General features: G+C 54.4%; 47 protein-coding genes and 2 tRNA genes (1 of these 49 running past the window's edge). 16 read left to right on the top strand and 33 right to left on the bottom strand.

Features of this window, described 5'->3' with window-relative positions; genetic code table 11:
- From M2406_RS20565 to M2406_RS20555, 3 genes are all read right to left on the bottom strand, one after another.
- Window positions 1–1239: the 5' end (the start) of an outer membrane usher protein gene (locus tag M2406_RS20565; RefSeq protein WP_012147397.1), read on the bottom strand. Its footprint begins 1296 nt before the window's first position; only the first 1239 of its 2535 coding nucleotides appear in the window; its start codon is at window positions 1237–1239; its stop codon lies off the left edge, out of view.
- Between the two features lie 37 nt (window positions 1240–1276).
- A complete protein-coding gene (locus tag M2406_RS20560; protein ID WP_012147398.1) occupies window positions 1277–1822 on the bottom strand; it encodes a fimbrial protein in 546 nt (181 codons plus the stop codon).
- 87 nt (window positions 1823–1909) lie between these two features.
- Complete coding sequence (locus tag M2406_RS20555) at window positions 1910–2473, bottom strand: fimbrial protein (protein ID WP_012147399.1); 564 nt, start codon at window positions 2471–2473, stop codon at window positions 1910–1912.
- Between the two features lie 419 nt (window positions 2474–2892).
- On the opposite strand from M2406_RS20555, the gene M2406_RS20550 reads away from it, so the two are divergent.
- Entirely contained in the window at window positions 2893–3660 is a 768-nt protein-coding gene (locus tag M2406_RS20550) for a transcriptional regulator (RefSeq protein ID WP_012147400.1), read from the top strand.
- A gap of 185 nt (window positions 3661–3845) precedes the next feature.
- On the opposite strand, the gene M2406_RS20545 is transcribed toward M2406_RS20550, so the two are convergent.
- Window positions 3846–4343 carry a hypothetical protein gene (locus M2406_RS20545; RefSeq protein ID WP_012147401.1) on the bottom strand — a complete coding sequence of 166 codons (498 nt, stop codon included), beginning with the start codon at window positions 4341–4343 and terminating at the stop codon, window positions 3846–3848.
- Window positions 4321–5091 (bottom strand): helix-turn-helix domain-containing protein, encoded by a 771-nt coding sequence (locus tag M2406_RS20540; RefSeq protein ID WP_012147402.1) that lies wholly within the window; start codon window positions 5089–5091, stop codon window positions 4321–4323. The genes M2406_RS20545 and M2406_RS20540 overlap by 23 nt, the downstream gene beginning before the upstream one ends.
- A gap of 1163 nt (window positions 5092–6254) precedes the next feature.
- Here M2406_RS20540 and M2406_RS20535 point away from each other — a divergent pair.
- Together M2406_RS20535 and M2406_RS20530 are read left to right on the top strand one after the other, a co-directional pair.
- A complete protein-coding gene (locus M2406_RS20535) occupies window positions 6255–7541 on the top strand; it encodes a filamentous hemagglutinin N-terminal domain-containing protein (RefSeq protein WP_012147403.1) in 1287 nt (428 codons plus the stop codon).
- 52 nt (window positions 7542–7593) lie between these two features.
- Window positions 7594–9246 carry a ShlB/FhaC/HecB family hemolysin secretion/activation protein gene (locus M2406_RS20530; RefSeq protein WP_115183557.1) on the top strand — a complete coding sequence of 551 codons (1653 nt, stop codon included), beginning with the start codon at window positions 7594–7596 and terminating at the stop codon, window positions 9244–9246.
- A 49-nt stretch (window positions 9247–9295) separates the two neighbouring features.
- Here M2406_RS20530 and M2406_RS20525 read toward each other — a convergent pair whose 3' ends face one another.
- Together M2406_RS20525 and M2406_RS20520 are read right to left on the bottom strand one after the other, a co-directional pair.
- Window positions 9296–9868, bottom strand: coding sequence for a DinB family protein (locus M2406_RS20525; protein ID WP_012147405.1), 573 nt, complete (start codon window positions 9866–9868; stop codon window positions 9296–9298).
- Between the two features lie 119 nt (window positions 9869–9987).
- Window positions 9988–10761: an AraC family transcriptional regulator gene (locus tag M2406_RS20520; protein ID WP_012147406.1), complete on the bottom strand. Its 774-nt coding sequence runs from the start codon at window positions 10759–10761 to the stop codon at window positions 9988–9990.
- Between the two features lie 73 nt (window positions 10762–10834).
- Here M2406_RS20520 and M2406_RS20515 point away from each other — a divergent pair, with 73 nt between their 5' ends.
- From M2406_RS20515 to M2406_RS20505, 3 genes are all read left to right on the top strand, one after another.
- Complete coding sequence (locus M2406_RS20515) at window positions 10835–11482, top strand: hypothetical protein (RefSeq protein ID WP_012147407.1); 648 nt, start codon at window positions 10835–10837, stop codon at window positions 11480–11482.
- A gap of 161 nt (window positions 11483–11643) precedes the next feature.
- The gene (locus tag M2406_RS20510) at window positions 11644–12138 is read left to right on the top strand and encodes a molybdopterin-dependent oxidoreductase (RefSeq protein WP_012147408.1); all 495 of its coding nucleotides are present in this window, start codon (window positions 11644–11646) and stop codon (window positions 12136–12138) included.
- Complete coding sequence (locus tag M2406_RS20505; protein ID WP_259191199.1) at window positions 12135–13919, top strand: ATP-binding protein; 1785 nt, start codon at window positions 12135–12137, stop codon at window positions 13917–13919. The genes M2406_RS20510 and M2406_RS20505 overlap by 4 nt, the downstream gene beginning before the upstream one ends.
- On the opposite strand, the gene M2406_RS20500 is transcribed toward M2406_RS20505, so the two are convergent.
- The 4 genes from M2406_RS20500 to M2406_RS20485 all read right to left on the bottom strand — a co-directional run bounded on the left by M2406_RS20500 (window position 13909) and on the right by M2406_RS20485 (window position 22563).
- On the bottom strand, window positions 13909–14760 hold the full coding sequence (locus M2406_RS20500) for a helix-turn-helix domain-containing protein (protein WP_012147410.1): 852 nt from the start codon (window positions 14758–14760) through the stop codon (window positions 13909–13911). The genes M2406_RS20505 and M2406_RS20500 overlap by 11 nt on opposite strands.
- A 470-nt stretch (window positions 14761–15230) precedes the next feature.
- Window positions 15231–18332: an autotransporter outer membrane beta-barrel domain-containing protein gene (locus tag M2406_RS20495; protein ID WP_259191195.1), complete on the bottom strand. Its 3102-nt coding sequence runs from the start codon at window positions 18330–18332 to the stop codon at window positions 15231–15233.
- 70 nt (window positions 18333–18402) lie between these two features.
- Window positions 18403–21504, bottom strand: coding sequence for an autotransporter outer membrane beta-barrel domain-containing protein (locus M2406_RS20490; RefSeq protein ID WP_259191189.1), 3102 nt, complete (start codon window positions 21502–21504; stop codon window positions 18403–18405).
- Window positions 21505–21909: 405 nt separating this feature from the next.
- Entirely contained in the window at window positions 21910–22563 is a 654-nt protein-coding gene (locus tag M2406_RS20485; RefSeq protein ID WP_012147413.1) for a TetR/AcrR family transcriptional regulator, read from the bottom strand.
- A gap of 255 nt (window positions 22564–22818) precedes the next feature.
- On the opposite strand from M2406_RS20485, the gene M2406_RS20480 reads away from it, so the two are divergent.
- Window positions 22819–24048, top strand: a complete 1230-nt coding sequence (locus M2406_RS20480) for a Tm-1-like ATP-binding domain-containing protein (RefSeq protein ID WP_259191187.1) — start codon at window positions 22819–22821, stop codon at window positions 24046–24048.
- A gap of 73 nt (window positions 24049–24121) precedes the next feature.
- Here the strand turns inward: M2406_RS20480 and spy are convergent, their stop codons facing one another.
- Entirely contained in the window at window positions 24122–24622 is a 501-nt protein-coding gene (gene spy, locus M2406_RS20475) for an ATP-independent periplasmic protein-refolding chaperone Spy (protein ID WP_012147415.1), read from the bottom strand.
- A gap of 561 nt (window positions 24623–25183) precedes the next feature.
- On the opposite strand from spy, the gene pdeR reads away from it, so the two are divergent.
- On the top strand, window positions 25184–27178 hold the full coding sequence (pdeR, locus tag M2406_RS20470; protein WP_218217668.1) for a cyclic di-GMP phosphodiesterase: 1995 nt from the start codon (window positions 25184–25186) through the stop codon (window positions 27176–27178).
- Between the two features lie 16 nt (window positions 27179–27194).
- On the opposite strand, the gene M2406_RS20465 is transcribed toward pdeR, so the two are convergent.
- Window positions 27195–28061, bottom strand: coding sequence for a crotonase/enoyl-CoA hydratase family protein (locus tag M2406_RS20465; RefSeq protein ID WP_017894383.1), 867 nt, complete (start codon window positions 28059–28061; stop codon window positions 27195–27197).
- 340 nt (window positions 28062–28401) lie between these two features.
- Between M2406_RS20465 and yhjD the strand changes: the two genes are divergently transcribed.
- From yhjD to M2406_RS20450, 3 genes are all read left to right on the top strand, one after another.
- Window positions 28402–29421 carry an inner membrane protein YhjD gene (gene yhjD, locus M2406_RS20460; RefSeq protein ID WP_017894384.1) on the top strand — a complete coding sequence of 340 codons (1020 nt, stop codon included), beginning with the start codon at window positions 28402–28404 and terminating at the stop codon, window positions 29419–29421.
- Between the two features lie 328 nt (window positions 29422–29749).
- Window positions 29750–31072: an MFS transporter gene (locus M2406_RS20455; RefSeq protein WP_259191177.1), complete on the top strand. Its 1323-nt coding sequence runs from the start codon at window positions 29750–29752 to the stop codon at window positions 31070–31072.
- A 75-nt stretch (window positions 31073–31147) separates the two neighbouring features.
- Complete coding sequence (locus tag M2406_RS20450) at window positions 31148–31945, top strand: CDP-diacylglycerol diphosphatase (RefSeq protein ID WP_405050631.1); 798 nt, start codon at window positions 31148–31150, stop codon at window positions 31943–31945.
- A gap of 29 nt (window positions 31946–31974) precedes the next feature.
- On the opposite strand, the gene M2406_RS20445 is transcribed toward M2406_RS20450, so the two are convergent.
- Together M2406_RS20445 and pdeH are read right to left on the bottom strand one after the other, a co-directional pair.
- Window positions 31975–34011: an AsmA family protein gene (locus M2406_RS20445; protein WP_012147421.1), complete on the bottom strand. Its 2037-nt coding sequence runs from the start codon at window positions 34009–34011 to the stop codon at window positions 31975–31977.
- Window positions 34012–34113: 102 nt separating this feature from the next.
- Window positions 34114–34899 carry a cyclic-guanylate-specific phosphodiesterase gene (pdeH, locus tag M2406_RS20440; protein WP_259191172.1) on the bottom strand — a complete coding sequence of 262 codons (786 nt, stop codon included), beginning with the start codon at window positions 34897–34899 and terminating at the stop codon, window positions 34114–34116.
- 144 nt (window positions 34900–35043) lie between these two features.
- Here pdeH and M2406_RS20435 point away from each other — a divergent pair, with 144 nt between their 5' ends.
- Window positions 35044–35247, top strand: a complete 204-nt coding sequence (locus M2406_RS20435; RefSeq protein WP_012147423.1) for a 2-hydroxymuconate tautomerase family protein — start codon at window positions 35044–35046, stop codon at window positions 35245–35247.
- A gap of 165 nt (window positions 35248–35412) precedes the next feature.
- A complete protein-coding gene (locus tag M2406_RS20430) occupies window positions 35413–36345 on the top strand; it encodes a sugar kinase (protein ID WP_259191168.1) in 933 nt (310 codons plus the stop codon).
- Between the two features lie 197 nt (window positions 36346–36542).
- Here the strand turns inward: M2406_RS20430 and ilvC are convergent, their stop codons facing one another.
- Window positions 36543–38018, bottom strand: coding sequence for a ketol-acid reductoisomerase (gene ilvC / locus M2406_RS20425; protein WP_017894390.1), 1476 nt, complete (start codon window positions 38016–38018; stop codon window positions 36543–36545).
- Window positions 38019–38197: 179 nt separating this feature from the next.
- Between ilvC and ilvY the strand changes: the two genes are divergently transcribed.
- Window positions 38198–39082: an HTH-type transcriptional activator IlvY gene (gene ilvY / locus M2406_RS20420; protein ID WP_259191160.1), complete on the top strand. Its 885-nt coding sequence runs from the start codon at window positions 38198–38200 to the stop codon at window positions 39080–39082.
- On the opposite strand, the gene M2406_RS20415 is transcribed toward ilvY, so the two are convergent.
- From M2406_RS20415 to M2406_RS20370, 10 genes are all read right to left on the bottom strand, one after another.
- Window positions 39077–39778, bottom strand: coding sequence for a DUF2461 domain-containing protein (locus M2406_RS20415; protein WP_259191158.1), 702 nt, complete (start codon window positions 39776–39778; stop codon window positions 39077–39079). The two genes, ilvY and M2406_RS20415, sit on opposite strands and share 6 nt — an antisense overlap.
- A 22-nt stretch (window positions 39779–39800) precedes the next feature.
- Entirely contained in the window at window positions 39801–40379 is a 579-nt protein-coding gene (locus M2406_RS20410; protein WP_259191156.1) for a hypothetical protein, read from the bottom strand.
- Window positions 40379–41374 carry a hypothetical protein gene (locus M2406_RS20405; RefSeq protein WP_012147429.1) on the bottom strand — a complete coding sequence of 332 codons (996 nt, stop codon included), beginning with the start codon at window positions 41372–41374 and terminating at the stop codon, window positions 40379–40381. Before M2406_RS20405 ends, M2406_RS20410 begins: the two co-directional genes overlap by 1 nt.
- A gap of 113 nt (window positions 41375–41487) precedes the next feature.
- A complete protein-coding gene (ilvA, locus tag M2406_RS20400) occupies window positions 41488–43032 on the bottom strand; it encodes a threonine ammonia-lyase, biosynthetic (RefSeq protein WP_012147430.1) in 1545 nt (514 codons plus the stop codon).
- A gap of 5 nt (window positions 43033–43037) precedes the next feature.
- Entirely contained in the window at window positions 43038–44888 is a 1851-nt protein-coding gene (ilvD, locus tag M2406_RS20395) for a dihydroxy-acid dehydratase (RefSeq protein WP_012147431.1), read from the bottom strand.
- Window positions 44889–44993: 105 nt separating this feature from the next.
- Entirely contained in the window at window positions 44994–45920 is a 927-nt protein-coding gene (locus tag M2406_RS20390) for a branched-chain amino acid transaminase (protein ID WP_012147432.1), read from the bottom strand.
- A 22-nt stretch (window positions 45921–45942) separates the two neighbouring features.
- Window positions 45943–46200 carry an acetolactate synthase 2 small subunit gene (gene ilvM / locus M2406_RS20385; protein ID WP_012147433.1) on the bottom strand — a complete coding sequence of 86 codons (258 nt, stop codon included), beginning with the start codon at window positions 46198–46200 and terminating at the stop codon, window positions 45943–45945.
- Window positions 46197–47843, bottom strand: a complete 1647-nt coding sequence (gene ilvG / locus M2406_RS20380) for an acetolactate synthase 2 catalytic subunit (protein ID WP_259191152.1) — start codon at window positions 47841–47843, stop codon at window positions 46197–46199. Before ilvG ends, ilvM begins: the two co-directional genes overlap by 4 nt.
- Before the next feature lie 142 nt (window positions 47844–47985).
- Window positions 47986–48084, bottom strand: a complete 99-nt coding sequence (gene ilvL / locus M2406_RS20375) for an ilv operon leader peptide (protein ID WP_015962288.1) — start codon at window positions 48082–48084, stop codon at window positions 47986–47988.
- Window positions 48085–48217: 133 nt separating this feature from the next.
- Window positions 48218–49450 (bottom strand): MFS transporter, encoded by a 1233-nt coding sequence (locus tag M2406_RS20370; RefSeq protein WP_017894397.1) that lies wholly within the window; start codon window positions 49448–49450, stop codon window positions 48218–48220.
- 341 nt (window positions 49451–49791) lie between these two features.
- Here M2406_RS20370 and M2406_RS20365 point away from each other — a divergent pair, with 341 nt between their 5' ends.
- Window positions 49792–51315, top strand: a complete 1524-nt coding sequence (locus M2406_RS20365) for a YifB family Mg chelatase-like AAA ATPase (protein WP_012147436.1) — start codon at window positions 49792–49794, stop codon at window positions 51313–51315.
- 27 nt (window positions 51316–51342) lie between these two features.
- On the opposite strand, the gene M2406_RS20360 is transcribed toward M2406_RS20365, so the two are convergent.
- A complete protein-coding gene (locus tag M2406_RS20360) occupies window positions 51343–51681 on the bottom strand; it encodes a DUF413 domain-containing protein (RefSeq protein WP_012147437.1) in 339 nt (112 codons plus the stop codon).
- Window positions 51682–51800: 119 nt separating this feature from the next.
- Between M2406_RS20360 and hdfR the strand changes: the two genes are divergently transcribed.
- Complete coding sequence (hdfR, locus tag M2406_RS20355; RefSeq protein WP_026142584.1) at window positions 51801–52628, top strand: HTH-type transcriptional regulator HdfR; 828 nt, start codon at window positions 51801–51803, stop codon at window positions 52626–52628.
- Between the two features lie 4 nt (window positions 52629–52632).
- On the opposite strand, the gene yjfF is transcribed toward hdfR, so the two are convergent.
- From yjfF to M2406_RS20325, 6 genes are all read right to left on the bottom strand, one after another.
- Window positions 52633–53625, bottom strand: a complete 993-nt coding sequence (gene yjfF / locus M2406_RS20350) for a galactofuranose ABC transporter, permease protein YjfF (RefSeq protein ID WP_012147439.1) — start codon at window positions 53623–53625, stop codon at window positions 52633–52635.
- Window positions 53622–54623, bottom strand: a complete 1002-nt coding sequence (ytfT, locus tag M2406_RS20345) for a galactofuranose ABC transporter, ATP-binding protein YtfT (protein WP_017894398.1) — start codon at window positions 54621–54623, stop codon at window positions 53622–53624. The genes yjfF and ytfT overlap by 4 nt, the downstream gene beginning before the upstream one ends.
- Before the next feature lie 17 nt (window positions 54624–54640).
- The gene (gene ytfR, locus M2406_RS20340) at window positions 54641–56155 is read right to left on the bottom strand and encodes a galactofuranose ABC transporter, ATP-binding protein YtfR (protein ID WP_259191148.1); all 1515 of its coding nucleotides are present in this window, start codon (window positions 56153–56155) and stop codon (window positions 54641–54643) included.
- A 23-nt stretch (window positions 56156–56178) separates the two neighbouring features.
- Complete coding sequence (ytfQ, locus tag M2406_RS20335) at window positions 56179–57135, bottom strand: galactofuranose ABC transporter, galactofuranose-binding protein YtfQ (protein WP_012147442.1); 957 nt, start codon at window positions 57133–57135, stop codon at window positions 56179–56181.
- A gap of 319 nt (window positions 57136–57454) precedes the next feature.
- Window positions 57455–57530, bottom strand: a tRNA-Trp gene (locus tag M2406_RS20330).
- A gap of 53 nt (window positions 57531–57583) precedes the next feature.
- A tRNA-Asp gene (locus M2406_RS20325) sits at window positions 57584–57660 on the bottom strand.
- Between the last annotated feature and the right edge of the window lie 11 nt (window positions 57661–57671).

The raw sequence follows: 57671 nt of genomic DNA, 5'->3' as shown, positions 1-57671 counted from the left end.
CGCCGCGTTATAATCGCCACCGCTCAGCACACCGCCGTACAGTGACCACCCGTTGCTCACCCCCCAGGAAAACTCTCCGGTGCCGAACAACGGGCCGTCAGTATGATGCTGCCAGTCCGACGGACGCCCTGCGGCAAACTTGTAGCGCACTGAGCCCGGCCGGGTCAGGTACGGAATGCTGGCGGTGTTCATCTTGAATGCCTGCACGCTGCCGTCCTGTTCTTCCACCCGCACCTCCAGTTCGCCGGACACCGCATCGTTGATGTCCTGAATGCGGAACGGTCCTGCTGCCACCTGGGTTTCGTAAATTACCCGGCCCTGCTGGCTGATGGTCACCTTGGCATTAGTCTTCGCCACACCTGCAACCTCCGGCGCATAGCCACGCAGGTTCGGCGGCAGCATGTTGTCGTCCGACACCAGGCTAGCGCCGCTGAAGCGGAAGCTGTCGAACATGCCGGAGTTGAGGTAATCCTCCCCCAGCGTCAGCCGCGAACGCAGTGCCGGCAGCGCCCGGTAGGCGTAATAGCGGCTCCAGTCCAACTGCTGGTCGGTACCCTGCCCGCGACCAGTCTGGCGGTTTAGCTGCCCCTGCCAGTCGGCGCGCAGCCGCCAGGCACCCAGGTTGGCGCCGGCTACGCCGTTGCCGCTCAAGCTATGGCTCTGCGAACCATCCCGCTGCTGGTACTGAGTCTGGCCATTAAGGTTGTAGTCAAACAACAGCCCGGGAATACCTTCATCCCAACGCGAAGGCGGGTCCCAGTCCGCCGAGGCGTACTCCAGATAAGCCTGGGGAATGCTCAGGTACAGTGCCGCAGTGGCCAGATCGCCACGGGCTTCCATCCCCTTCAAACTGGAGATATCCAGACATTCGTCCTGGTGCCACCAGGTCAGCGCTTTCTGCGCCTCTCCCTTCAGCCCCAGTTGATCCACCAGGGTAGGTGACAGACAGGCTTGGCTGCCTTTCGGGTCATCGTCCGGCGGATAGAAAGAGATGTTCTGTTCCGGCAGCTCATTTTTATTAATATGTACCGTCAGGCTATAACGGCCCGGCATCATGTAGCCACTGCGGGAAAACTGGCTCAGATCGATATTTTTCCGGTCATTCACATCCAGCACGTCGGTATTAAACTGAATACCGTCATCGGCATAAGTCAGCTGCGCGGAAAACCCCATCGCCAGACAAATACAGACCCTCAACAGCCGAATACGAAACCGCGTCCTTGCAGGAATAAACACCATAGCCATCAACCCTGTTATTTAATAATTTTTATCCGCGTCAGTAATAATCCAGTTTGAAACGCACAGCGGAAGAATAGACTCCGGCCCGCAATGACTGGCTATTGCTTACCAGCCGCATGGCATAATTCAGTTGCATGCTCCCTAATGAAATATCACCGAGCGGCAAGGGCTTCCCTGGTGTGGCAATATTTCCCTGTCCATCGGCAATTTGCAACGCAACGCCCTTTGCTTCACCCTGCACACCAAATGATGTGCCGTCCGTTTCACCATCAAAGGTCACCTGAAAATGTTTCCAATTCGGTAATTTGTTATTGGACCGGGTTAATACGCAATTGATTAACTCAATGGAGAAAGGTTTGATCATCCCATGTCCATCCCGAATAATATCGGCGACCGGGACCGTCTCCATATCAATCACCTGTTCACGACTGCCAGCGGCAATAGCGCAGGCGGTATCAATAATGGCCCCTTGCATATTGACCCGTCCCCAGCCCTGAGTCTGCTGTACGGCCTGAGCACTGCTGGTAAATAAAAACAGAGTCAATATGCAAGGGGGCATTACTTTCCCACGAAAGTGAACCATTGAATATTCCCTATTCAAAAACGTGTCTTCCGGTAATAAAGCATGCGGGCTGCCCCGCATGCTGAATTCATTGCACTACAACCAGGCTTACTGGTAAGCGAGGGTGAAGTCGGCCACGGACTGGAATTCGCCCGGAGTCACTACTGCGCCAGAGGCTTTGCTGCCCTGCAGGTAAGCGGCGAAGCTCAGGGTGTTGTTGCCATTTTGCAGAGTCTGCGCGCTTGATGCTTTACCCAGCTCGATCAGCTTGCCAGAACCGTCGGTAATAGCGATGCCTGCACCTTTAGCTGTGCCGGTAATACCCAGCAGGTTATTGTCATCAACAGAGGATGCACCGCTAAAGGTAATGGATACCGCATTGTTTTTGCCCACCACCGGCGTACCTGAGCCAGCGCTTAATTCACAGTTTTCCAGTTTGATCTGGAAGTTTTTCGGCGTAGATTGGCCGCCATCTTTCAGTGCCACGTTAGAAATTTGCCCCAGGCTTACGGTCTGATCTTCAGTTTCCGGGGTAATAGAGCAAGGAGCATCGATAATTGCGCCTTTAAAAGTTACGGTGCCGCTGCCCTGATTTTTAACTGCAGCCTGCGCCATCATTGAAGTTGCACCAAAAGCCAGTACTGCCGCCATCATGATTTTATTCAGTTTCATAAAAAGCCCTTACATTCCTTTATAAGAAGAAGACATTGATAGTCAATTTTCAAATGTGTTGAAGAGAGTAGAGAAAACCCAATCATGCCTAAGCTTTATCCTATCAACTCTATTTTCGGCCAGCTCATCGCCAGCCACTACAATGTACCTAACCCAATATCATATTGGAACATTATAGTGTTAATATACAAAATTACGGAATTTAATAAATAAAAATTGCATATATATATGGTTTAATACTAAAAATGACTTATCAATTATGTATATAGACATGATCATAAATATTCATATAGCTATTTTTAATTAATACGTGACAAAAAAGCAGATTAATCCTACATCCAACCCAGTGGCGTTATTGAAAAAAAGAATCGGGAATAGCAGAATCAGTCCTCTCAAGGACAAGATGAGGTTTTGCTAAAATGATTTTCGTTATAAACAAGACGATTAAATACAATGAATATGAAGGAACGCTGGAAAACATTGACGATCCAGGTAACACAATCTTGCTAGTCAAGCCTGCATGTAGGCTTTTGTCTATCTTCGTAAGAAATAATGATATGCTCATTAAACGCAAACAACTGCTTGATGAAGTATGGGAGGACTATGGACTTAAAGCGACAGACAGTAACCTGAACAATTATATCTCTGGTTTGAGAAGGTCATTAGCAAAGTTTGATGAGGAAGAACTTATAATCACCTACCCAAGGCAGGGATTTAAATTCATCGCAAAAAAGATTGTCAGGCAGGAAGCCAATGCCATACTGTCAGAAACAGACAGCGTGGTTGAGCTAGAGAAAAAGGAGAGTATTAGGCCTGATGGCCCTAAAGAGGGGCAAAGACGAGCTTATTCCTGGCTAAAAAAAACTGCATTACAGAAAATGGCTGTCATTACAGTTATATTGCTGCTACCGTTTTTTTTAAGCATGGCCTACAAGCAGATTCCGATCAGTAACATTACCAATCTGGGCCAATACAAGAATTGTGATATCTACTCAATCAAGTACAACGGCATGCAGCCAAAAGAGATTGAGCATGTTATCTCCAATCGTTACAGCTGCGAGGATAAAGCTAACGTTTACTACTACTTCAATATTAAGGAAAAGAGCGTATCCTCCCATGCTTCATTGATCGCCTACTGCCCATTAGATGTCACCACCTCATGCGAGATTAGCTATATCAAAAGTTAGAAAACCACGTTTAACTGCATTTAAGAATCGGTAAGTGCTTTAAAAAAATAAAATACTCTTGATGTTTTTGTATGAAAAACGCTTCTACTACCAGGTAAACGGTCGGGATAGTAAAATAACACCCCCAAGTTTAAACCCATAATAGCATCATGGTTTATTGTTCAATGCTATTATGGGCAACGGTATTAATTTTCTGTGGCTGTGCAAACGAACGCAGGTGCGCGGTTTCCGGTGAAAACAAAGCTATTTTCACCAAGCGCCTCAACCTTAAGGAAAAAATACCGACTGTTGACGATTGGGAGAGTCTTGCTCACCGCGTCTTCACCAATGTTATCCGCAGGCATTTTTTTAATATCTTTAACGCGAAAATAGTAATAACCGCTCTGATAGGTGTAATCGGCCTCGATCATCCGTGACAGCGTATAGCTTTGCTGCACGCTGGCAGCCTGACCATTGACGACAAATGTCATCTCACGAAACCCGGAAGGAACCAGGTTAACCAGTATAACGCTTTCTTTTTTCTCTCCATCATAGGTTCTGATAACCTTCACCACGGCTTTACACGCAGGCACAGAATGTAAAGAAAAAAACAAAAATGACATTCCGAAAATTATCAGTACAGATAAGAAAGAAATCGCCAGAAAAATATATTTCTTATGGTTATTTTTGATCGACAATTTCATGAACATTCTCACATTGGGCTTCAACTCCCCTTACACTTGACGTGGGGCAGTAAGACAGAAAAGATACAGCATTATTCATGCCTGTATGGCTAACCAGCATTTTGCTATTAAAATAATAAATGGTTGCTGGGACAGCACAGTTAAATTTTAACTTTTCGATCAGGGGTTTTACTTTTGCCAGTTCATCATCAGCATGTTTGACGTAATGAGCAGCAGTCAAAACCTCTACCTTACAGTTTTCGACCCGGCCAATTTCACTCATTTTTGCAGAATTATATTTATTGAACAAAGGATAAGCTGCAATCATCACAATCGCTGCAGCCATTAACGCAAGCGCAATGAGGTGAGCAGAATGCCACTTTCTTTCCACCACAGCAGCAAGCGAGTCACTGCTGACTGAGCCCTGTATGGTTTCACCATCAACAGTATTAACCTCTCCGGCAGAAAACATAAACCCTTGCCGAGGTACAGTGATAATAATGTCACTCTCCCCAAATGAGTTGAATATCTTCCTGATCATTGAGATATAGTTATTCAGGTTACTGTGCGTAGACGACTTGCCATACTCATCCCAAGCACTCGATAAAATGAACTCCCGTGTCAGCAGCAAATCATTATTCTTAACCAACAAAGATAAGACCCTGCAAAGGGTAGCAGTGAGCATAACGGGTTCGATAGTATCATCCAGTAACTCTATCGTAGATTTGTCTTCATGAAAGATGATTCTTTTATTAATTATAAATTTCATTTATCTACTTATATTCCACCAAAAGAATGATAAACAAATAAAAATATCGCCCTAGCTTCACCGATAAAAATAAACTAGGAAAATTCTTATATCACAATACTACAACAAAAGAATAAAGGGTGTCCAAGGATATTGATGAAACAATATGGCTCCGCCTGAGTCGCCTCGAAAATCGCCTGATGACAAACAAGCACTACACCATGAATTAAAAAGACTTTATCGTTAAGGCGGCTCTTTTAAGGGTAAGCAAACTAGTCATTGATACCCGAAGACAACGCGCTGCTTACATTATTTTCTGTTAGTGATCGCTGTTTCCACATTGTTGCAGGCCCCACCTGAACTTCATGTTAGTGCCGGGTTTCAAGAGAACGGCTCGCGCTGCCTGTCGGCATGGTGCGGAGGTTCATGATCATCGGCCACGCATCGTAAGCGAGGTCGATTGCATCAAACACCCCGTCCAGGACCAAGCTCAATGATTACGCATCAAACCATTGATGCTGCCCTGCCTTTTCAGTATAAACCTGACCTGTTTTCCACATAGATTAACGACTGTCTAATCTCTCCATAAATAAAGAAGCAGCTTTTCGTTGGCATAACCTCCGTAAGCAGACACTCTTCAGTACAAAATGATGGCATGGTATTTCCCTGCGCGAATACCCTTGCAATTTGCATTTTTATTGTTATGGAAACATCACGTACGCCTAAGTATTTATATATTCTCGTCACTAACAGCATCACTCCGATAACACCGGGGTAGTGACAAAAAAATGACACCAGCAAGCTTAAACTGTCTGACACGCAGAGAAACGCCCATTTTTTATTAAAAAACACCGCCTTACTCAGGATATTTTTATCGACAACAAAACAAGCAATATAAATAGACATCTATTTCATACACGGCGTGAAACAAACTTATAATTAATTGATTTCCAATGCAGGGTAAAAAAAACAAACACCACAAAAACCACTCAACACAGAAGAATGCTTCAATTGCAATGGAATAGCAGCCATAAGATTTCGTCAAATAACCCTGCATGGTATTTTACTCCCTCTGGGTTCAGTAATTTATTGGCACCACTTAATTTAGGCGTACAGGCGCACAGCTGAAACCTGGTGAATTATCTAATCAGTATTATAAAGCCCTTATATCTATGGAGTAATAAATGAAAAAGGTATTACCAAGGAAAATATCCTGCCTTTCGGCCATGATAATGTTTTGCCTCAGTGGCGGAGCCGCCTTTGCTGACGCCTCCATTGTGCCGGTTGGCGGCAACGTTAACCTCGCTGCCAATAACGTGCCGGTAGTGAATATCAATCAGCCGGGCCAGGATGGCGTATCACATAACCAATACAGCCAGTTTGATGTAGGTAGCCAGGGCGCGGTATTGAACAATGCGCAAGGCAGCGCGCAAAGCCAACTGGCCGGTGCCATCACCGCCAACCCCAACCTGAGCGCAGGTGCCGCGAAGGTGATTCTTAATGAAATCAATTCCAGCGACAAAACGCTGCTGAATGGGATGATCGAAGTCGCCGGCCAGAAGGCGGACGTTATCGTCGCCAACCGTTCCGGCATTACCTGTAACGGTTGCGGATTTATCAATACCGGTACCGGGGTACTGACCACCGGCGAACTGCAGTTCAAAGACAAACAGTTCACCGGCTATAGCGTTACCGGCGGCACGGTAGCATTCGAAGGCAAGGGGCTGCAGAAAGGTGATGTGGACTACACCGCCGTGATTGCCCGCGCTGAGAATATCAATGCCGCGGTGCAAGCCAAGAGCCTGCTGGTGTTGGCGGGCAAGAAAACCGTCACCGCAGATCTGACTCGTTACATAAACCTGGAAAACAAAGAAAAATCACCAGAAGTGTTGGTAGATGTCTCCCAGCTCGGTGGTATGTATGCAGGAAAAATCATCTTAATCGCCAATGAAAATGGTGTGGGGGTTAATGACAGTACACCCGTCAGCCTTAGAAATAACGGCGAATTAGTGACTGATGGCGGTGATATGTTGTTGTCTGCTACGTCTCTTTCAAACGCGGGTAAAATCGCTGCTGGCGGCAATGCAAACCTGGCAACCACCGTGCTGTCGAACCAAGGGGATATCACGGCCAATAACGCACTTAATATCAGCGCCACCTCTTTCAGCAACGCTAAAGACATCAGCGCAAAAAATAATATTGATATTAAGTCAACCACTACGTCTAACAATGGGACAATAGTCTCTCAGCAAGGAGGGGTGACCGTATCGGATACGACCTTCTCCAACAACGGCACTATTCGGGCAAAAAATAACATTTCTCATAAAGGAACGTTATTTAGCAATAACGGTACCCTGACCTCAACCCAAGGTTCAGTGTTCAACAACGGCAGAGACATTAATTACAAGCCTCCTGTCGTCACCCCACCGACAAACTCATGGTGGTCATCCTGGTGGTCCCGTAGCTGGTAATATTATTCCTCCGCCGCTCGGCGGAGGTTTTACCCTGACGTAAAAAATTAATATGAAAAAAAATATCCTATTACTGCTGAGTCTATTGCAAGCAGAGGGCACCCATGCCGGTAATCTGTTATCCACATTGGAACAACAGACTGTCAGCCAGGAAAATAAAGAGCGGAATATTCAGAACAAGCTGCAGCCTGGCGCTCCCACCGTATTCACCCAACAGAGCGACACGCGCCAAGAGGCGCTCTTCTACCCGCAGGAGAACCCTTGCCTGATGATCCGTAAGGTGCAAATTGAAAGTGGTGAAATGCGCCCAATCCCCGCCATTAGGCAATTGGCCAAGAGCGCCGAACACCAGTGTCTGGGCGCAACGGGAATAAGCAATCTGCAGAAGGCCATACAAAATCAGTTGATCGGCGAAGGGCTGATCACTTCACGTGCAGCGGTGACCGCCTATCATGCCAAAGAAGAGACTCTCACTCTTTCTCTGATTTATGGCCGCGTCAACAGCATCAAGCTGAGTGACGACAGCAGCGGGCATTTCAATCTGGCCAGCGTTTTTCCGCTTAAAGCCGGCGACATACTCAATATCCGCAACGTTGAACAAGGGTTGGAAAACATCAACACCCTTCCCGGCACGCTGTCTGACATCCGTATTGCCCCCAGCCAAACGCCGGGAGAAAGTAAAATTGAAGTGCTGCGCAAACAAGAGAAATATTGGCAGTTAGCGTCCTGGGTCGATAACTCTGGCACCAAAGCCACTGGCCGCAATCAGGGTGGTGCCGCGCTTTTCCTCAACAATCTGACCTCGCTTAACGATACCCTTTACGCATCGCACTCCCAGAATATTGAGATATCTGACACTCGCGGCAACAGTTCACACGCAATATCCTACTCCCTTCCCTATGGGTTCTGGTCAGTAGACCTGTTTGCGGGTAAGAGTCAATATCATCAGAGTATTCCCGGCTATGCTGTTGACTACCAATATAAGGGGCAATCAGAAAGCCTCAGCCTGCAAATTGGCCGAACGGTATCACGCGGTGCTCGGTACAAAACCACGCTCAATGCGCAATTATTGGAGCGGGATTATCATTATTTTATTAATGACACGGAAATAGACCTTCAGCGTAAACGCTTAACCAATATAAAAATTGGCGCCAAACACTTGCACTACATCGATGATGCAAGGGTTTCGTTATCGCTGGATATTTTGAAAAATATGCGATGGTTCCAGACCAATCATCTCGATGGCGCCTATAACTTAAGCAGCCACATTATTAAAGCCGAAGCCAGCGTATTTAATCCTTTCATGCTATCCAACCTTTCCATGGATTATAGGGGCGGATTAACGCTGCAACTCACCAACTATGACTTGCCTATACAGGACAAGTTAGGCATTGGGAGCCGTAATACCGTGAGAGGATTTGATGGCGAACTTAACTTGTTCGGCAACAAAGGCATCTACTGGCAAAATACGATGGCCTGGAACTTAAGTTCAGTTCCGCTACAGCCCTATGTTGGCAGCGATTATGGCTATGTTATGCAGAGCGAGAACGCTGTTGGGCATAAGCTGGCAGGCGGTATCGCAGGCGTAAGAATTGAAAAATGGAATACCAGCCTCGATACCTTTGTCGGTACCCCCCTCTATAAACCCCACGGCTTCGCTACCAGCTCGATGAATATCGGTTTTTCACTGATATGGCGATATTAATGATGATGCCAAAAAACCGGGGCCGATAGCCAGCCCCCGTGGGCCCAGCTTAACGGGCCGGGTTGAAATGATCCCTGATAAACACCGGCAAGTCGTTTGACGGCGGCGTAAAGGGCACCTGGTACATCATGTCGCCGACAAAGCCCCGGTGATAGGTGGCGTGATTCACCAGGTGCAATAGGATTTGCTCCTGCGTCATCACGCCTTCACCCCCACCGACAAATTCGAAATGAACGACTTTCGTCAGATCCTCGTTTGACCAGGTATCCACCAGATCGATATACCAGCGGTCCATTTCCTGCACCGCTTGCCACAACGTTTCCAGCTCCGGCGTATGCTCGGTATTGCGCGCGGTATAGCCGTGCTTTTTCCCCTGCAGATGGTGTCTGAAGATATCGTCCACCACGTACGTATGGTTTAGCGTATGCACCATATTGCCAAACCGCGTCGGGCGCGGTTTCAGGGCTTCGCCCTCCGGCAAGGATCTGACGTTGCTGAACGTCAATGCATCCGCCCAGGCTTTGTAACGCACCAGCATTTTCAATGTGTTGAGGGCCGAGGTCGTCGGCGCAGTCTGAACGACCGTTTCACTGAGAAGCGAGTTATTCGTAACCACTGACATGCTGTGAACTCCTGATTTCAACATTTGACGTTTTTTAAAAGCGTTGATTACCCTGCGCCAGTCACCTGATTGTGCATCAAAAAAACCAGGTTGCATCAGCACCTGGCTTTTTTATTTCATCACTGCAATCCCATCCCCTTTTTCACTGAGCTCGGGGGCACGCCATATTTGGCGGAAAATGCCCGCGAAAACGCCTCCACGCTGCCAAACCCAACCTGATAGGCCACCTGCTTGACGCTTCGCCCCGACATCAGCGCTTTTCTGCCCAGCGTTAAACGCCATGCCGTGAGATAAGCGCCCGGCGTTTCCCCCACAACCGTCCCGAATCGCTCGATAAAATGGCTGCGCGACATGCCGGCGGTCTGCGCCAGCCTTTCAACCGACCATTTGCAGGCCGGCTCGTCGTGCATGGCAACCAGGCTACGGTGAAGGGCGGGATGGGCCAACCCGGCCAACATGCCGGCTTTCACCGCACCGGCGGCAATAGCGCGCCGGATGACCAGCACAATGATGACTTCGCACAACCGATCCTGCACCGACACCGTTCCACAACGGGGGGATTGCGCTTCGCCAATAAACAAATCGGCAACGCCCTGCAGCGCCGGCGTGTCCGCCAGCAAGAAATCCATTCTGTCGGGCAAGGTACCGACCAGCGGGTTCAGCTCGCCGGAAAAATCGACGCCGGCGCTGACGATGACCGCAAACTCACCTTCCGGCGGCGGCCCGCCTGCGACGTTAAAACGGATATGTGATGCCCCTTCACCCACCTCACGCGCAGCGACGTAGAGGTTGGCATGGTCTGTCGGGCAGGAAAGCACCCTGACTTTCAGATCAAAGGCCCTGAGAAAGGCGGCCAGCCGGTCATGCTTGTGCATATTTGTACTATTCATCATGGAATTTGGACATTGTCCGTCAGAAAGTACGCTAGTTTGCAGGCAACCGTCAAAACCTCATGGAGCCCCCCACATGCGCATCGCGTTACTGCATACCTTTGAAACCAATATTGCGATATTTACTCAGACCGCATCCCGGCTCGGCTTGTCCGCAGATTCACTAACGCACGCCGTTCGCGCCGATCTGCGTGCCGCAGCGGAAGCGGGAGCGCCAGATCTGGAACAACAGGTCTGCGCCGCACTTGAAACACTCAGCCAAACTGCCGATGTGGTGGTGCTGACCTGTTCAACGCTCTCCGGCGCCGCCAGAGCGCTCGCCGCAACCTCGCCAGTCCCGATACTCAGAGCGGACTACGTACTGGCGCAAAGGGCGCTGCAGGCAAGTGATTCGATCGTGGCGCTGTGCGCCACAGAAGCCTCGGCGATGTATACGCAAAGGTTGTTTGAAGAAGCAGGCAAGCGCGCCGCCCAAAGGGTTGAAGTTCGGGTTGTCCCAGACTGTAGCTTGCAGCTGCAGCGCGGCAATACCCAAGCGGCCCTGCGGCTTACCGCACTGGCCGCCGAACAGGCCAGCCAACAAGGAGCCACCGAAGTGGTGCTGATGCACCCGTGGATGGAGGGAGCCTTGGCCACTATGGCAACCGACCGGGTTCCCCTGTCCAGCGCCCCGGTTAGCCTGTCGGCCGCATTGAATATTCTCCAGGCCACCTCTGCCGACTAAACCCGGCCCCCGTTCCTCTATAAGACCGGGGTCATGCCCCGGCCTGCTTAATTTCACTTCATTTACCCTTCTCTCCGGCACAACCCCGTATTTTCTGCCATGATTTTGCCTGTTAAATTAGCAGGCCTTATGCAGACTTCCGTTACTTCTGGAGAGCACCGATGCTGTTCACTTTTTTTAAAAACGTCATGTGGGCATTTTTTGCGCTGGTCATCGTTCAATCCAGCGCGCTAAGTTTCACTCTGGAAGTGACAGGCAATATCGAAAACACCACCGATCCGGCAAAAAAAAGTTATCTGTTTACCGATAAACAACTGTTGGCGATGCCGGTGAGCAGCATCACCACCTCAACCTCCTGGACGCCGCAAAGAAAGTTCGAAGGGGTTGCCGTGGCGGACATTTTGGCGCGTGTGGGGGCCAAGGGCAGCACTCTGACGTTTTACGCGCTGAACGATTATTACATCGACGTGCCGCTGTCCGACGTCGAGAAATACAATATGATTTTGGCCTACAAGATGGACGGCGAAATGCTGAAGATCAGAAACTTCGGCCCGCTGTTTTTGGTTTATCCCAGGGATGCCGCAGGGCCTGAGTTGAATTCCCCGCTCTACAACTCACGCTTTATCTGGCAAGTGGACAGGATTGTGATCAAATGAAGCTCACAGGGTTTAAAAGCAACAGCAGGCTGGCGATCCCGGCTATTTTTGCCGCACTGTTTTTGGTTGCCTCTACGGTGACGCTGTATTACTACAGCGCAACCCTGTCAAAGAAGGGGCTGTATGCTATCGCCGGCACCCAGGAGAATTACTCCTGGTCGATCGCCAAGTTCTCCATCAAGCTGGCCGAGTTTGATACGCTGGTCGAACAGCTGAAAAATGCGCCGCAGGTGGACGCCGAGGCTCTGCGGCTTAAATTTGAAATCCTTTACTCTCGCTTTTACGTGCTGGAAACGGTGTCCGAATCCACCCAGCCACTGTACGCCGAACCGGGTTATCCCGAGGTGGTCACGCACATGCGCGAGAAAATGGATCAGATTGATCATTTGCTCAACAGCCCGAAGATTGATTTCTCGTTGATTTCGCAGGCCATGAGGCAGATTAAGCCCTATGCGATTGAGATGGCCAACCTGACCGATCACGCTGAAGTGAAGCAGCGCACCGCCGCCTACGAAGACTATATCGAAAAACGACACATCATTTTTTATGGTCTGGTGATCGTGATGTTCTCGGTGATCGCGCTGATCGCCATCACCCTGATTGTGCTGCGCCAGCAGCGCCTGACAATCCGGCAGCAGGCCAAAGCGATTGAGGCAGAGAAAGCCACTCGCACCAAAAACGCCTTCCTGGGGGCCATTGGTCACGAACTGCGCACCTCGCTGCAAAGTATTATGTCTGCCATTGATGTGCTGGTGAATACCAAGGTGTCGGCCGAACATGCGGACACCTTCCAACGTCTGGAAACTGCCGCGCAGCAAATTGAAAGCCAGATGAAAGATCTGACCGATTACGCGCACCTGGACAGCGGGATGATGGAGCTGCGCATCGCCCCCTTCGACGTCCAGCGACTGGTCGAGGAAACGGCTAATGAAATCAATACGCTGAGTCAGAAAGAACAGGTGACGCTGTTGTGTGAAGTGGAGTGCGGTCATCTGCAGATACATTCCGATCCACTGCGCATCAGGCAAATTATCGTCAACCTGCTGACCAACGCGTTCAAATATACCGAAAGCGGCACCATCACGCTGTATAGCAGCCTGCGGCGCCAGCCTAACGGCAATGCATTGATTATTGAGGTCACGGATACCGGCATCGGTATCGAAAAGGAGATGCTCGACCAGATATTCCAGCCCTTCACCCAGCTCGATCAGTCGCATACCCGGCAGTATGGCGGCGTCGGCATGGGGTTGGCGATTGTACACGGACTGGTCACGCTGCTCGACGGCAGCATTACCGTCTACAGTGAGCCCAAAAAAGGCAGCACCTTCATCGTCAGTATTCCGGTTGAAGTCAGCAACGAAGAACGGCTCGACGAAATACCTCACCACCACCAGGGCCTGCTGCAAAAACAGCAGCATATTTTGGTGGTTGATGACAACAAATCGGTGAGTGACGCCTTCGCGGCGCTGCTGGACAAGCTCGGCTATCAACATGAACTGTGCAATTCGTCGGAACGGGCGCTGCAAAAGCTGCTCCGTCGCCCTTATGACGCATTACTGCTGGATCTGCAAATGCCCGGCATTGACGGTGCCGCGCTGGCTAAACAATTACGCAGCCAACGTGGCCCCAACCGTGGTATTCCGATCGTGGGCATTAGCGCTTACACCCCGGAACAACTGTCTGCCGAACAGCGGGCGCTGTTCGACAATTACCTGATGAAGCCGGTCAGGCTGGACGCGTTGTCTTCCGCACTGGCTTCACTGCTGGCCGCTAGAGATTAAAACAGCGCAACAGTGCGGCTTCAATCACATGGAGCCGTACTGGCTTTTCATAAGGGCCCAGTACGTCATAGTCGCGCATCGCCCTGGCGATTTCAGATTCGCGCTGATCGGTCCCTAACTGGCCGGTGAGAACCAGAACCGGCGCATCCGGGTTATCCGAGGCGCGGATGGCTGCAATACATTGATCTGCCGTTTCCTGACCAATCAACCAGTCGACCACATAACCATCGAACAGGCTCTGCTGCAACGCCAGGTTAAAACTGCTGACATCATAAAATGCCACCGCATGAAAACCGCGGCTGTTTAGGTATTTGGTCAGCTCATCGGCCGCCTGATGTGAATCATCAAGTACCGCAATGCTCAGGCGCTCATCTTCGACGGCGGCTGAGCGAAGCTCGATCAGCTCCACGCAAAAACGCTGCCCCAGCGGCGCATCATCCGCACGATAAAGACACCATTGCCCCGCCTGCTGCAACGCGACATATTCCGACGAACGTCCGCCAACCAGCTCATGGCCGATATAAGCCACACAACCCAGTTCCACACCCCCCACGTAAAAGATGGCATCTCGCACCATAGTTTGCGCAGAGATGACATTTTCAGGGCCGGTGTCCACGATCGCGGCGGGCGTTTCCCCTAATGCCGCAGCGACGTTGTTAATTTGCTCCAGAGTCCAGGGACTTTGCCCCTTCAGCTTACGATGCGCATGCGAAAAACTCAGATCCAGAATGCGGCTGAGCTCTTTGGCATGCTGACGCTTACCAATCCCATAATGTACAAACAGTTCCCTGACCCGGTTTGCTATCGACTGTGAATCGAATTTCTGGTGATTGTTATCCATTTTTTCCTTCGATTTTTTTTGCTGTTTTTTCAGTCGTTTTCATACTTGCCGTGCAAAAAAGCGATCCAAAACTGGTATATGGTACAATGTATAACCTAAACATTGCTTGACATACCACATTATATAGTCAAACATGGTATCAGAAGAGACACACAGCAACACCACAATAAAAATATAACAATAGTAAGATCGCATCACCAATAATCATAATGACACCAGGGAAAGCTCGTTTCAGTTACGACGTGAGAGAATGTATGCAATAGATCCTCGTCGTAATTTGGGCCGTAGCGCTAATCTGTTTTACCGCGTTTTGAACCGGGATCCGCAAGGGTCCCGTTTTTTTTGTCGTTTTTACCGCAAAGCGGCGTGATGCATCATACGTTTTCCCTCCGTCATCACCCCGTTAAAATCCAAAAAAATAGGGCCAGCAAGCTGGCCCAGTGTTCGCTAACAAAATTAAGATAGGGGGATCAGAACTTCCAGGTGAAACCGGCGTTGACGCTGTTGTCCTGGTAGTTTTGCGACAGCAACCCGCCGTAGCCCAGCGACAGCGTGGCGTTCTTGTTCACCGCCACTTCCGCACTGGCTTTCAGCACCGCGCCGTCACGCGAGGCCGACACGCTGTTCACCACAAACGGGGAATTACCCCCGTTGAAGCGCAGCCCGGTACCGCGATCCAAATCGCCGTATTGATGCTGCCAACCCAGTTCGCTGCGCAGCGCCACGCTGGTGGTTTTGCTCGCCTGCCACTCGGTATCCGCACGCAGCCCCAGCGTCGAGACGGTCGCGTCGGTGTGTTGCTTGTCGCCCTGCAGCGCCGCCGCCCCGCCGTCCTCCGAGATACCGTTGTTCTGGAAGTTGATGTACGCCAGGTTGGCGAACGGCTCCAGATTGACCCAGTCAGCCTTCACGCTGTAACCCGCCTCGGCGAACACCTGCTCGGTGCGCGCGCTGTATTTCGCGGTTTCCCGATCTGACTGCATGCCGTAATTGACCGAACGCGAGGTATCGAAGCGGTGCCAGGTGTAGCCACCGCCGGCACGCAGCGCCAGTTCACCAAACTGTTTGCCGCCGTACACCGCCAGGTGGTAGTTGTCGCTGTCGGCATTCGAGCCGTAGCCGCCGTCCAGCGAGGTGCGGGTGTAGCCGGTTGCCACCCCTAACCGCCAGTCGTCCGCCAGCGCCGAGTCCAGCCCCACCAGCACGCCGTAGGTCGATGCCTGATAGCCGGTGGCATTGGCATCGCCCGACGCATGGTCCCAGGCTCCCAGCAGTTGCGCCCAGGCACCGCCGTCGTCGTCCGCCTTGATGTCCGGCGAGGTTGCCAGCCCTTCCGCCTGTCGCAGACGGCCGTTCAACGCGTCACGCAGGTAACGGCTGTCGTTAACCTGTGCCGAGGCAATATCCGCGTGGATCTGCCCGGACAACTGACGGAACGCCTGACGCGCTTCCCCTGCCGAACCGGTATTGAGGATGCTCTCGTACACCGGGTTGCCCGCCGCCAGGGCATCCGCCGCTGCCGCTACCGCGCGCTCGTTCTGGGTGGCTGCCACGCTGGCAAAGGAGGTGTCGTTACGGCCAACGTTCAGCGTGACCTGATTAGGTTGATAGGTCAGCCCGGTGCCCAGGAACAGGTAGTTTGGAGCCACCGAATCAAACTGCCCGCTGATACCCTGCTGAGCGGTCAGAATGTTGTACTGCTGGCCCAGCAGGCTGCGGACTTCGCTTTGCGACAGCAGATTGGTACTGTTCTCCAGCGAAACAGCGACTTCACCGCCACCGATCGTTGCCGATCCGCTGCTTTGGATCCGATCGCTCTGGCCATTGGGTGCCACTTCCACCGCATAACGGGAACCCGACTCGAAGCTTACGTTACGCGTCACGTTCAGCGCGCCGATCGAGTTGCCCGGTGCCACGGTACCGCCGCTGCGGGCGGTCAGTGACCCGACCGTGCCGGAACCACTCAGCACGCCGCTGTTTTGCACCGTGACGTCTGATGTGACCGAACCGTTAACCGCCAGCAGGCCGGTATTTACCCAGGTCGGGCCGGAATAGGTATTGGTGCCGGTCAGTACCAGCGCCCCCTGGCCTTCCTTGGTCAGGCCGCCATGGCCGTAGATGTCATTGGAATAGACCTCCACCGAACAGTGGTAGTCATCACAAATACGAGCCTGCAGCGTGCCTTGATCGATTTGCGCCCCGAAGCCGGGAATGTTGGCGACAAACTGTGACGAGCCGTAAGCCACGCCTGTCGGATCTGGAATGCGGAACTCTTCAGGAATATCTTCGACGGTATAGAACATGCCCGGGCCGTTAATCGCCTTGCCCAGATTGATCATCCCCCAGCCGTACAGCGCATCGATCCCCGGTGCGCCCATATCGGTGGCGGTGGTCTTCAACACGTCGGCAATTTGCGCCGACGTCATGTACGGGAAACGCTGCAGTAACACGGCAACCGCGCCGGTCACGTGCGGCGTCGCCATTGAGGTCCCATTTTTATTGCCATAGTCCGAGACCAATTGATTCGGATCGGAACCGTTGGCCACGGTGCTGTAGATTTTACTGCCCGGTGACGAGACGCAGAAACTGGCGGTATAGCCGCAGCGTGAAGAGAAGGTGCTGATGGTATAAGGCACGCGGTTGGTGGAGGCATCATCCTGTGCGACGCTGGCAACCGACAGCCAGTTAGGCGCAATATCCGGCACAAAATAGGCCAGACCGCTGATCACGTCAGGTTGGTTGTAGTTGCCGTCGTTACCGGCGGCGAACAAGACCAAAATGTTTTTGCGTGCCGCATCGATCGCGCCCTGATACCCCGCTCCCGCCAGGCTGCCCAGCAGCGGTTTCACCTGATCAAACTGTTCCTGTGCGTCTTTCAGTTCGAAATGCAGCGCGTCTGGCTTTTTGCCATTATCCGATAAGAAATCGGGAATACTGACGCCCCAACTGTTATTGATAACCCGCACGCCATTGTTGATCATCGCCTGCCAACCGGCGTTGGTTACGCTACCATCCAGCCCGAGGAATTCGCCATAGGCCGGGCCATCATTGTCGTTATCAACGCTGATGACCTGTGAATCAAAGGCCACGCCATGCATACCGATGCCGTCACGATTGGCCCCGCTGATGCCGGCCACGTGTACGCCGTGGTTAACCAGCGTCACCCCATCGCCATTATAGAAATGGAAGGTGCCGTCGAAGTAAAAACGATCGCCGGCCTTAATCCCCTTCCGATGCGGATCGGTATAGGCGCGGTTCCCCTGGGTCACCACGTTCACCAGTTTGCCGTCACCGGCGAATTCAGGGTGTTTATTCACCGGGGTATCAAAGATGCCCACCTTTTGCCCTTTACCGGTATAACCCGCGGCATAGGCCTCGTCAGCGTGAATCGCCCCCAACCCCCAGTTGGCGTTGAATTCATTACTGCGCCAGCTTGCCGGATCGCCTGACTTACCGCCTTCCGTATAGGGCGCAGCCTGTACGCCACCGGCCGCCAACAGCGCGCACAGCAAGGCGTTCAGTTTCCATGTCGGCGCCAATGCCGGTTTATTCTTTCCTGTCGCTTGCTTCATTCCCTTATCCTTTTTTTGTTTTAGTCAAACCGCCCCCCGACGAGGCGGTTTGTCCCTCTGTTTTTTAAGATCAGAATTTCCAGGTGAAGCCAGCGTTGACGCTGTTGTCCTGGTAGTTTTGCGACAGTAACCCGCCGTAGCCCAGCGACAGCGTGGCGTTCTTGTTCACCGCCACTTCCGCACTGGCTTTCAGCACCGCACCGTCACGCGAGGCCGACACGCTGTTCACCACAAACGGGGAATTACCCCCGTTGAAGCGCAGCCCGGTGCCACGATCCAAATCGCCGTACTGATGCTGCCAGCCCAGTTCGCTGCGCAGCGCCACCGACGTGGTTTTGCTCGCCTGCCACTCGGTATCCGCACGCAGCCCCAGCGTCGAGACGGTCGCGTCGGTGTGTTGCTTGTCGCCCTGCAGCGCCGCCGCCCCGCCGTCCTCCGAGATACCGTTGTTCTGGAAGTTGATGTACGCCAGGTTGGCGAACGGCTCCAGATTCACCCAATCGGCCTTCACGCTGTAACCCGCTTCGGCAAACACCTGCTCGGTGCGCGCACTGTATTTTGCGGTTTCCCGATCTGACTGCATGCCGTAATTGACCGAACGCGAGGTATCGAAGCGGTGCCAGGTGTAGCCACCGCCGGCACGCAGCGCCAGTTCACCGAACTGTTTGCCGCCGTACACTGCCAGGTGGTAGTTGTCGCTGTCGGCATTCGAGCCGTAGCCGCCGTCCAGCGAGGTGCGGGTGTAGCCGGTCGCCACCCCCAGCCGCCAGTCGTCCGCCAGCGCCGAGTCCAGCCCCACCAGCACGCCGTAGGTCGATGCCTGATAGCCGGTGGCATTGGCATCGCCCGACGCATGGTCCCAGGCTCCCAGCAGTTGCGCCCAGGCACCGCCGTCGTCGTCTGCCTTGATGTCCGGCGAGGTTGCCAGCCCTTCCGCCTGTCGCAGACGGCCGTTCAACGCGTCACGCAGATAACGGCTGTCGTTAACCTGTGCCGAGGCAATATCCGCGTGGATCTGCCCGGACAACTGACGGAATGCCTGCCGCGCTTCCCCTGCCGAACCGGTATTGAGGATGCTCTCGTACACCGGGTTGCCCGCCGCCAGGGCATCCGCCGCTGCCGCTACCGCACGCTCGTTCTGAGTGGCAGCCACGCTGGCAAAACTGGTGTCGTTACGGCCAACGTTCAGCGTGACCTGATTGGGTTGATAGGTCAGCCCGGTGCCCAGGAACAGGTAGTTTGGAGCCACAGAATCAAACTGCCCGCTGATACCCTGCTGCGCGGTCAGAATGTTGTACTGCTGGCCCAGCAGGCTGCGGACTTCACTTTGCGACAGCAGATTGGTGCTGTTCTCCAGCGAAACAGCGACTTCACCGCCACCGATCGTCGCCGATCCGCTGCTTTGGATCCGATCGCTCTGGCCGTTGGGTGCCACTTCCACCGCATAGCGGGAACCCGGCTCGAAGCTTACGTTACGCGTCACGTTCAGCGTGCCGATCGAGTTGCCCGGTGCCACGGTACCGCCGCTGCGGGCGGTCAGTGACCCGACCGTGCCGGAACCGCCCAGCACGCCGGCGTTTTGCACCGTGACGTCGGAAGTCACCGAGCCGTTGATTGCCAGTAGGCCCTGATTGATCAGCGTCGGCCCCGCGTAGCTGTTGTTACCGGTCAGCACCAGGGTACCGATACCCTGTTTGGTCAGGCCGCCGTGACCGGAAATGTTGTTGCTCCAGACATCCAACCCGCAATGCGTATCGTCACACACGCGTTCGGTCGGTTTGCCCTTGTCCAGCACCGCACCGACGCCCGGCAGATTCACCACGAACTGCTCCGGACCGTAAGCGCCGCTAACCCGAAACTCTTCAGGAATATCCTGCTCGGTAACAAACATGCCCGGACCGTTAATCGCCTTGCCCAGATTGATCATCCCCCAGCCGTACAGCGCATCGATACCCGGCGCGCCCATATCGGTGGTGGTGGTCTTCAGCACCGAGGCAACCTGTGCGCCGGTCATGTAGGGGAAGCGTTCCATCAGCACCGCAATGCTGCCGGCCACGTGTGGCGCCGCCATTGAGGTCCCGCTGTATTTGGCATAACCGGTGGTCAGGTTATCTACGCTGTTGCCTTCGATGATTGAGCTGTAAACCTTGCTGCCCGGCGCGGCAACGCAGAAGCTGGCGGTATAGCCACAGCGGGAGGAGAAGGTGCTGATGCTGTAGTCGCCGGCGTTATTCGGATCCTGCAGACTGGCGACCGACAGCCAGTTAGGGGCTATCTCCGGCACGAAATAGGCCAGCCCGGCCATGGCGTCCGGGTTATTGAGGTTGTAATCGTTACCGGCGGCAAAAATGGTGACGATGCCGCTGCGTGCCGCATCGATCGCGCCCTGATAAGCGCCACCGGCTTTTGTGCCGAGGATCTGTTTGATTTGATCGAATTGCTTTTGCGCGTCGGCGAGCGTGAAGTGGGGATAGGCCGGATCCTTGCCGCCCTGATCAAACTTCTCAGTGATGCCAATACCCCAGCTGTTGTTGATAATGCGCGCGCCGCTGGCGATCAACGCATCCCAGCCGGCCTGGTACACCGCGCCATCGTTACCGAGAATGATGCCGTCTTCCGGCCCGGGGTCGCCGTTTTCCGCGCTGATGATTTGTGCGTTGAACGCCACGCCGTGCATCTCGCCACCATCGCGGTTGCCGGCAGCGATACCGCCCACATGGGTGCCGTGTGAACCCAGGGTGCCGTCGGAATCCACGCTCGGCGTACCGTCATAGCGGAATACGTCGCCTTTTTTCACCGGAATGTAGGGATCGGTGTATTCGCGGATGCCGGTCGTCACCAGATTGATCACTTTGTCCTGGCTGGCAAACTCCGGATGTTTGGCATACACCGGTTGATCGAAAATGCCGAGTTTTACGCCTTTCCCGCTATAACCGGCGGCGTAGGCCTGATCGGCGTGGATCGCTCCCAGGCCCCATTCGGCGTTGAATTCATTACTGCGCCAACTCGCAGGATCGCCCGGCTTACCGCTCTCTACATAAGGTGCAGCCTGCGCTCCACCGATCGCCGCCAGACAAAAAAGCACAGCACTCCACTGTGCGCGATTAACACCAATTTCAGGCCAGCCGAAGGCCGCCTGAACAGGCTTGACTCCTCTACGTCTATTTTCCATCCCAGATACCGTCCATTGTTGTTTGCAAATGTCTTATTGATTTTTTTGTGTAACAGTTTCGTAACACCAAATAAATAAAGCACAACAATCTCAAGCGCGCCTAATGGGTCAAGGCACTGGATGACCTAAACGGCAAACCTAAGGATCGAGAAAACAGGGGAAAGGCATAAGGATCTTCGATGGCTATCACCAGCGAGAAGCGTGAATTTATGGTGCTGAGGATAAAATATAATTCAATGAAAAATAGGGATAATAGAGACAAAAAAGGCCGCAGGGACATCTCCATGCGGCCGGTAAAAAAATGCTTAAGATGCTCTTTTTATCAGTTTTAATTATAACTATTGCCAATACTCACTCAGTGAAATGTGCTGGTTTTCGCCGAGAATGACCGTAAAAATTGGACTATCATGCTAGCGGTTTTCTGCTGTTCATCGCATCTTCTTCAGCCTGGCGAATAATGGCTTTCGCCATCCATTGCGTCACATCCTGGATGCCACCGAGGTCCAGTCCCCAAATATCTTTCAGTACCAGGAAAACTTCCGAACCATAGATCAGCGAGAAAGAATGAATCACCCGCTGTAACGCCTCGGGCGGTAGTTTATCCTGCAATGGTTCTACTGCCAGATTCAGCAGCCGTTTGCGGTTGCCGCGGACGAACTTTTCCCCCGGCGTCGCTTGCGCCCACTGCTGTAATGAAAGTTGTAACGCAGCGCGCAAAGCCCCTTCATGTTGCTCCATCTGAGGGTAGGCGAAGGCGAGCAGTTGCTGAATCCGTGCCAACGCATCATCGTCATGCGGTCGCCATTCTAAAATAGGCCCGAGGCTTTCAGCCACGACAGCGGCGATCAGCTCGCTTTGAGTTGGGAAATAACGGTAAGCGGTAGCACGCGATACCTGCGCATGCGCAGCCAGCTCGGTAATAGAAGGAAAAACACCTTCGTCATATAACGCCATGGCACTGGTCAACAGTAAATGATGAGTTCTGGCCCGGGCAGAGGTCAGAGATTTTTCCTGTTTCATGGGAAAGGCAGTTATTAGCACGGCAACCTCATACTTCATCGCATCTCCCGCTCTCGGAACAGCATACGATAACCATCAAACCGACCGCATCCCGCTTTGTCGGCAGCATTAAAACGCTCAAAAATGAGACAGGTATCTCATTTCGTACTGAACTGGGCTTGCATAAATGATACGACCGTCTCATTATGTAGATATATTAATCATTTTAACTTAAACGACCAACACCAGGGTCCTACATAATTATTTAACGCTATAATTTAAAATAAAAAATTAGAAATTCGGCAGGAAAGATCAATGTTTAATACTTCAAATTTTGTCTACATTGCTACCACAGCAGATACCAAAGGACAAGAGTTGGAGTATGTCCGCCAGATTATCGCCAACCTCGGTTTACCCACGGTTACCATTGATCTCTCTACCAGCAACCTGCCGGCGAACCCGGCAGCCGATATCTGCGCTGAGGAAGTTGCCGGCTACCATCCCGAAGGGGCCAGGGCCGTATTTTGCCCCAACCGCAGCCATGCCATTACCGCGATGGCACTCGCCTTCGAACGTTTTCTCCTGACACGCCACGATATCGCGGCCCTGCTTGGTTTGGGCGGCTCTGGCGGCACAGCCATTATCACTCCGGCGATGCAAAAATTACCCATCGGCCTGCCTAAATTGATGGTTTCAAGCATGGCTGCAGGCGACGTCTCGGCGTATATCGGCAACAGCGATATCGCCATGCTGTATTCCGTCACGGATATAGCAGGCCTGAACCGTATATCGCGCCGTGTCCTGAGCAATGCAGCATGCCAGATTGCTGGAGCGGTACGTTTCGCCACCGCTCATGACATCGAGGAAAAACCGGCTGTCGGTCTGACGATGTTTGGCGTCACAACGCCTTGCATAAAAATGGTTGTTTCCGCGCTCGAACCTCAATGGGACTGCTTGGTATTCCACGCCACCGGCAGTGGAGGCAGAGCGTTGGAGAAACTGATCGATAGCCGTTTGCTGAGCGCAGCGCTGGATCTGACCACAACCGAAGTGGCCGATTATCTGTTCGGAGGGGTTCTTCCCTGCAATGAGGATCGCTTTAGTGCCATCGCCCGCACCGGCATCCCCTGCATACTATCCTGTGGTGCATTGGATATGATTAATTTTGGCCCCCCAGAAACGGTACCGGCGCGTTATGCCGAACGCCTGATCCACCAACATAACCCTCAGGTTACTTTGGTTCGCACTACACCGCAGGAAAATGCCAGTATCGGACGCTGGATAGGGGAAAAAATGAATGCTTGCAGCGGTGAGATACGATTTGTGATCCCGGGAGGGGGGGTATCCGCACTGGATGCTCCGGGACAGCCTTTTTGGGATCCGCAGGCATTGGCCGCCTTTATGCAAGCGTTAGAAAGTACGCTTCGGCCAACTAACAAACGACGGCTGATAAAAACGGCTTATCATATTAACGATCCGCGTTTTGCACATATTGTTACCGAACAGTTTCAACATATTGCCAACCCTCGCCTCTTATCGAAGTGACTCCTTTTTGGTCAGAAAAAGCAAAAGGGCCAGAGATTAATCTGGCCCTTCTTATATTCACCACATGAATTTATTACTGTGAATTCGTCATTTTCGACTTCATGTTATTCATGTGTTCCATCATTTTTTGTTCGCGTTTCTGATAATTCTCATTGTATTGTTTTTTCTGCTCAGGGGTCAGCAGGTTATACATTTTATTTTCAGCCTTGGCGCGCTCCAGCATATGTTCGGACTGTGCTTTGCTGATGGCATCAATTTGGGTTTTCGCTTTGGCTTCATCGAAACTGTCGGAAGCGACCATACTATGCAGTGCCTGGCGTTCTTCTTTAGTACCTTCGCCGCGTTTCTGGTGCGATTCTTTCATAATATCGCGCATTTGCTGGCGCTGTTGCTCGGTCAGGTTCAGGCCGGCAAATGGCCCACCTTTACCTTCACCTTTATGGTGCATCATTTTCATGTTCATCGGGGCGGCGTCTGTAGTAGCCGGTGCTGCCGTGGTATCTGCAGCGAAAGCCATGGAGGCAGAACCCAGTGCCAGAGTTGAAGCGACAAATAAAGCGGTCAGTTTACGCATATTCATTTCCTTAAAATTATTCTTCATCAGGAGCGCTGTACGTGAACAGGCTCATCTTTCGTCGGAGATAATAATAGGCCGATAAATATATAGTAATGCGATTGTGTGTAAATTTATTAAAGCCCGAAACACTTTTATCCATCAATAATGAATGAATTATGAAGATGGTGCGTATTATTTGGAAAGTTTGGTTTCCCAGAGCATAAAAACCACCACAACATGATGTCTTTTTCTATAGGATTATTCCCACCAGCGGCCCACTTTATTATAATGTAGCCCCCTCCGCTACAACCGCCCGGCAACAAAATGATCGCAGTGCGCGAAGCACCAGGATCGCATCAATCTCTCGAAATCCCAGGTTCTCACTTACACTTTAAAACGTGCGGCAATTTGACGATTACAGGGCAAAACTAATTATTGCTTATATAATAGTTTCATCCCCCGCCGGTGTAAAACCTGTTATATGATGGAGATACGTGCACTACGGCCACTCCCGGGCCAGAAACCTGCGGCTGCGCTCATCGCACAGACCTGGCTGTCGTGCCCTTTTGAGGAATCATCATGTTCGCAGACCAAGGCCCTATGCTTCTTAACGCTCACTTCGGCACCAACAGCCCTTATTGGCGATTGGCGTTTGACAGCAATGCGTTGGCGTTGTCGGCAGTCAAAGGTAAAACTCATATGGCCGTGGCGCTCAGCGCCATGCAGGCGGCTAAAATCCGTCGCCTGAGCGGCATTACCGCCAGCCTTGATATCACCATCACGCTCGGCGGCGAACCGATACATCTGCATCTGGTCGGGCGACGAGTCAACAATCTGGAATGGGCAGGCACCGCTTCCGCCTTCAGCGACACCCAATCGGTCGCCCGTGACCTGGTACACGGCCTTTCCTTTGCCGAGCAGGTGGTGTCCGAAGCCAACTCAGTGATTGTGATTGTCGATCAACACGGCCGCATTCAGCGTTTCAACCGCCTGAGCGAAGAGTACACCGGGCTGCACGAACATGATGTTATTGGTAAAAACGTCTTTCAATTATTTATGAGCCCGGAGGAAGCCTCGGCATCACGGCGCAACATCGCCGGTTTTTTCCGTAATGGTTCCTCCTATGAGGTAGAACGCTGGATCAAAACGGTGAAAGGCGAGCGGCTGTTTTTGTTCCGCAACAAGTTCGTCCACAGCGGCAGCGGCAAAAATGAAGTTTTTTTGATTTGCTCCGGTACCGATATCACCGAAGAACGCCGCGCCCAGGAACGTCTGCGGGTGCTGGCCAATACCGACATCATTACCGGCCTGCCCAATCGCAATGCCATTCAGGACAAAATAACCCAGTCGATCGCCACTCGCGATGGCCACAGTGTTGGCCTGGTGTATCTCGATCTCGACAATTTTAAAAAGGTTAACGACGCCTACGGCCATATGTTCGGCGACCGTTTATTGGTGGAGGTGTCGCTGGCGGTGCTCGGCTGTCTGGATAACGACCAAACCCTGGCCCGGTTGGGGGGAGATGAATTCCTGGTGCTGGCCCAGCAGGCCGACCGCGAAATGCTGCAACGCCTGGCCCAGCGCATTATCGACCGGCTGAAAACGCCGTTCCGCATAGGGCTTATCGAAGTTTATACCGGCTGTTCTATTGGTATCGCACTGTGTCCCGAACACGGCAACGACCTCGACAGCCTGATCCGCAGTGCCGACACCGCCATGTATGTCGCCAAAGAGCACGGCAAACGGACCTATACCGTGTTCTCGCCGGAAATGAATAAACGCGTCGCGGAATACATGTGGCTGGACACCAACCTGCGTAAGGGATTGGAACAAAATCAACTGGTGGTGTATTACCAGCCCAAAATAGAGGCGCTCAGCGGCAGGGTATGCAGCGTGGAAGCGCTGGTACGCTGGGATTCCCCCGAGCGCGGCCTGATCCCGCCGCTACAGTTTATCTCTTACGCGGAAGAGTCCGGTCTGATCGGCCCACTCGGCCGTTGGGTGCTGCAAACCGCCGCCAAACAGGCCGCTCAGTGGCAACGACAGGGGTTGCAACTGCGGGTCGCGGTCAATCTTTCCGCCCGCCAGTTGGTGGATGACTCTATCGTTGAAGATCTGGCGCAGGTGTTGCAGCACAATCGGTTGACCCCCTGCCTGCTGGATTTCGAACTCACGGAAAGCAGCCTGATTGAGGATGAGAAACGCGCTCGCGAAGTGATCACCCGGCTACGCGAGCTGGGCGCACAGGTCCATCTTGATGATTTTGGCACCGGCTACTCTTCGCTGGCGCAGCTGGCGCGTATTCCGCTGGATGCGATTAAACTGGATAAAAGCTTTGTGCGCGGAGTGAATGACAATCCGGTTTCACAATCGCTGGTGCGTGCCATCGTCGCGGCGGCCGAAGCGCTTAAATTCCGGGTGATCGCCGAAGGCGTGGAAACAGAAAGCGAAAATCGGTTCCTCGATGAAATCGGCGTGGATGAAAAACAGGGGTTCCTGTTTGCGCGGCCAATGCTCCCGGAACAGCTGGAGCATTGGCTGCAGTCTTATCGCCCGCCATCCTCCTCAGCGTGAGGCGGGCAGGGCAACATTAGCCGGCACGACGCAGGTTCAGGGTATGACGATCCTGCAGCATCACCAGACGTTCGATATAGGCGCGATCTTTCTCCTCGATAGTGAAGGCCGAATGCACCCAGTCTTCGGTAATGTCCATCAGTTCCGAACGCGTCAACTGCAACACCCGCTGACGGGCACGCAGCATGGCACGCATGCCGTTCAGTTTGGGCCGAATGGTATCGATAAAGGTACGGGTCGCTATATAAGCGTCGCCAGGCTGGAATAACTGATCGACCAGGCCACGGCTTTCAAACCATTCCGCGGTATGCGACTCGCCGCCCCAAATCAGCTCTTCTGCCAGGCGCATGTTTCCTTTACGCGCCACCAGCGAATAACCGCCCATGCCGGGGAACAGATTAAACGCAATTTCCGGGAAGCCCATGCGCGCATTGTTCTGCGCCAGAACGAAATGGTGCGCCAGCGCCGCTTCAAAGCCGCCGCCCAGTGCACTGCCCTCGACCATCGCGATGCTAACCGCTCCGGTATCAAATCCGCGAGCCGCCGCATGCACGCAATCAATGCAGGCCCGTGCGTAAGCCATCATCGCCTCACGTTTGCGATTTTTAATCGCCTCGGCGAAGAACTGCAAATCGCCACCCACGTTGAACATATTGGGCACCAACGAGCCAGTGACCCAAAAATCAAACTGCAATGATGATTCTTTGGCTGCCTGCGCCAACGTCATGATGTCTTCAATTAACGCCTGATTAAAACAAGGGCGCGGTTCCGCACGCAGCAGCATCCACATGATGTGTCGCCCTTCTTCATAGTAAGCGGAAATCTGTGTCAAATTGCCCGCTTCGGTAAACGGACGACAGGTGGGGTGATTAAGTAATTTCATATGACCTTCCATTTTATCCAGTGATAACAGGTGAAACCGTTCCAGCCCCTACGGCTGCAGTCACGCGGCGGCTGGTAAACCGCAGCGCCACATCATGAGTAAACGCTTTCTTGGTGATGAAACAGATAAAAATTGGAGGTCGATGAACGAAAAAAACCCCGCTGGCACGGGGCTGACATAAGAATTTTACCTATCGGCAGGTAGTAACATTTCACCCGATGAACGAACGCGTTAAGCTCACAAATTAGCCGGTTGCCCCACCCGGCGGCCAAATCAGCGCGCCTTTTGGCTATAATCAAGGCTGAGAGAGCCTATTTATCGTTAAGGAAATCGTGACGTAATGCCTACAGGATCAGATAAAGACCCCCGACAGCCCAACAGTGAAGCGCCGCAAAAGCCGCTGATCGCCATCAAAACCGGCCACCAGACTATTGACCGCCGCATCTCCGGTTTTTCACGCCTGGTCGAACGCATCAAGGCCTGGCCAAGCATCGCTCACCTGCTGCGCGCCACCGAGCGCTTTAACGATCGTCTGGGCAGCCAGTTCGGCGCCGCTATCACCTATTTCTCGTTTCTTTCGCTGATCCCGATTCTGATGGTGTCGTTTGCCGCCGTCGGCTTTGTGCTGGCATCCAATCCTGACCTGCTGACTGAGCTGATTAATAAGATTGTCGGCAGCATCAGTGACCCTACGCTGGCCAGCACGCTGAAAAACACCGTCAATACGGCGATTCAGCAGCGCACCACCGTGGGGCTGACCGGTCTGGCGCTGGCGCTGTATTCAGGCATCAGTTGGATGGGTAACCTGCGTGAGGCGATCCGCGCGCAGTCGCGTGACGTATGGGAACGTAATCCGCAGGATCAGGAAAAAATCTACTTCAAATACACCCGCGACTTTATTTCGCTGAGTGGATTGGTGGTGGCGCTGATTATCACCCTGACGCTGACCTCCATCGCCGGTTCGGCACAGGCGGCCATTGTCCGTGCACTGGGCCTGGAGGGTATCGAGTGGCTGCGGCCGGCGATGACGCTGATTGCGCTGTCAATCTCCATCTTCGCCAACTATCTGCTGTTCCTGTGGATATTCTGGATGCTGCCGCGACATAAGCCGAAGAAAAAGGCGCTGTTGCGCGGCACGCTGCTTGCCGCCATTGGCTTCGAAGTGATTAAGTTTGTGATGACCATGACGCTGCCACAGGTGGCTAAATCGCCTTCCGGTGCCGCCTTTGGTTCGGTAATCGGGTTGATGGCGTTTTTCTATTTCTTTGCCCGACTGACGCTTTTTTGCGCCGCCTGGATCGCCACCGCGCAATATAAAGAAGACAAAACTCTGCCAGCCTCCGAGCAATCCGCCCCCTAAAGCAATGCAATCATACCGGCCACCTTCTGGTGGCTGGTTTTTTATTCCGGAATTAAGCCTAAAACCCAGCACATAAAACCAAAATATCAACACCACACCTAGCAAATCCAGCATAACAAACTACCCAATAACTTTTCTTTGCGGCTTTTACAGATGTTAAGTCTGCAAATCATTCATTTGGCAACGTTAAAAACCACGCAGAAACACGCCAATGAAACATTAAGCTTTTTAACCGGTTAATTGCGGCATTGTACAAAGTTTCACCATTGAAAAGGCATTTTGCTATGACTAAGATGGATTTTTACCAATCCAAAATATAAGAAAAATTATGCAAGCCTCCATCGCACCAACTCTGGACGCCGACGACGCGCCAACACCAGTCAACTCACGCGGAAAAGTGATTGTCGCCTCGCTGGTCGGGACCGCCATCGAGTTTTTCGATTTCTATATTTACGCCACCGCAGCGGTGATCGTATTCCCGCATATCTTCTTCCCGCAGGGCGATCCCACCACCGCAACGCTGCAATCACTGGCTACCTTTGCCGTCGCCTTTGTGGCGCGTCCGATTGGCTCGGCGCTGTTCGGCCACTTTGGCGATCGCGTGGGGCGCAAGGTGACGCTGGTCGCCTCGCTGCTCACCATGGGGATTTCCACCGTGCTGATCGGCCTGCTGCCAAGCTACGAAACCATCGGCATCTTCGCCCCTATCCTGCTGGCGCTGGCGCGATTCGGTCAGGGCCTGGGGCTGGGGGGTGAATGGGGCGGAGCCGCCTTGCTGGCAACCGAGAACGCCCCTCCCAAGAAGCGGGCGCTGTATGGTTCGTTCCCACAGCTGGGCGCGCCTATCGGTTTCTTCTTCGCTAACGGCACCTTCCTGCTGCTCTCCTGGCTGGTGACCGACCAACAATTTATGGAATGGGGCTGGCGCGTGCCGTTTATCCTGTCCGCCGCCCTGGTGCTGATCGGCCTGTACGTGCGCGTGTCGCTGCATGAAACTCCGGTATTCGCCAAGGTGGCCAAAGCCGGCAAACAGGTGAAAATTCCACTCGGAACCCTGCTGAGCAAGCATTTGAAGGCGACCATCCTCGGCACCTTTATCATGCTGGCGACCTATACCCTGTTCTACCTGATGACGGTTTACTCAATGACCTACGGCACCACGGCGCAGCCGCTGGGGCTGGGTTACTCGCGCAACAGTTTCCTGTGGATGCTGATGGTGGCAGTGATTGGTTTTGGTGTGATGGTGCCGATTGCCGGCCTGCTGGCCGATGCCTTTGGTCGCCGCAAGACCATGATCGTTATCACTCTGCTGATGATCGCCTTCGCCTTCCTGTTCCCAAGCATGCTGGGCTCCGGTAACCAGGCGCTGGTGATGGGCTTCCTGCTGTGTGGTCTGAGCATCATGGGCCTGACCTTCGGCCCGATGGGCGCTCTGCTGCCAGAACTGTTCCCGACCGAAGTGCGTTATACCGGGGCCTCGTTCTCGTACAACGTGGCGTCAATCCTCGGGGCGGCAGTGGCACCTTATATCGCTACCTGGCTGGCAACCCACTACGGCCTGTTCTACGTCGGGCTGTATCTGGCATCCATGGCCTGTCTCACGCTGATAGCCCTGTTGCTGATGAAAGAAACCCGCGACCAGTCGCTGTAACCCTGCTTATGCGGCCCCTGCCTGCGGGGCCGCACTCCCCGCGTTGTCTCCTGTCATAAAATCAGACTATGCTGAATGCTTCTCCTTTTACGGAAATGGAAATCAATCATGTCTTTGCGCCGCAGGCTGTTTTTGTACGTTGCGCCGTTGCTAATGGCCGCCATTGTCATTGCTGGTGCGCTCTGGATATGGGTGAAGCCACCCCAGTCGAGCGCGCTGTGGCGCATCGTCAGCCAACAGTGTCTGCCCAACCAACAGGCAAACAACAACCCGGCGCCCTGTGCGCAGGTGGACCCTCAGGCCGGTTTTGTGGTGTTTAAGGACCGTAACGGGCCACTGCAATATCTGTTGATGCCAAGCGCTAAAATCACCGGAATCGAAAGCCCCGAGGTACTGGCTGCCACGACCCCAAACTTCTTTGAGCAAGCCTGGCAGGCACGACACTTTATGGCGGATAAATATGGTAAAGAGATTGATGACGCCGATATTTCGCTGGCGATTAATTCAGCCTATGGCCGCACTCAGAACCAGTTGCACATTCATATCTCCTGCCTGCTGCCTGCGGTAAAAACGCAGTTGGCGCAGTATGCGGCAGATTACAGCCAGCGGTGGGAACCGTTGCCTGGCGGCCTGCTGGGCCATGACTATCTGGTGCGCCGGGTGACGCCTGAAGAGTTGCACAAACAGGGTGCTTTCCGCCTGCTGGCAGATGAGGTAGCACGCTCAAAGGGGCGCATGGGGAGCTTTGGCCTGGCGATGACGGCCTTGCCGGGCGGCGATTTTCTGTTGCTGGCCACCGAGCGCAGCCTGCTGCCGTTTACGCTGGCTTCGTCAGAAGAGATCCAGGATCACGACTGCCGGGTTCTGCAGTAAGCCTGGCCCGCAGTGCGGGCCGTTAGCGATCATTTTTTCTGCTTCATCTGCTGAAGGATTTTCCCGCACTGGTTTTCTTCACCGCCTTCGCTGGGCGAAACCAATGCCAGCAGGGCCGCTGCCGGCGTCAGCACCACGCCCAGTGCCACCGCCGCCGCACCACGAGCAATCAGCGGGCCGGCCTTCACACCGGCATCCGGGTGGGCGAAGGTGCCTTTCACGTACAGCGGTGAACGCAGCGTCAGCACCCGCATGCCCTTGCTTTCCGGATCGATGGACAAGTCCAGCCGCTCGGTGGCGAAGTTGGTATTGCCGCTGATGTTGATAATCGCGTTCTCGGTGTCGAACACAAACAGCCGAGGTGCCGCCACGCCGTCGCGGATACCAACATCCGCCGCCGCGCAGTTTATCCCCACGACGTCATCACCAAATAATTGCGCCACCAGATAGTTGCCGACGTTCAATCCGAGAATTTCCATCAGGCTGCGGCTAATCACCCCGTTGTTAATCACCATGCGCAAATCGCCGCTGCTGGTCGCCAGCAGATCGGCCACCGAATTACCGCTGCCGGTCAGTTTGGCATCGCCGTTCAATTGCCCCAGGCTACGCTTCATCGAGCCTACATCCGGCAGCAACTGCTTGAGCTGGAATTTACGCGCATGCAAATCAGCCCGACCCTGCATCGGATTTTTGCTGCCATCGAGCCGGACGGTCGAATTGAGGTTACCGCCCGCCACGCCGAACCGCAGCGGATCCATCACAATGACGCCGTTATCCAATTGCAGATGGGTATAGAGATCGCTCAACGGCAGCGAACTGCCGTGTTCAATGCGTTTGGCGGTGAATTTGACGTCCGCATTCATCACCTTCCAGCTTTTGGTATCAAACTTTTCTACCGGCAGCACTTTACCGGCCGGCTGGCGACTCTTCTCACCGCGACCGGCTTTTTGCGTATTGGAGTCGGCACCAATCAGCGGTGCCAGATCGGCAAAGCGCAGCTGTTTCGACAACACTTCGCCGCTCAGCGTAGGCCGGGGTTTTCCGGCGACATATTTCAAATCACCGTGGATATCGCTGTCGCCAATTTTGCCGTCGAATTTCTGGTACTGGAACACCGCGCCGCCTTTCTCGTGCAGTCGGGCAGTCAGGTGGCCATCGGTGGAGTATGGCGGGGTATTGGGCAACAGCACGCCGGTGAGGGCATACAGGTTACCCAGGCTGTCGCCGGAGAATTTAAGCCGCAGATCCAACCCGCCAAGGTTCATCGGGTCGGACAACGTCCCCGCCACCACCACCCGAGTGGAACCGGAGCGTACGTCGGCCTGCAGCGGGAATGGCACCTCGGCATTCTGCAACGACAGCATGCCGCCAATCTTGCCACTGCCCGATAACGGCTCGCCGTTGTATTTGCCTTTCACCTTCCAGCCGAAAATATAGTCTTGGGGGATCGTCGTGCCGGCATCTTTTTTGCCGGTGACTTCACTAAATGGCAAAGGCTTGCCGAGTGGATCAATCTCCGCGCGAAAATCGGCCTTCAGCGTGGCGTCCTTGAAAGCAATCTGGCCGCGATCGAAGACGATGTCATGAATATTCACCGACCAGGCAGACGGCGGCTGGTTAGGGTCACCGGCCAGGTTGAAGGTCCAGTTATTCTCACCGTTGGCCAACCGCTGCAAGCTGGCGTTCGGCTGCTTCAGCCAGATACGCGGGATCAACAGTTGTTTGCCCAACAGTGCCAGCGGCGAAATGCTCGCTTCGACGCGCTGTAACTGCACCATGCTGTCGCCAGGGATATTTTTCGGGTTGCCCAGCACCACATCTTCGGCATGAATTCGCGGCCAGGGCACCCAGGCGCGCCAGCCACCTATATCTTTATCATCGCGTGACCAGTCCACCCCCAAATCGCCACGGATGGCGAACGGACGATGCAACTCGGCCGACACCTTGTCATTGATGGTCGGTTTGAGGCGGTTCCAGTCGAAGGTCAGCACAAAGACCACCAACGCGGCGATGATCAGCAGCACAATGCCGCCAACCCAAGTGAACGCTTTTCCTGTTCTTGTCATAACGGCTCCCTGAACGCGATAGCTTACCCATAAATTGATAAGTGGCTTTACCAAGCCTAGCCGAGGATAGGCAAGAGTTCACGCTTTAGAGGGAGACGGGGCTCAGGCGACAGGCATGGAAAATCGTGTAGGCAGGCTTTGCAGGGTGTCGAAATGGGCCGGACGAGAAAGAAAGTAACCCTGAGCGGCCAGCGCGCCAGAGCGCTGTACCAGCAACCATTCCTGCTCGGTCTCCACCCCTTCGACGATCACCCCTTCGCTATGCTGGTTCATCATTTTGATCAGGGTAACAAGTAACTGGACGCCATCTTCCGTTTGCTTGAGCAAGGTGAATAACTCACGCGCAACCTTGATGTATTGATAACGCCAGGTGCTGACGGCCGAGAAATTCGCCAGGCCGCTACCGAAGTCATCCAGCCACAGCCGATCTGCACCGGCAATCTGCTGCAACGGGCCGTTTAATGCCATCCCGGCGTGCTCCACCAGCTCAAAGCGCAGATAGGGCATGCCGGCAATCTGACGTTGCAACGCGCCGTGCTGCTGCAATGCCTGCAAGGCAATACCGTCGATATTGACCGACACCATCAACCCGTGGCGGGTCAGCAGCGGCTGCCAGTACTGCAGCAGTTCCAGCTGTTCCTGAATGATCTGCAGGCGCTTGCGGACGTCGAGGGCGGCGAAATAGTGCTCCGGGGACAGTCGTTTGTCCGGCGCGGACGGATGAGATACCGCGGTTAGTAGTTCAAGCGCCAGTAAAGCGCCACAGGTGCGGTAGATCGGCTGGAAGGTGTACTGACGGCGGCATTGACGCCAATAATGCTGCGCTTTGATATGCGTGCATACGGCGAGGAGTGGCGCCAGCAGACCCGAAGTCATCTTGGTTGTCATTGGTACTATTGCCATCGAAGGGAAATGAAAACGCTCAGGCTTGCATGATTGCCTCCCTGATTTATCGGCAGCGGGCGATAAAACTTTAAGCGGCGGCGAAAGCCTTCTACATTGAATACTGGTATTAAAACCCAAGGAAAATACATGCCCTACGTAAATATCAAAATTACCCGCGAAGGCGCGACGCCGGAGCAAAAGAAACAGCTGATCGCCGGGGTGACCCAACTGCTGGTAGATACGCTGGGCAAGAACCCGGCTACCACCGTGGTGGTCATTGACGAAGTAGAAACCGACAACTGGGGTATTGGTGGCCAAAGCGTCACCGACCTGCGCGCCGCCGCTAAATAACGGCCGCAGGTTGGCTACGCATCGGGAAACTTTTTAGTTTCCCGATCGCCGTCATAAATAAATTAAAACGTTGTTTTATTTTTATTGACTCCCCCATCCCTTGCATTGAGACTGGCTGTATTTCGCATCAATTCATCTTCTTCTTTCAGCCAGGGCTCGTTGACTATGACCACCCAAAATCTTGCCGTGATCGGCGAATGCATGATTGAGCTGTCGCAGAAAGGCGCGGATCTGAGCCGCGGTTTTGGCGGCGATACGTTAAACACCGCCGTCTACATTGCCCGCCAGGTGGCGGAAAGCACGCTGCAGGTGCATTACGTGACCGCACTCGGCACCGACAGTTTCAGCCAGGAAATGCTGCAGGCGTGGCAGCAGGAAAAGGTCAACACCAGCCTGATACAACGGCTGGAGAACAAGCTGCCGGGGCTGTACGTGATTGAAACCGATGCCACCGGCGAACGCACCTTCTATTACTGGCGCAACGACGCTGCCGCTCGCTACTTGCTGGCTGGCCCACAGGCGGAGAATTTGTGCGAGCAACTGGCCCAATTCGATTATCTGTACCTCAGCGGCATCAGCGTGGCAATCCTCGATACGGTCAGCCGCAGCAAGCTGCTGACATTGCTAAGACAGTGTCGCGCCAACGGCGGCAAGGTGATTTTCGATAACAACTATCGGCCGCGCCTGTGGCAAAGCCGGGAAGAAACCCAGCAGGTTTACCGCGAAGTGCTGGCCTGCACCGACATTGCCTTCCTGACCCTGGATGACGAAGATCTGCTATGGGGCAAACTGCCGCTGGAACAGGTGGTGCAGCGCACTCAGCAGCTCGGGGTAACGGAGATAGTGATTAAACGTGGCGCGGATAGCTGCCTGGTGTTCAGCGCCGAAGGCAGCGAATTTGAAATCCCGGCAGTGCGCCTGCCAAAAGAAAAGGTGGTGGATACCACTGCGGCAGGCGATTCCTTCAGCGCCGGTTATTTGGCAGTGCGTTTAACCGGTGGTGATGCCGTGCAGGCGGCGCAGCGCGGTCATCTGACCGCCAGCACGGTAATCCAACACCGCGGAGCCATTATTCCACTGGCGGCCATGCCGCAATAATTCCTGATCTCCAAAAATGCGAAAGGCCAGCAACAACGCTGGCCTTTTTATTGGACTCGAAAACCAATCTTAATACCCTATGGATTTCAAGTTGTAGCTAGGCGCCAAGCTATCTCATCCCCAGGAGCTTACTTTAGTAAGTGACTGGGGTGTGATAGTGCAGGTAACAACGCTACAGCTTGAAAGACTCCGGGTATTTAGCCTGCTACCGCGATGCGTTTCATATCGGTCATATACCCGCGCAGCTTGCGGCCAACGGATTCGATCGGGTGATTACGCACCGCTTCGTTCACGTCACGCAGTTGCGCGTTGTCTACCGAAGTACCGGCCACGGATTTGCCCAGGTCACCCGCCTGCAGGGTGGTCATGAACTCTTTCAGCAGCGGCACTGCCGCGTTGGCGAACAGGTAGTTGCCGTATTCTGCGGTATCAGAGATAACCACGTTCATTTCGTACAGACGCTTACGCGCAATGGTGTTGGCGATCAGCGGCAGCTCGTGCAGTGATTCGTAGTAAGCGGATTCTTCGATGATACCCGCGTCAACCATGGTTTCGAATGCCAGCTCAACACCGGCTTTCACCATGGCTACCATCAACACGCCATGGTCAAAGTATTCCTGCTCGCTGATTTTACCTTCGAACTGTGGCGCATTCTCGAACGCCGATTTGCCGGTCTCTTCACGCCAGTTCAGCAGTTTCACGTCGTCTTCTGCCCAGTCAGCCATCATGCCACCGGAGAAAGCGCCGGAGATGATGTCGTCCATGTGTTTCTGGAACAGCGGTGCCATGATCTCTTTCAACTGCTCAGACAGCGCATAGGCACGCAGTTTGGCCGGGTTGGACAGGCGATCCATCATCAGGGTGATGCCACCCTGCTTCAGCGCTTCGGTGATGGTTTCCCAGCCGAACTGGATCAGTTTTTCTGCATAAGCCGGGTCAGTGCCTTCAGCAACCAGTTTGTCGAAGCACAGCAGCGAACCCGCCTGCAGCATGCCGCACAGAATGGTCTGCTCGCCCATCAGGTCCGATTTCACTTCGGCAACGAAGGAAGATTCCAGTACGCCCGCACGGTGGCCGCCGGTCGCCGCTGCCCAGGCCTTGGCAATCGCCATGCCTTCGCCTTTCGGATCGTTTTCCGGGTGAACCGCAATCAGAGTCGGCACGCCGAAACCACGTTTGTATTCTTCACGCACTTCGGTGCCCGGACATTTTGGCGCTACCATCACTACAGTGATGTCTTTACGTACCTGCTCGCCCACTTCTACGATGTTGAAACCGTGGGAGTAGCCCAGCGCCGCACCGTCTTTCATCAGCGGCTGTACGGCACGAACGACCGAGGTATGCTGCTTGTCCGGCGTCAGGTTAACCACCAGGTCTGCCTGTGGGATCAAATCTTCGTAGGTCCCTACCTTGAAGCCGTTTTCGGTCGCTTTACGCCATGAAGGACGTTTTTCGTCGATGGCTTCCTTACGCAGGGCATAGGCCACGTCCAGGCCGGAGTCACGCATGTTCAGGCCCTGGTTCAGCCCCTGCGCGCCACAGCCGACAATCACCACTTTTTTGCCTTTCAGGTAGCCGGCTTCATCAGCAAATTCTTCACGTGCCATAAAGCGACACTTGCCCAATTGCGCCAACTGCTGACGCAGGTTCAAGGTGTTGAAATAGTTAGCCATGGTGGTGCTCCAGTTAGATGTTGTGTCGACTATGGGTATCGATGTTATTTTCATTCCCCGCCCTGTCTGTGCGGAGATTCGTTAAACTCAATGTATAACAGGAAACGCGTTGCTTAAATTGATATATTACGAATGTGACATTGCAATTTATGCAACACTCTTGCTGCGAGCGTACTGATATGGATTTGCGTGATTTAAAGCTATTCCTCCATCTGGCTGAAAGCCATCACTTTGGCCGCACCGCCAAGGCGATGCACGTCAGTCCTTCGACGCTGTCCCGCCAGATCCAACGGCTGGAAGAGATCCTCGGGCAACCGCTGTTTTTGCGCGATAACCGCACCGTGCAGCTCACCGATGCCGGTGAACAGTTAAAAGATTTTGCCCAGCAGACGCTGCTGCAGTACCAGCAACTGAAACATTCGCTGGGCCAACATGGCCCTTCGCTAAGCGGCGAATTACGGCTGTTTTGCTCGGTTACCGCCGCCTACAGCCACCTGCCGCCGATCCTCGATCGCTTCCGCGCACAGCATCCACTGGTAGAAATAAAACTGACCACCGGTGACGCCGCCGATGCGGTCGATAAAGTGCAGTCCAACGAAGCCGATCTCGGCATTGCCGGGCGGCCCGAAACCCTGCCCACCAGCGTGGCGTTCACTAAAATCGGTGAGATCCCGCTGGTGCTGATTGCTCCGGCGCTGCCCTGCGCGGTACGCAGCCAGGCGTTTGCCGAGCAGCCCGACTGGGCCAATATTCCGTTTATCCTGCCGGAGCACGGCCCGTCGCGAAAACGCATCGAGCTGTGGTTCCGTCGCCAGCGCATTACCAATCCGCTGATTTACGCCACCGTTGGCGGCCACGAGGCCATTGTTTCGATGGTGGCGCTGGGCTGCGGCATCGCACTGATCCCCAGCGTGGTGGTGGAAAACAGCCCGGAGCCGGTGCGTAATCGCATCTCGCAACTGGAGAATATTTCCATGGTCGAGCCGTTCGAGTTGGGGGTCTGCGTGCAGAAAAAACGCCTCAGCGATCCGCTGATCGACGCTTTCTGGCGCCTGCTTTCATAGGTCTGCAGGATCGACTTGCTTCATCGCCTCCACCTGCATCAGCCAGTGATAGAGCGGTTCCAGCTGCAGGAACCCTTGCGCCAGAGTCTGCACCAACCCGGCGTTGAACAACTTTTCCACCTGACTGTCGGTCGCCATCACCGCAAAGGATTTGCGGTTGTACCAGGTGGCGATTTCTGGCGCCTGCTCTTTCACTAACGGCCGCTTGTATCTTTCACCCACCAGCTCGAACGGTGGCCGGCAGCAGGCCGCGACCTCTAAAAAGGGCTGCGGTCGGCGTTGCAGCGTATGGCGAAACAGATCCATGGTCGGTTTGTTGGCGCTGTAATAACCCAGCCCGTAACGCAACATGTCCGGCCCCAGTTCGAAGAAGTAGACCGGCGCGTCCTTCCAGTCTTTGCTTGGCCGTTTGAACGTCAGCCACATGCGGCTGCGGTAGCGCGATTTGTCGTGGGAAAAACGCGTGTCGCGATGTATGCGCGACAGCGTTTTGCCGATCGCCGGCCGGGTCTCGAACAAGGGATCGATCGCCAACATCGCCGGGCTCAGTTCGGTTACCAACGTACGGAATGGCGTTAATAGTTCACGATCGTAAACGTCACGGTTGGCCTCAAACCATTCCTTGTCGTTCTCAATGCGCACCTGCTGAAGAAAATTCAGGCCCTGCTGGCTAAAACCATTAAATTGCTGCGTCATGTTCCTTCCCGTAACAAGCTTTCTAGCGGGGATTATGCATGGCTTCCATCTGCCAACGGCGCTTTAGAAAAACGCGCCGGCGCGTCCTGAAATAGGCAACATACAGATAAAACACCGTCCGGTTACTGAAAATAATCCCGCCAATGCAGGCACACAGCAACATCAGGCCATTGGCAATACCGCTGATGTTTGCTGCCCAGGCCACTACTGCACCGACCAAAAGCGCGGCCAGCATGCCAAGATAATATTTCAGCAATACTACCCCTGTGTTTTTACCCTGAACCAGGTGAAACAGGACAAGCGTCATCCACACGGCCATGATGGCGCCGCTGCCTAATAAGGTGGCAGCAGAGGCACTGCCGGTTATCGCAAGGGCTATATCGGCCAATAGCCCCATGGTTCCCGCCAACCCCAGCGTAAGACAAATTAGCAGCAACATGACATTAGCCACGCCCGGCGGCGACAAACGCTGCCCCGGCGTCAAAAAATGTTGCTCAAGCTGCGCATCCACGCCGGCATATACCGCCGGATCCCGCCGCAGGATTTGCTGTTCCATTTCTCGCCCTTGAGATATCAGGCGGTTAATCATCCAGTCCGACATTACCTCACCATCTGCGGTAATTTTTGCATGATCCCAACAAAATATTGCCCCGTTTCCTTCACATTAGCAGGCGAGGACAAAGTGCCGCTGATACCGCTGCCCACAAAGGCCATCGAGTTATTCAGCGCCGACCGTAATTGCTGTCGAAGTCCGTTCTGAAGGGCTTGCGTTGGATAGCGCTTCGGATATAAGCCCGCATTAACCATCTGTTTTAACACTTGATTGGAAATGCCCGGATTCTCCGCCCTGATGATGCTCTCAGTGAGCCTTTTCCTTTCACTTCGTGGCATGCTTTTTAGCCACTCCGTCGCCTTACGCGATGAAACTCTTCGCATGGCACGATAAGTCATGGCCGCTTCTTTCAATGCTGCCCCGGCGCTAGCCAAAGAGATCACATCCAGAATGGTGCTGGTGGCGACATACCATTGCTCTGAATCTAACTGCGCAAGCTCATCGCCTTTCCCATCATAAAGCTTATTCACGCGATACAAGCCATTACCGCACTGTAAGGCACTGGCAGCCATGCCGGCATAGCCTAAATAGGCGATGGCCGAACTGGTGCCACCGGTAAAGGGTACCGCAACACTCCCCGACGCCAGTAAAAAAACGGAGACCAGCAGTGTGCCGCAAGATAGCGCTGCTGAAGCCAGTTCTTTGCCGACGTTCGGTTTGGTCAAAGCCTCAGACAGGGTATTGGTCGCCGCGGTACGTGAAGTATGCGCAACGGTTTTGGTGATCACCACGTGAGTGACCTGTGAGGACGTTGAGTAACCGGTATGTTTGGTCGGCCTGACCAAATACGAATTTTGGCCGTCAGAAAAAATAATCCCCACCCCATGAAAAGCGATACTGCAATCCAGGGAGTCTTGCAAGGCTTGTAAATCAATATCCCGATACATTGCCTGCACATTGCCGTTACCGAGCATTCGAGCAAACTCGGCGCTGGTTAATTGATCTTCGGGAGAACCAAATGGCGAAGAAAAAGCCGTTGTCATTGTCGCGCATCCCTATACGTCAAAAGTCTTGGCAGTATAAAAATGCACAACAAAATCACAACAACGCAACCTATAAACTGGCTTATAGGTCACGATTACTTATGTATTTCTTATCAACCCTGCAAAAAGAAGCGGAACGCCGGGTTGTCGGTTTCATCGTGGCAGTCATAGCCCAGCGCCTGCAGGTGCTGCTCAAACTCGGGTTCGGTCTGCGACAGTTCAAAACCGGCCAGCACGCGGCCAAAATCGGTGCCGTGGCTGCGGTAATGGAACAGTGAAATATTCCAATGGGTGCCCAACGTCTGCAAGAACTTCAGCAGTGCGCCCGGCGACTCCGGGAATTCGAAGCTGTACAGACGCTCGCGCAACGGCTTCGAAGGACGCCCCCCCACCATATAACGCACGTGCAGCTTGGCCATTTCATCGTCGGATAGATCCACCACCTGATAACCATCGGCCTGCAGTTCATCGATGATTTCCAGGCGTTCGGCATGGCCGCGCGTCAGGCGGACACCGACGAAAATACAGGCGTTATCGGCATCGGCGTAACGGTAGTTGAACTCGGTGACCGAGCGCCCGCCCAGCAGTTGGCAAAACTTCAGGAAACTGCCTTTCTGCTCAGGAATGGTGACCGCCAACAGGGCTTCACGTTGTTCGCCCAGTTCGCAGCGTTCCGACACATAGCGCAAACCGTGGAAGTTCAGGTTGGCGCCGGACAACACGTGCGCCAGGCGTTCACCCTGGATGTTGTGCTGCTGTACGTACTTTTTCAGTCCGGCCAGCGCCAGCGCACCGGACGGCTCGGCAATGGCACGCACGTCTTCAAACAGATCTTTGACCGCGGCGCAGATAGCGTCGCTGTCGACGGTGATCACGTCGTCCAGGTATTCCCGACACAGGCGGAAGGTTTCGTCACCGATGCGCTTTACCGCCACGCCTTCGGCAAACAGCCCAACACGCGCCAGATCCACCGGATGTCCGGCATCCAGCGCCGCGCGCAGGCAGGCGGAGTCTTCCGCCTCCACGCCGATCACTTTTATCTGTGGCATCAGTTGCTTGATCAATACCGCCACGCCCGCCGCCAGACCGCCACCGCCAACCGGTACAAACACCCGGTCGAGATGAGCGTCCTGCTGCAGCAGTTCCATCGCCAGCGTGCCCTGCCCAGCGATCACCGTCGGGTGGTCGAACGGCGGCACGAAGGTCATGCCCTGCTTGAGTGAAAGCTCTATCGCTCTGGCCTTGGCTTCATCAAAGTTGGCGCCGTGCAACAGCACCTCGCCACCAAAGCCGCGTACCGCATCCACTTTGATGTCTGCGGTGGTCACCGGCATCACGATCAGCGTTTTGATCCCCAGCCGTTTGCCTGAATAGGCCACGCCCTGCGCATGGTTGCCGGCCGAAGCCGTCACCACGCCGCGCGCCTTTTGCTCTTCGTTCAGGCTGGCGATCATCGCGTAGGCCCCACGCAGCTTGAAGCTGTGTACTGGCTGACGATCTTCGCGCTTCACCAAAATAGTATTGCCGAGCCGCGAAGAGATTTTGCTCATGGTCTGTAACGGGGTGACCTGAGCCACCTCGTAAACCGGCGAGCGAAGCACCGCTCGCAAATACTCCGCGCCACAGGGGGCGTCGGGTAGGGGTTGCGATACCGCCATGATGCTTAGCCTCCCAGCTTGCTCTTGTCGCGTACAGCGCCTTTGTCCGCGCTGGTCGCCAGTGTGGCGTAGGCGCGCAGAGCGAAGGAAACCTGGCGCTCACGGTTTTTCGGTGTCCAGGCCCGATCGCCACGTGCCAGTTCAACTTCGCGGCGTGCCGCTAGTTCGCTGTCGCTGACATCCAGCACCATGCTGCGTTTTGGAATATCGATGTCGATCATGTCGCCGTCTTCGATCAGCGCAATCAGACCGCCGCTGCCCGCTTCCGGAGATACGTGGCCGATAGACAGACCCGAAGTCCCGCCAGAGAAACGACCGTCGGTGATCAGCGCACAGGCCTTACCCAGGCCCATGGATTTCAGGTAAGTGGTTGGATAGAGCATTTCCTGCATGCCCGGCCCGCCCTTCGGCCCTTCATAGCGGATCACCACGACGTCGCCGGCAACCACTTTGCCGCCGAGGATCGCTTCTACCGCGGTGTCCTGGCTTTCATACACTTTGGCCGGGCCACGGAAGGTCAGGTTGTCTTTATCGACACCGGCGGTTTTCACAATGCTGCCGTCCAGTGCCATGTTGCCGTACAACACGGCCAGGCCACCTTCCAGGCTGAAGGCATTTTCCAGCGAACGGATACAGCCTTCTGCGCGGTCATCGTCCAGCGTGTCCCAGCGGCAATCCTGCGAGAACGCCTGGGTGGTACGGATACCCGCTGGACCGGCGCGGAACATTTTCTTCACCGCTTCGTCCTGAGTCAGCATGATGTCGTACTGGTTCAGCGTTTCCGTCAGCTTCAGGCCCAGGATGTTATCGACGTCGCGATTCATCAGACCCGCACGATCCAGCTCACCCAGAATCGCCAGTACGCCACCGGCACGGTGTACGTCTTCCATATGGTATTTCTGAGTGCTTGGCGCCACTTTGCACAGGTGCGGTACCTTGCGCGACAGACGATCGATATCTTCCATGGTGAAATCAATTTCACCTTCCTGAGCCGCCGCCAACAGGTGCAACACGGTGTTGGTCGAACCGCCCATGGCGATGTCCAGCGTCATGGCGTTTTCGAATGCGGCCTTGTTGGCGATGCTGCGTGGCAGTGCGCTTTCGTCGTCCTGCTCGTAGTAGCGCTTGGTCAGCGCAACGATGCGTTTACCAGCGTTGAGGAACAGATCCTTACGGTCAGCGTGGGTCGCCAGCAGCGAGCCGTTGCCCGGTTGGGACAGGCCCAGGGCTTCGGTCAGGCAGTTCATCGAGTTGGCGGTGAACATACCGGAACAGGAGCCGCAGGTTGGACAGGCGGAACGTTCGATCTGCGCGCTGTCGGCATCGCTGACGTTCGGGTTGGCGCCCTGGATCATGGCGTCGATCAGATCCAGCTTGATGATCTTGTCGGAAAGCTTGGTTTTGCCAGCTTCCATCGGGCCGCCGGAAACGAAAATCACCGGAATATTCAGGCGCAGTGACGCCATCAGCATCCCTGGGGTGATCTTGTCGCAGTTGGAGATACACACCATCGCATCCGCGCAGTGGGCATTCACCATGTATTCAACCGAGTCGGCGATCAATTCGCGCGACGGCAGGGAATAGAGCATGCCGCCGTGGCCCATGGCGATACCGTCATCCACCGCAATGGTGTTGAACTCTTTGGCGACGCCGCCTGAGGCCTCGATCTGTTCTGCAACCAGTTTGCCCAAATCACGCAGGTGCACATGGCCCGGAACGAACTGGGTAAATGAGTTGACCACCGCAATAATGGGTTTGCCAAAATCGTCGTCGGTCATTCCGGTCGCGCGCCATAATGCGCGGGCACCCGCCATGTTGCGGCCGTGGGTGGTGGTGGCGGAACGGTACTTAGGCATGCTCTTCACTCCAAATGTATTTATTACAGGCGACGAACGAACCGCCTGGATATTCTTATCTGTCTGTCGATTTACCCGTTGCCTTTCAGGTTGCGGGTAAGGATTTTATGGATTTACCGGATCCAGCCAACCATATTTGTCTTCGGTCTTGCCGGTAAACAGGCCAAAGAACGCCTGTTGGATCTGTTTGGTCACCGGGCCGCATTTACCAATGCCGACCTTGATGCCGTCAACGCTGCGAACCGGGGTAATTTCTGCGGCGGTACCGGACATGAACACTTCATCGGCCAGATACAGCGACTCGCGCGACAGCACTTGCTCACGCACTTCGAAGCCCATGTCTTTCGCCAGCTTGATGATGGCATCGCGGGTGATACCCGGCAGCGCGGAAGAGGTAAACGGCGGGGTGAACAGCACGCCGTCTTTCACTTCAAACAGGTTTTCACCTGCGCCTTCGGAAATGTAGCCGTGCACATCCAGCGCGATCCCTTCCTGATAACCGTGGCGGCGCGCTTCACTGCCCACCAGCAGGGAGGAAAGATAGTTACCGCCGGCCTTGGCCGCGGTTGGGATGGTGTTTGGCGCCACGCGGTGCCAGGACGAAACCATCGCATCGATACCTTGATCCAGCGCCTCTTCACCCAGGTACGCGCCCCAAGGAAACGCCGCGATAATCACGTCTGTTTTGTAACCTTCCGGAGGGTTAACCCCCATGCCGACGTCACCGACAAACACCAACGGGCGAATATAAGCGCTGCCCAGATTGTTTTTACGCAGCGTGGCGCGGCAGGCTTCCATCAGTTCATCAACGCTTTGCGATACCGGCATACGGTAGATTTTCGCCGAGTCATGCAGGCGCTGCATATGTTCACGGTGACGGAACACCACCGGGCCTTTATGGGAGTCGTAGCAACGGACCCCTTCAAACACCGAAGTGCCGTAATGCAACGCATGCGACATCACGTGCACTTTGGCGTCAGCCCAAGGAACCATCTCACCATTGAACCAAATGTAATCGGCTTTCTTCGTCATTGTTATTTATCCTTCTCGCGCGTCAGGCGCGTATTTGTTGTGATGTTTGTTGCTGGATCTCAACGCAGGAGACATCCATCAGTTTGCTCAACTGAGATGACAGTAGATCCACCGGGCGCTGGCTGGCAACGGTCAATTCAATATTAATCTTGTCAGTATTTGCCGCCGTTGCCATATTCATAGCACAAACCTGAAAGCCACGATGACGCACGACACGCAATACGCGCTCTAACATTTCAGGGCGAAAACGGGCCTGGATCGAGAGTTGATGCTGCATCATGATATTTTCTCCAACATGGTTTCGTTACCGGCACCCGGCGGCACCAGCGGCCAGACGTTTTCAAGTTCATCGATCGACACGTGCAGCATGTAAGGCCCTTCGCTGTTGAATAAGGCGTCGAGCGCGTCTGCTACCTGGTCTTTGCGGGTAATACGCTGGCCGGGGATGCCAAAGGCATTGGCCAACATCAGGAAATCGGGGTTATCGGAGAGATTGGTTTCGCTGTAACGCCCGTCAAAAAACAGTTGCTGCCACTGACGAACCATTCCCAAACGCTGGTTATCCAGCAAAACGATTTTCAGCGGTAACTGTTTGCGTTTGATGGTGCCCAGCTCCTGCACATTCATCATGAAAGAACCGTCGCCCGATACGCAAACCACCGTATCCTCCGGGCGGGCCATCTGGGCGCCAACCGCGGCCGGTACGCCAAAACCCATGGTGCCCAAACCGCTGGAGGTGATGAAATTCTCCGGGCGTTCAAAGGTCATGTGCTGCGCGGTCCACATCTGGTGCTGGCCCACGTCGGTGGTGATCACGCTGTTGGCCGGCTTGCGCTCGGACAGCTGCTTCAACAACAGCGGCGCGTAGATCGGCTGGCCCGGATGATCGTAACGCCAGGTATGGGTTTCTTTCAGTTCAACCACTCGCTGCTGCCAGGCGGCGATCTTCAACGGCTGCTGCAACGCCGGTAACAAGGCTTTCAAATCACCCTGCAACGCCACGTGCGCCTGGCGCAACTTGCTCATTTCCGCCGGGTCGATATCCATGTGGATCACCTTGGCGTGCGGGGCGAAAGCATTCAGTTTACCGGTTACGCGATCGTCAAAACGCGCGCCAACGGCAATCAACAAATCGCACTCCTGCACCGCCAGGTTGGCGGCCTTGGTGCCGTGCATTCCCAGCATACCGAGGTAGTACGGCTTCTCAGCGTCCGGTGCGCCCAGCCCTTTCAGCGTGGCAACGTTGGGCATTTGGGTCACCGCGATGAACTCTCGCAGCGCCGGTACCGCCTGCGCCATGCCCACACCGCCGCCGACGTACAGCATCGGCTTGTGCGCCTGCGCCAGCAATTCGGCGGCCTGCGCCATTTCCGCAACCGGGTAGTGCAGTTCTTCCTCTACCGGCATCAGGTGCGGGTGTAATTCGCCGTGTGCCAGTTGGATGTCTTTCGGGATATCGATCAGCACCGGGCCAGGACGACCGCTGCTGGCGATGGCGAAGGCTTCCGCCATGATGCCCGGCAGCGCATCCAGTGATTCCACCAGGAAGCTGTGTTTGGTGCAGGCCAGAGACAGGCCGAGGACATCGATCTCCTGAAAGGCATCGGTGCCAATCAGTGCGGAGCCTACCTGACCGGTGATCGCTACCAGCGGAACAGAATCCAGCAGCGCATCGGCCAGGCCGGTGATCAGGTTGGTGGCGCCGGGGCCGGAAGTGGCGATACAAACGCCCACCTTGCCGGTTGAACGGGCATAGCCAATGGCAGCCATCGCGGCGCCTTGCTCGTGGCGGCACAGCAGGTGTTCCACCCCACCGTCATACAATGCATCGTAGACCGGCATGATTGCGCCACCCGGGTAGCCGAAAACCGTATCAACTCCCTGTGCACGCAATGCTTGTACTACCCACTGAGCCCCGTTCATAGTTATTTCCCCGCCTTACTTCGACAACTGCAGGATTTTGTTCTGTTATTCATATTGTTATCCTCGTTTCACTTTTCTCTTGCCAATAAAAAACCCCCGGACCTTTCGGTGCGGGGGTTCTCTTGCGATTCCGGCTTGTTTTCTAAGCCATTCTTCGTCCAAGTGCAGCCCCGCACGGTGGGATAATAATCACCACCACGCTAATCACGACTAGGCTAATCACTTGGGCAAAGGCTTTCATAATAGGTTTGTTCACTGTGCTCGTTTCGAACTAATGCCTACAGAGGTACCATAGTCCCGCGCGGCATGACAACACTTTTTTTGCGTTATTATTCGGCGCAATCTGGTCATACCTCGTGCAAAATGCCCGGATTTCAAACGTTAGCCTGCACGCCCGAAGAGTTAACTTCACCCGAGATTGCCTTGCCGCGCGTGTCCTTGCCAAAGAACACCAGTAGCGCAATGACAATCGCCACCGTGCCGGCAATAATCGCCATCGCCAGGCCATAATTATGGCCGTGATGTTCGGCGATGGTCGCCTGCAGCGTGGCGTTGACCGAAGCAATCAGGTTACCCAACTGGTAAACAAACCCTGGCAGCACCGCACGGGTATTGGCCGGTACCAATTCGGTGAGATAAGTCGGTATCACGCCCCAGGCGCCCTGCACCATGAACTGCATCAGGAAGGCGCCAATCCCCAGCATCAACGAGCCGCTGGAAAATGCCCACAGCGGGATCACCGGCAAGGCCAATAACGCGGCGATGATAATTGCCTTACGGCGACCAATTTTTTCCGATAGCGCACCGAAGAAAACACCGCCGATAATTGACGCGATATTGTAGCTAATAGCGATGATACTGACGGTTTTAGGATCGAAACCGTGCTGAACTTTCAAAAACACCGGATACATATCCTGGGTGCCGTGCGAGAAGAAATTGAATGCCGCCATCAGTAACACCAGATAGCCGCACAGCTTCCAGTGGCTCTTAAGCACCGGCAGCAAGGCGCTGCTTTCCTTGCGTTCACGCGCCGCCAACCACACCGGCGACTCCTGCACGCAGTAGTAAATAAACGGCAGCAGTAAAATTGGTGCCGCCCCGATCACAAACATGCCGCGCCAGCCAATCACCTCAAACAGCAGGCCATACACCACCGCCGCCAATAGATAACCGAACGGGTAACCGGCCTGGAAAATCCCCGACATCAGGCCACGCGAACGATCCGGAATGGTCTCCAGCGCCAGCGACGACGCGACGCCCCAGATCCCGCCCATCGCCACGCCGTACAGCACCCGCAGTAACAGGAATACCGTCAACGACGGTGCCGCTGCGGACAACAGTTCAAAAATCGAGAAGAACACGATATTCAGCATCAAAATCGGTTTGCGGCCATACTTTTCCGCCGCCCGGCCGAAGATCAGTGCACCAATCGGTCGCACCGCCAGCGTCAGCAAGATAGCCAGCGTCACCTCCTCCATGCCGACATGGAAAGATTGCGCGATATCGCTGAGCAGAAAGACCAGCACGAAAAAATCGAAAGCATCAAGCGTCCAGCTTGAAAAGCTGGCGATGGCTGCATTGCGTTGCAGCGGGGTCCAACCAAACATAGTGTTATCCCTACTCTGGAATACGAGGTCATGAGGTTTAGCGGCTGCCGCAGCGGAAGGCGACGGCGGTCGGAGTTTGTTAACGAAGTGATTTTTATTTTAATCAATTGTTAAATACACCCATTCCCCCTCTCACTGCAACTTGGTTAGCTTGCTAATTTGTTGCAGCATTCACGTATTTGTTAAGGGGTATTGCCGCAACTTGCGCAGTGCTGCACAAAAATCCGTTATCCCTATGAAATTCATTGTTTTAATTGCGGCTTTCCACGCAAACATTCCAAGGTTACCGCGCCCTGCCAGGGCCTTTGCCGCATCATGTTGCCTACAGCAAGGAGAGCAATATGTCACTGGCGGTTATCTATACCCGAGCCACGCTGGGCGTTCAGGCCCCTTCGGTTACGGTGGAAGTGCATATCAGCAACGGGCTACCCGGTCTGACCATGGTCGGCCTGCCGGAAACTACGGTGAAAGAAGCCCGCGATCGGGTACGCAGTGCGTTGATCAACAATGGCTTCACCTTTCCCGCGCGGCGTATCACCGTCAATCTGGCACCGGCCGATTTACCCAAGGAAGGTGGGCGTTATGACCTGCCGATCGCTTTGGCGATCCTCGCCGCCTCCGAACAGTTACCGGCCGATAAGCTGGCTCGTTATGAGTTCCTTGGGGAGTTGGCGCTATCCGGCGCACTACGGGGAGTCAGTGGCGCGATACCCGCCGCGCTGGCCGCAATGGATGCGGGCAGGCAGTTGATTCTGGCTGCCACCAATGGCCGAGAGGTGGGGTTGATTACCCAGAGCGAAACCCTGGTGGCAGAACACCTGCTGGAGGTGTGCGCCTTTCTGCTGGGTAAAGGGGACTTACCGATAGCCAGCGCGCCGCCGGCAATGGAGAGCGCGCAAGAACCGGCCGACCTGCAAGATATCCTGGGCCAGGAACAGGCTAAACGGGCGTTGGAGATCGCCGCAGCCGGGGGTCACAACCTGCTGCTGGTCGGCCCACCGGGAACCGGGAAAACCATGCTGGCCAGCCGTTTGAATGGCCTGCTGCCCCCGCTGACCGAACGAGAGGCACTGGAAAGCATCGCGGTAGCCAGTCTGCTGCATCACCCTGCACAAGCGCTGCCATGGCGACAGCGGCCGTTTCGCGCACCGCATCACAGTGCCTCGATGGCCGCGCTGGTCGGCGGTGGCTCACTGCCGCGGCCGGGTGAGATATCCATGGCGCACAACGGCGTGCTGTTTCTTGATGAGTTGCCCGAATTTGAAAGACGAGTGCTGGATGCCCTGCGTGAACCCCTTGAATCCGGCGAAATAGTCATTTCTCGCGCTACGGCCAAGGTCTGCTTTCCGGCCAGAGTGCAGCTAATTGCCGCCATGAACCCCAGCCCCACCGGGCATTATCAGGGCATGCATAACCGTGCGTCCCCACAACAGATCCTGCGCTATCTCGGGCGGCTTTCAGGGCCGTTTCTCGATCGCTTCGATTTATCGATTGAAGTGCCACTGCTGCCACCGGGCGTGCTGAGCAAACGACGCATCGCCGGTGAAAGTAGTACTCAGGTACGAAAGCGGGTGCTGCTGGCACGCGAAAGGCAGCTCAACCGTTCAGGGAAGATCAACGCCCTGCTGAATAATCACGAGGTAGAGCGTGATTGCGCATTGAGCGAAGCGGACGCAGATTTTCTTGAGACGACGTTAAATCGATTGGGATTATCGGTTCGCGCCTGGCAGCGGATTTTAAAAGTGGCTCGCACCCTGGCGGATTTAGCAGGAGATCGGGATATTGATAAGCGCCATTTGAGCGAAGCGCTGGGTTATCGCAGTATGGATCGCCTGTTACTGCAGCTGCACCGCAGCCTGGAGTAAAAATGGGGCCCAAAGGCCCCATCGTTATCAATCGTCGCTGTCGGTGTAATCTTCCACCGCATCAGCCTGCGGCTTGCCGCCGGACAGGGTATGGAATTTTTTCGGGCGGCGTGTGCGCACCAAATATTTAGCCCATACTTTTTCCTGCTCGGTAACCGGCTCACGCTCACCGTGGCACACTGCGACGAACAACTGTTCTTCTTCAGTGACCGGCTGACGTTTGCCCGCGTCCAGCTCATTGAACGCATACCCGAAACGCTCTAGCAATTGCGCTTCTTTAATGGTGAAATCGCCGTGACGGGAGAACCCGCGAGGATAATGTTTATTATCAAAAAAACGACTGGTCGTGGTGAAGCTATCCGCCATCTGACACGCTCCTAATTCTCTCATGGCCGTGCTGTTTATGGCGCGGAGTATTAGATAGGCTTGACATTGTGTAAAACAAAACATTTAAATCTTAACGATAAAAATTTCTGGAGATGGGTGTGGATACCGAATTACTGAAAACCTTTTTGGAGGTCAGTAGAACGCGTCACTTTGGCCGAGCCGCAGAATCCTTGTACTTAACGCAGTCTGCCGTTAGTTTTCGTATCCGCCAGTTAGAAACCCAATTGGGCGCGAATTTATTCACCCGACATCGTAACAATATCCGTCTGACGCCAGCAGGGGAGCGGCTTCTGCCCTATGCTGAGAGCCTGATGACCACCTGGCAATTGGCGAAAAAAGAGGTGGTACGTTCGCTGCAGCATACTGAATTGTCCATCGGTGCCACCGCGTCATTGTGGGAAGCTTATCTGACCCCGTGGCTGCAATCGTTGTACCAACAACGCGAGGCATTACAGCTGGAAGCCAGGGTGGCGTTACGGCACTCTTTGGTAAAACAGCTGCATGAAAGACAGCTCGATTTGCTCATCACCACCGAGCCGCCAAAAATGGATGAACTGGCCAGCCAGCTGTTGGGCAATTTCTCGCTGCGGCTGTTCTCCTCCACCCTGCGTGATAAACATGCGCCGATGCCGTATATCAAGCTGGAATGGGGGGCGGATTTTCATCAGCAGGAGAGCCGTATGCTGGAGGGGGATAATTTGCCGGTACTCACCACAACCTCCGCACACCTGACCCGACAACTGCTGGAAACCACCGGCGGCTGCGCCTTCCTGCCCAGTCAATGGGAGAAGGACTACCCGCAGTTGGCCGCCATTGCCGACATCCCGCCGATAATCCGCCCGCTGTATGCCGTTTGGCTGCAAAATAGCGATCAGCAGCCGCTGATCCGGCAACTGCTGAAAATACCTTTAAATACTACGGCATGAGGCGTTATAACGGCGTTAAGCGAGGATGCCGGGGTTTGGTTCGTCTACCGAGCCAAAACGCGCTCATCGCCTTCTGAAGGCCGATAAAGCCGAACAACAGAATGCCGATGACAATTTTGGTCCACCAGGAGCTGAGCGTGCCGTCGAAAGTGATGTAACTCTGTATCAGCCCCTGGATCAGCACGCCGAACAGCGTGCCTAATACGGTGCCGACCCCACCGGTCAACAAGGTGCCACCAATCACTACCGCAGCAATGGCATCCAGCTCGACCCCGCTGGCCGCCAGCGCGTAGCCCGCTGAGGTATATAACGAGAAAATAATCCCGGACAACGCAGCCAGCGTGCCTGAGAGCATATAAATCAGCACCGTGGTCCGTTGCACCGGTACGCCCATCAGCGCCGCAGACACCCGATTACCGCCGATGGCGTAGACGTTGTGGCCAAATCGGGTGCGGTGCGCCAACACTATGCCGACCGCCACCACCATTAGCATCACCAACGCCAACAGCGTGAAACGGCCGCCGCCCGGCAGTTTCCAGGCGTAGTTCGCCAGCGTGGCATACAGCGGGTGATCAATGGGAATCGACTCTTCCGAGACGATAAAACTCATGCCCCGCACGAAGAACATTCCGGCCAGCGTGATGATAAACGCCGGTAGCTTCAACACATCGATGATCCAGCCCATCAGTGCGCCAAACGACGCCCCCATCAGCAGCGCAATAACAAACGCATAGCCCGGGGCAATACCGTAGGTTCCGATCAATTTGGCCAATAGCACCCCGGTGAAGGCGATCACCGAGCCGACCGACAGATCAATACCGCCGGAAAGGATCACAAACGTCATGCCTACCGCGACAATGCCAAGAAAGGCGTTGTCGGTCAGCAAGTCACACCACACCCGCGTTGAGGCAAAGCTGGGGAACTGAGTAAGGCAAAAACCATAGCCCAGGAGGAACACCAGGACAGTCATCAACAGTGGCAGATTACGCTTGATCATGGCCTTTTTCTCCTAAGCAGTTGACGCAACGAAATGCTGGGTGATTGCACCATCAGCACCGCCAGCACCACGATCGCTTTCAGCACCAGATTAAACTCCGGCCGATAGCCGGAGAGCAGAATACCGGTATTCATCCCCTGAATAATTAATGCCCCCACCACCGACAACAGCAGGTTAAAACGCCCCCCCAGCAATGAACCGCCGCCAATCACCACCGCCAGGATCGCATCCAACTCCAGCCACAGCCCGGCATTGTTGGCGTCTGCACCCCGGATATCCGCCGTGACTATGATCCCGGCCACCGCAGCACAGAGCCCGCAGATCACATATACCGCCATCACCACCCAGCGCGTACTGACCCCCGCATTGCGGGCCGAGCGCAGATTGATGCCCACAGCCTCGATAAACAGCCCCAGCGCCGTTTTACGCGTCAGCAGCCAGATCAACAGCAGCATCACTGCGGCAATGATCGCCGGCAGCGGCAAATACATCAGCGCGCCGCTACCAAGCCACGCCAACCCTTCTCGTTCAAAGGTAACGATTTGTCCTTCGGTGATCAGCTGTGCAATGCCACGACCGGCCACCATCAGCATCAGCGTGGCAACAATCGGTTGTATCTGCAGTACCGCCACCAGAAAACCGTTCCACAAGCCACACAGCGCTCCGGCCGCCAAAGCAGCGGCCAGCACGTACCCCAGCGGATAACCGGCACTGGTCAAGGTTGCTGCCGTGGCACCGGCTATCGCCATCACCGCCCCCACGGAAAGGTCGATACCCCCGGTGGCGATCACTAACGTCATGCCCAATGCCAATAACGCTACCGGCGCGCCACGGTTAACGATGTCGATCACGCTACCAAACAGTCGGCCGTCCTGAATGTGGATGGAAAAGAAATTCGGGGCGACCAGGCTGTCGATCAGCAAAATCACCGCCAGCGCCCCCAGTTGCGTTGCCCCAGCGGGGAACACCCATCTGACCTTGCGTGGCCCACCGGACATGGAAAAACTCCTGAGGTTCATTCAACCCCCTGTTGCGCGGCAATCGCCTGCATGATTGCAGGCACCGTAATGGCGTCATGTTCAAGCTGCGCCACGTGCTTTCTGTCGCGTAGCACCAAGATACGATCGGCATAGCCCGCCAGCTCTTCCAGTTCGGAAGAAATCACCAGCAGCGCCAGCCCTTCATCACAGAGTTTTTCAATTAAACGAATGATTTCAGCATGTGCGCCAACGTCTATTCCGCGTGTCGGTTCATCCAGGATCAAAAAACGCGGTTTGGTCGCCAACCAGCGGGACAGCAACACTTTCTGCTGATTGCCACCGGAGAGATATTGGATCTGCTGTTCCGGCCCCGGAGTGCGGATGCCCAGCAGTTGGATATAACTCTCGGCAATCCGAGTTTGTTCCCGCAGCGATAAGGGTTTTAACCAACCGCGTTGCGCCTGCAGAGCCAGAATGATGTTTTCCCGCACCGTTGCAGCGCCGACAATCCCGTCGGTTTTACGATCCTCAGGGCAATAGCCGAAACCGAGACTGGCCGCTTTACGAGGCGTACGGATGTTCACCCTACGGCCCTCGACTTTGGCACTACCGCTATCACGAGGTTTGATGCCGAATATCAGCTGAGCCGTTTCCGTGCGCCCCGATCCCAGTAGGCCGGCCAGGCCAACTATCTCACCCGGACGTATTTGCAGATCGAAGGGTTCAACCATGCCGCGTCGCCCGTAACCACTGAACTCGACCAGAGATGGCGCCTCAGTTAGCCCGTGCTCACCGCGTTTGAGCAGCGATTCGTCAAAGGCATGGCCAAGCATCATCTGTACCAATTCCAGGCGCGGTAAATCAGCGGTAATCTTGGTCCCCACTAACTTACCGTTGCGCAGTACGGTGATGCGATCGCAAATACGGTAAACCTGATCGAGGAAGTGGGTGACAAATATCATCCCCATGCCCTGGGTACGGAGCTGGCTGAGAATACCCAGTAGCATGCTGACTTCTTTAGCATCCAGACTGGCAGTTGGCTCATCCAGGATCAGGACTTTCGCTGACAGGTCGACCGCCCGCGCGATAGCGATAATCTGCTGGATCGCAATGGAGTAATTTCCTAATGGCTGGCTGACATCCAACTGTAATCCATACCCCAATAAAAGCCGTTGAGCCTGGCGCAGCAACTTTTTTTGATCAACCAGGCCGAAGCGCGTTGGCTCTCGACCAATGAACAGATTGGCCGCCACCGAGATATTCGGCAGCAGGTTAACCTCCTGATAAACCGTACCAATCCCCAGCACTTGCGCCTGTGCGGTGCTCTGTGGGGCGATTGCGCGCCCCTCCAGCAGTATCTCACCGGCGGAACGCTGATAGACCCCGGTTAACGCTTTGATTAATGTGGATTTGCCCGCGCCATTTTCACCCAGCAACGCCATGATCTCTCCGCGCTGCAACGTGATATCAACCTGCTCCAACGCTTTAACGCCAGGAAACTCAACGGATAATCCCTTAATCGCCAATAACGTGGTCTGAGATGTGTCCATCTTCTGTCCCGCCGGTAAGTGGATTAATAACCCATGCTTTTCTTCAGTTCGAATTCCTGTTTCGCGGTGTCTGGCTGCAGCAGTTTCGATTCAGTCTGGATAAACTTCGGCGGCTGAGTGCCATCTTTCTTCATCGCCAACAACGCATCGAACGCCGGGCCAGCCATATTCGGCGTCAGTTCAACCGTGGCATTAGCTTCACCATTCATCATCGCTTTGAATATGTCAGGAACACCGTCGATAGAGACAATTTTGATCTGTGAGCCCGGTTTTAAACCCGCCTCTTTGATTGCCTGAATAGCACCAATCGCCATATCGTCGTTATGCGCATACACCGCACAAATATTTTTGCCGTTTTGCTCGGCCTTGATAAAGCTTTCCATCACTTCTTTGCCCTTGCTGCGGGTAAAGTCGCCGGATTGCGAGCGGATGATTTTAACGTTGGCAGCGGTGGCTATGCCGTCGGCAAAGCCTTTCTTGCGGTTAATGGCGACGCTGGAGCCCACGGTCCCCTGCAGTTCCACCACGTTACAGGGCTTGCCGGCGACCTCTTTAACCAGCCACTCTCCTGCGACTTTACCTTCATGCACGCTGTCGGACGCCACGGCTGCGGTATAGAGCGAGGGATCGTTCACTTCGATCATCCGGTCGAGCAGGAATACCGGGATCTTGGCCTCTTTGGCCTCTTGCAGTACCGGGGTCCACCCGGTGGCGACTACCGGTGCAATGAAAATGGCATCAACACCCTGGGCGATGAAGGATCTGACCGCTTTGATCTGGTTTTCCTGTTTTTGCTGCGCATCGGCTATTTTTAACGTAATACCGCGTTTTTCCGCTTCCTGTTTCGACACCTTGGTTTCGGCAGAACGCCAGCCCGATTCCGAACCAATCTGAGAAAAACCGACAACCAGCGGTGCCGCCTGTACCGTACTTATCAATGCGCCAGTGATGGCGGCCGCTAACAGCAGACGTTTAATCATGTTTGTGTTCTCCCCGCACTGCCCAGGCATCAGGCGGCCTCAGGCAGTGGTAACTGTTGTTGTGTATGCTGCATATTTTTCTGGTGAAGTGGGTATCCAAAGACTCGGACACCCATTAGGTGTAGTCGAAAATCAGGCAGGAATAATGAGCGGCATCACATCACGGGAGAACAACCATTTTGTACATGGATCCAGCTAAAAATGTATAAATTTGGAACAGTTCTGGCAGGGTTTTTAGGCAATTTATCAGAGGAATAGCGAAGATTAGGGAAAGTTGAAAGCAAAAAAAACCCTTCGCTTTCGCAAAGGGTTTCTAATATGGCAGGGGCGGAGAGACTCGAACTCGCGACACCCGGTTTTGGAGACCGGTGCTCTACCAACTGAGCTACGCCCCTAAATCATGCTTAACATTATGCCTGCTAAGGTTAGCAGGCATAATTTAAATAAGTGGCGGAACGGACGGGGCTCGAACCCGCGACCCCCTGCGTGACAGGCAGGTATTCTAACCAACTGAACTACCGCTCCACCGGTTCTTT

It is taken from the genome of Serratia sp. BIGb0163 (assembly GCF_024809935.1).
GTDB classification, from domain to species: Bacteria; Pseudomonadota; Gammaproteobacteria; order Enterobacterales; family Enterobacteriaceae; genus Serratia; species Serratia quinivorans.
Note: the sequence above shows the minus strand (reverse complement) of the source record. Positions and strands in the feature narration are given on the sequence as shown.

Coding starts and splice junctions, on each gene's coding strand:
- M2406_RS20560 (WP_012147398.1), bottom strand. CDS start 1,822: ATGGTTCACTTTCGTGGGAAAGTAATGCCCCCTTGCATATTGACTCTG.
- M2406_RS20555 (WP_012147399.1), bottom strand. CDS start 2,473: ATGAAACTGAATAAAATCATGATGGCGGCAGTACTGGCTTTTGGTGCA.
- M2406_RS20550 (WP_012147400.1), top strand. CDS start 2,893: ATGATTTTCGTTATAAACAAGACGATTAAATACAATGAATATGAAGGA.
- M2406_RS20545 (WP_012147401.1), bottom strand. CDS start 4,343: ATGAAATTGTCGATCAAAAATAACCATAAGAAATATATTTTTCTGGCG.
- M2406_RS20540 (WP_012147402.1), bottom strand. CDS start 5,091: ATGAAATTTATAATTAATAAAAGAATCATCTTTCATGAAGACAAATCT.
- M2406_RS20535 (WP_012147403.1), top strand. CDS start 6,255: ATGAAAAAGGTATTACCAAGGAAAATATCCTGCCTTTCGGCCATGATA.
- M2406_RS20530 (WP_115183557.1), top strand. CDS start 7,594: ATGAAAAAAAATATCCTATTACTGCTGAGTCTATTGCAAGCAGAGGGC.
- M2406_RS20525 (WP_012147405.1), bottom strand. CDS start 9,868: ATGTCAGTGGTTACGAATAACTCGCTTCTCAGTGAAACGGTCGTTCAG.
- M2406_RS20520 (WP_012147406.1), bottom strand. CDS start 10,761: ATGATGAATAGTACAAATATGCACAAGCATGACCGGCTGGCCGCCTTT.
- M2406_RS20515 (WP_012147407.1), top strand. CDS start 10,835: ATGCGCATCGCGTTACTGCATACCTTTGAAACCAATATTGCGATATTT.
- M2406_RS20510 (WP_012147408.1), top strand. CDS start 11,644: ATGCTGTTCACTTTTTTTAAAAACGTCATGTGGGCATTTTTTGCGCTG.
- M2406_RS20505 (WP_259191199.1), top strand. CDS start 12,135: ATGAAGCTCACAGGGTTTAAAAGCAACAGCAGGCTGGCGATCCCGGCT.
- M2406_RS20500 (WP_012147410.1), bottom strand. CDS start 14,760: ATGGATAACAATCACCAGAAATTCGATTCACAGTCGATAGCAAACCGG.
- M2406_RS20495 (WP_259191195.1), bottom strand. CDS start 18,332: ATGAAGCAAGCGACAGGAAAGAATAAACCGGCATTGGCGCCGACATGG.
- M2406_RS20490 (WP_259191189.1), bottom strand. CDS start 21,504: ATGGAAAATAGACGTAGAGGAGTCAAGCCTGTTCAGGCGGCCTTCGGC.
- M2406_RS20485 (WP_012147413.1), bottom strand. CDS start 22,563: ATGAAGTATGAGGTTGCCGTGCTAATAACTGCCTTTCCCATGAAACAG.
- M2406_RS20480 (WP_259191187.1), top strand. CDS start 22,819: ATGTTTAATACTTCAAATTTTGTCTACATTGCTACCACAGCAGATACC.
- spy (WP_012147415.1), bottom strand. CDS start 24,622: ATGCGTAAACTGACCGCTTTATTTGTCGCTTCAACTCTGGCACTGGGT.
- pdeR (WP_218217668.1), top strand. CDS start 25,184: ATGTTCGCAGACCAAGGCCCTATGCTTCTTAACGCTCACTTCGGCACC.
- M2406_RS20465 (WP_017894383.1), bottom strand. CDS start 28,061: ATGAAATTACTTAATCACCCCACCTGTCGTCCGTTTACCGAAGCGGGC.
- yhjD (WP_017894384.1), top strand. CDS start 28,402: ATGCCTACAGGATCAGATAAAGACCCCCGACAGCCCAACAGTGAAGCG.
- M2406_RS20455 (WP_259191177.1), top strand. CDS start 29,750: ATGCAAGCCTCCATCGCACCAACTCTGGACGCCGACGACGCGCCAACA.
- M2406_RS20450 (WP_405050631.1), top strand. CDS start 31,148: ATGCTTCTCCTTTTACGGAAATGGAAATCAATCATGTCTTTGCGCCGC.
- M2406_RS20445 (WP_012147421.1), bottom strand. CDS start 34,011: ATGACAAGAACAGGAAAAGCGTTCACTTGGGTTGGCGGCATTGTGCTG.
- pdeH (WP_259191172.1), bottom strand. CDS start 34,899: ATGACAACCAAGATGACTTCGGGTCTGCTGGCGCCACTCCTCGCCGTA.
- M2406_RS20435 (WP_012147423.1), top strand. CDS start 35,044: ATGCCCTACGTAAATATCAAAATTACCCGCGAAGGCGCGACGCCGGAG.
- M2406_RS20430 (WP_259191168.1), top strand. CDS start 35,413: ATGACCACCCAAAATCTTGCCGTGATCGGCGAATGCATGATTGAGCTG.
- ilvC (WP_017894390.1), bottom strand. CDS start 38,018: ATGGCTAACTATTTCAACACCTTGAACCTGCGTCAGCAGTTGGCGCAA.
- ilvY (WP_259191160.1), top strand. CDS start 38,198: ATGGATTTGCGTGATTTAAAGCTATTCCTCCATCTGGCTGAAAGCCAT.
- M2406_RS20415 (WP_259191158.1), bottom strand. CDS start 39,778: ATGACGCAGCAATTTAATGGTTTTAGCCAGCAGGGCCTGAATTTTCTT.
- M2406_RS20410 (WP_259191156.1), bottom strand. CDS start 40,379: ATGTCGGACTGGATGATTAACCGCCTGATATCTCAAGGGCGAGAAATG.
- M2406_RS20405 (WP_012147429.1), bottom strand. CDS start 41,374: ATGACAACGGCTTTTTCTTCGCCATTTGGTTCTCCCGAAGATCAATTA.
- ilvA (WP_012147430.1), bottom strand. CDS start 43,032: ATGGCGGTATCGCAACCCCTACCCGACGCCCCCTGTGGCGCGGAGTAT.
- ilvD (WP_012147431.1), bottom strand. CDS start 44,888: ATGCCTAAGTACCGTTCCGCCACCACCACCCACGGCCGCAACATGGCG.
- M2406_RS20390 (WP_012147432.1), bottom strand. CDS start 45,920: ATGACGAAGAAAGCCGATTACATTTGGTTCAATGGTGAGATGGTTCCT.
- ilvM (WP_012147433.1), bottom strand. CDS start 46,200: ATGATGCAGCATCAACTCTCGATCCAGGCCCGTTTTCGCCCTGAAATG.
- ilvG (WP_259191152.1), bottom strand. CDS start 47,843: ATGAACGGGGCTCAGTGGGTAGTACAAGCATTGCGTGCACAGGGAGTT.
- ilvL (WP_015962288.1), bottom strand. CDS start 48,084: ATGAAAGCCTTTGCCCAAGTGATTAGCCTAGTCGTGATTAGCGTGGTG.
- M2406_RS20370 (WP_017894397.1), bottom strand. CDS start 49,450: ATGTTTGGTTGGACCCCGCTGCAACGCAATGCAGCCATCGCCAGCTTT.
- M2406_RS20365 (WP_012147436.1), top strand. CDS start 49,792: ATGTCACTGGCGGTTATCTATACCCGAGCCACGCTGGGCGTTCAGGCC.
- M2406_RS20360 (WP_012147437.1), bottom strand. CDS start 51,681: ATGGCGGATAGCTTCACCACGACCAGTCGTTTTTTTGATAATAAACAT.
- yjfF (WP_012147439.1), bottom strand. CDS start 53,625: ATGATCAAGCGTAATCTGCCACTGTTGATGACTGTCCTGGTGTTCCTC.
- ytfT (WP_017894398.1), bottom strand. CDS start 54,623: ATGTCCGGTGGGCCACGCAAGGTCAGATGGGTGTTCCCCGCTGGGGCA.
- ytfR (WP_259191148.1), bottom strand. CDS start 56,155: ATGGACACATCTCAGACCACGTTATTGGCGATTAAGGGATTATCCGTT.
- ytfQ (WP_012147442.1), bottom strand. CDS start 57,135: ATGATTAAACGTCTGCTGTTAGCGGCCGCCATCACTGGCGCATTGATA.